The sequence below is a fragment of the Embleya sp. NBC_00888 genome (genome assembly GCF_045207655.1).
GTDB lineage: Bacteria > Actinomycetota > Actinomycetes > Streptomycetales > Streptomycetaceae > Embleya.
Map to the genome: position 1 here is coordinate 5,915,638 of NZ_CP108784.1, position 57,671 is coordinate 5,973,308.

36 protein-coding genes and 1 tRNA gene (2 of these 37 only partly in view) are annotated in these 57,671 nt (G+C 71.9%); 12 read left to right on the forward strand and 25 right to left on the reverse strand.

Annotation, left to right across the window (positions count from 1 at the left end):
• The 4 genes from OG948_RS25400 to OG948_RS25415 all read right to left on the reverse strand — a co-directional run.
• A protein-coding gene (locus tag OG948_RS25400; protein WP_406298661.1) for a hypothetical protein crosses the window boundary here: on the reverse strand, positions 1 to 769 show its 5' portion. 590 nt of this gene lie to the left of the window's left edge; 769 of the gene's 1,359 nt are visible here — the first part of the coding sequence; it begins with the start codon at positions 767 to 769; its stop codon lies beyond the left edge, outside the window.
• A 943-nt stretch (positions 770 to 1,712) separates the two neighbouring features.
• The gene (locus tag OG948_RS25405) at positions 1,713 to 2,306 is read right to left on the reverse strand and encodes a lytic polysaccharide monooxygenase (RefSeq protein ID WP_406298662.1); all 594 of its coding nucleotides are present in this window, start codon (positions 2,304 to 2,306) and stop codon (positions 1,713 to 1,715) included.
• Positions 2,307 to 2,609: 303 nt separating this feature from the next.
• Positions 2,610 to 3,530, reverse strand: coding sequence for a PhzF family phenazine biosynthesis protein (locus tag OG948_RS25410; RefSeq protein ID WP_406298663.1), 921 nt, complete (start codon positions 3,528 to 3,530; stop codon positions 2,610 to 2,612).
• A 171-nt stretch (positions 3,531 to 3,701) separates the two neighbouring features.
• The gene (locus tag OG948_RS25415) at positions 3,702 to 4,859 is read right to left on the reverse strand and encodes a serine hydrolase domain-containing protein (RefSeq protein WP_406298664.1); all 1,158 of its coding nucleotides are present in this window, start codon (positions 4,857 to 4,859) and stop codon (positions 3,702 to 3,704) included.
• A gap of 470 nt (positions 4,860 to 5,329) precedes the next feature.
• Here OG948_RS25415 and OG948_RS25420 point away from each other — a divergent pair, with 470 nt between their 5' ends.
• Positions 5,330 to 6,313 (forward strand): hypothetical protein, encoded by a 984-nt coding sequence (locus OG948_RS25420; protein ID WP_406298665.1) that lies wholly within the window; start codon positions 5,330 to 5,332, stop codon positions 6,311 to 6,313.
• Between the two features lie 134 nt (positions 6,314 to 6,447).
• On the opposite strand, the gene OG948_RS25425 is transcribed toward OG948_RS25420, so the two are convergent.
• The 3 genes from OG948_RS25425 to OG948_RS25435 form a co-directional block, all read right to left on the reverse strand.
• Complete coding sequence (locus tag OG948_RS25425; RefSeq protein ID WP_406298666.1) at positions 6,448 to 8,451, reverse strand: glycoside hydrolase family 5 protein; 2,004 nt, start codon at positions 8,449 to 8,451, stop codon at positions 6,448 to 6,450.
• Positions 8,452 to 8,598: 147 nt separating this feature from the next.
• Positions 8,599 to 10,707 carry a beta-galactosidase gene (locus OG948_RS25430; RefSeq protein WP_406298667.1) on the reverse strand — a complete coding sequence of 703 codons (2,109 nt, stop codon included), beginning with the start codon at positions 10,705 to 10,707 and terminating at the stop codon, positions 8,599 to 8,601.
• Between the two features lie 355 nt (positions 10,708 to 11,062).
• A complete protein-coding gene (locus OG948_RS25435) occupies positions 11,063 to 12,052 on the reverse strand; it encodes a LacI family DNA-binding transcriptional regulator (RefSeq protein ID WP_406300336.1) in 990 nt (329 codons plus the stop codon).
• Between the two features lie 416 nt (positions 12,053 to 12,468).
• Between OG948_RS25435 and OG948_RS25440 the strand changes: the two genes are divergently transcribed.
• Together OG948_RS25440 and OG948_RS25445 are read left to right on the forward strand one after the other, a co-directional pair.
• Positions 12,469 to 12,648, forward strand: coding sequence for a hypothetical protein (locus tag OG948_RS25440; protein ID WP_406298668.1), 180 nt, complete (start codon positions 12,469 to 12,471; stop codon positions 12,646 to 12,648).
• A 330-nt stretch (positions 12,649 to 12,978) separates the two neighbouring features.
• Positions 12,979 to 13,052 (forward strand) — tRNA-Val (locus tag OG948_RS25445).
• A gap of 342 nt (positions 13,053 to 13,394) precedes the next feature.
• Here OG948_RS25445 and OG948_RS25450 read toward each other — a convergent pair.
• Entirely contained in the window at positions 13,395 to 13,565 is a 171-nt protein-coding gene (locus tag OG948_RS25450) for a hypothetical protein (RefSeq protein ID WP_406298669.1), read from the reverse strand.
• Positions 13,566 to 14,148: 583 nt separating this feature from the next.
• On the opposite strand from OG948_RS25450, the gene OG948_RS25455 reads away from it, so the two are divergent.
• Positions 14,149 to 14,670, forward strand: a complete 522-nt coding sequence (locus OG948_RS25455; RefSeq protein ID WP_406298670.1) for a hypothetical protein — start codon at positions 14,149 to 14,151, stop codon at positions 14,668 to 14,670.
• Positions 14,671 to 14,822: 152 nt separating this feature from the next.
• Here OG948_RS25455 and OG948_RS25460 read toward each other — a convergent pair whose 3' ends face one another.
• From OG948_RS25460 to OG948_RS25480, 5 genes are all read right to left on the reverse strand, one after another.
• A complete protein-coding gene (locus tag OG948_RS25460; protein ID WP_406298671.1) occupies positions 14,823 to 15,002 on the reverse strand; it encodes a hypothetical protein in 180 nt (59 codons plus the stop codon).
• A 105-nt stretch (positions 15,003 to 15,107) separates the two neighbouring features.
• Entirely contained in the window at positions 15,108 to 17,702 is a 2,595-nt protein-coding gene (locus tag OG948_RS25465) for an ATP-binding protein (protein ID WP_406300337.1), read from the reverse strand.
• Positions 17,703 to 19,703: 2,001 nt separating this feature from the next.
• Positions 19,704 to 21,548: an alpha-keto acid decarboxylase family protein gene (locus OG948_RS25470; RefSeq protein WP_406298672.1), complete on the reverse strand. Its 1,845-nt coding sequence runs from the start codon at positions 21,546 to 21,548 to the stop codon at positions 19,704 to 19,706.
• On the reverse strand, positions 21,545 to 23,674 hold the full coding sequence (locus tag OG948_RS25475) for a flavin monoamine oxidase family protein (protein WP_406298673.1): 2,130 nt from the start codon (positions 23,672 to 23,674) through the stop codon (positions 21,545 to 21,547). Before OG948_RS25475 ends, OG948_RS25470 begins: the two co-directional genes overlap by 4 nt.
• Positions 23,675 to 24,362: 688 nt before the next feature.
• Positions 24,363 to 25,016, reverse strand: a complete 654-nt coding sequence (locus tag OG948_RS25480; protein WP_406298674.1) for a DUF4389 domain-containing protein — start codon at positions 25,014 to 25,016, stop codon at positions 24,363 to 24,365.
• A gap of 348 nt (positions 25,017 to 25,364) precedes the next feature.
• Between OG948_RS25480 and OG948_RS25485 the strand changes: the two genes are divergently transcribed.
• A complete protein-coding gene (locus tag OG948_RS25485) occupies positions 25,365 to 25,874 on the forward strand; it encodes a DinB family protein (protein ID WP_406298675.1) in 510 nt (169 codons plus the stop codon).
• 261 nt (positions 25,875 to 26,135) lie between these two features.
• Here OG948_RS25485 and OG948_RS25490 read toward each other — a convergent pair whose 3' ends face one another.
• A complete protein-coding gene (locus tag OG948_RS25490; protein ID WP_406298676.1) occupies positions 26,136 to 26,855 on the reverse strand; it encodes a DUF4232 domain-containing protein in 720 nt (239 codons plus the stop codon).
• A 750-nt stretch (positions 26,856 to 27,605) separates the two neighbouring features.
• Entirely contained in the window at positions 27,606 to 28,289 is a 684-nt protein-coding gene (locus tag OG948_RS25495) for an FMN-dependent NADH-azoreductase (RefSeq protein WP_406298677.1), read from the reverse strand.
• Between the two features lie 302 nt (positions 28,290 to 28,591).
• Between OG948_RS25495 and OG948_RS25500 the strand changes: the two genes are divergently transcribed.
• From OG948_RS25500 to OG948_RS25520, 5 genes are all read left to right on the forward strand, one after another.
• On the forward strand, positions 28,592 to 29,473 hold the full coding sequence (locus OG948_RS25500; protein WP_406298678.1) for a sigma-70 family RNA polymerase sigma factor: 882 nt from the start codon (positions 28,592 to 28,594) through the stop codon (positions 29,471 to 29,473).
• 218 nt (positions 29,474 to 29,691) lie between these two features.
• Complete coding sequence (locus tag OG948_RS25505; protein ID WP_406298680.1) at positions 29,692 to 29,889, forward strand: hypothetical protein; 198 nt, start codon at positions 29,692 to 29,694, stop codon at positions 29,887 to 29,889.
• A gap of 403 nt (positions 29,890 to 30,292) precedes the next feature.
• Entirely contained in the window at positions 30,293 to 34,174 is a 3,882-nt protein-coding gene (locus OG948_RS25510) for a Pls/PosA family non-ribosomal peptide synthetase (protein ID WP_406298681.1), read from the forward strand.
• Positions 34,174 to 35,706, forward strand: a complete 1,533-nt coding sequence (locus OG948_RS25515) for a M1 family metallopeptidase (RefSeq protein WP_406300338.1) — start codon at positions 34,174 to 34,176, stop codon at positions 35,704 to 35,706. Before OG948_RS25510 ends, OG948_RS25515 begins: the two co-directional genes overlap by 1 nt.
• A gap of 151 nt (positions 35,707 to 35,857) precedes the next feature.
• Entirely contained in the window at positions 35,858 to 36,652 is a 795-nt protein-coding gene (locus OG948_RS25520; protein ID WP_406298682.1) for an SDR family NAD(P)-dependent oxidoreductase, read from the forward strand.
• A gap of 222 nt (positions 36,653 to 36,874) precedes the next feature.
• Here the strand turns inward: OG948_RS25520 and OG948_RS25525 are convergent, their stop codons facing one another.
• The 3 genes from OG948_RS25525 to OG948_RS25535 form a co-directional block, all read right to left on the reverse strand.
• Positions 36,875 to 37,870 (reverse strand): TolB family protein, encoded by a 996-nt coding sequence (locus OG948_RS25525; RefSeq protein WP_406298683.1) that lies wholly within the window; start codon positions 37,868 to 37,870, stop codon positions 36,875 to 36,877.
• Positions 37,867 to 39,225 (reverse strand): MFS transporter, encoded by a 1,359-nt coding sequence (locus OG948_RS25530; RefSeq protein ID WP_406298684.1) that lies wholly within the window; start codon positions 39,223 to 39,225, stop codon positions 37,867 to 37,869. The genes OG948_RS25525 and OG948_RS25530 overlap by 4 nt, the downstream gene beginning before the upstream one ends.
• A 137-nt stretch (positions 39,226 to 39,362) precedes the next feature.
• Positions 39,363 to 40,847 (reverse strand): alkaline phosphatase family protein, encoded by a 1,485-nt coding sequence (locus tag OG948_RS25535; RefSeq protein ID WP_406298685.1) that lies wholly within the window; start codon positions 40,845 to 40,847, stop codon positions 39,363 to 39,365.
• A gap of 323 nt (positions 40,848 to 41,170) precedes the next feature.
• Here OG948_RS25535 and OG948_RS25540 point away from each other — a divergent pair, with 323 nt between their 5' ends.
• The gene (locus tag OG948_RS25540) at positions 41,171 to 42,646 is read left to right on the forward strand and encodes a putative Ig domain-containing protein (RefSeq protein ID WP_406298686.1); all 1,476 of its coding nucleotides are present in this window, start codon (positions 41,171 to 41,173) and stop codon (positions 42,644 to 42,646) included.
• 261 nt (positions 42,647 to 42,907) lie between these two features.
• Positions 42,908 to 43,792 (forward strand): LysR family transcriptional regulator, encoded by an 885-nt coding sequence (locus tag OG948_RS25545; protein WP_406298687.1) that lies wholly within the window; start codon positions 42,908 to 42,910, stop codon positions 43,790 to 43,792.
• A gap of 81 nt (positions 43,793 to 43,873) precedes the next feature.
• Here OG948_RS25545 and OG948_RS25550 read toward each other — a convergent pair whose 3' ends face one another.
• The 7 genes in view from OG948_RS25550 to OG948_RS25580 are tightly spaced (each overlapping or abutting the next) and all read right to left on the reverse strand, a layout consistent with a single transcriptional unit that may run on beyond the window.
• A complete protein-coding gene (locus tag OG948_RS25550) occupies positions 43,874 to 44,875 on the reverse strand; it encodes a hypothetical protein (protein ID WP_406298688.1) in 1,002 nt (333 codons plus the stop codon).
• Positions 44,872 to 46,761, reverse strand: a complete 1,890-nt coding sequence (locus tag OG948_RS25555; protein ID WP_406298689.1) for a methyltransferase domain-containing protein — start codon at positions 46,759 to 46,761, stop codon at positions 44,872 to 44,874. Before OG948_RS25555 ends, OG948_RS25550 begins: the two co-directional genes overlap by 4 nt.
• Entirely contained in the window at positions 46,755 to 47,918 is a 1,164-nt protein-coding gene (locus tag OG948_RS25560; RefSeq protein WP_406298690.1) for a glycosyltransferase, read from the reverse strand. The genes OG948_RS25555 and OG948_RS25560 overlap by 7 nt, the downstream gene beginning before the upstream one ends.
• Complete coding sequence (locus OG948_RS25565; RefSeq protein WP_406298691.1) at positions 47,915 to 48,760, reverse strand: alpha/beta fold hydrolase; 846 nt, start codon at positions 48,758 to 48,760, stop codon at positions 47,915 to 47,917. The genes OG948_RS25560 and OG948_RS25565 overlap by 4 nt, the downstream gene beginning before the upstream one ends.
• Positions 48,757 to 49,068 (reverse strand): acyl carrier protein, encoded by a 312-nt coding sequence (locus OG948_RS25570; protein ID WP_406298692.1) that lies wholly within the window; start codon positions 49,066 to 49,068, stop codon positions 48,757 to 48,759. The genes OG948_RS25565 and OG948_RS25570 overlap by 4 nt, the downstream gene beginning before the upstream one ends.
• Entirely contained in the window at positions 49,065 to 53,597 is a 4,533-nt protein-coding gene (locus tag OG948_RS25575) for a beta-ketoacyl synthase N-terminal-like domain-containing protein (RefSeq protein WP_406298693.1), read from the reverse strand. Before OG948_RS25575 ends, OG948_RS25570 begins: the two co-directional genes overlap by 4 nt.
• Positions 53,594 to 57,671, reverse strand: the 3' portion of a protein-coding gene (locus OG948_RS25580; protein ID WP_406298694.1) for an SDR family NAD(P)-dependent oxidoreductase. It continues 3,101 nt past the right edge of the window; only the last 4,078 of its 7,179 coding nucleotides appear in the window; its start codon lies off the right edge, out of view; it ends in the stop codon at positions 53,594 to 53,596. Before OG948_RS25580 ends, OG948_RS25575 begins: the two co-directional genes overlap by 4 nt.

Below are 57,671 nucleotides of genomic sequence, written 5' to 3' on the forward strand. Positions count from 1 at the left end.
CGCGCTGTCGGGGCAGCCGCTCCGCCTCGGCACGCAGTTCGCCGGCCGACGTCTCGATCCGGCCCGCCACCTCCAGCGTGCCCGGGATGCCGAGCGCGGCCGGGCCCTTGTCCAGTTCGGCGAGGTCGCTGCGGATCGCGGCCAGGCGGGTGGTGAGCGTGCTCGTGCCCAGTCCCGCCCGCTCGGTGTCGGCGACCGCCCGAGCGGCCTCGGCGGCGGCGCGGCGGGCCCGATCCACGGCCGGCGGCAACTGACCCAGCGCGTGCTCGGCATCGGCGAGCAGTGGGCCGAGCGAGCCGGCGAACCGGTCCAGGTCCTGGCGGACCGCGTCGAGCTTGCGCGCGGTCTCGGTCAACTCCCGGCGAGCCGCCTCGTATTCGTCGGTCTCCAGTTCGACGTCCAGCGGATGACGGTCCATCAGCGCGATGTACGCCGCGCTGGCCTCGTCGATGCGCAGGCTCACCGCGGCGAAGGCGCGCAGCGCGTCCTCGGTGCCGCGCGCGCCGCGGACCGCCCGGACCGTCTCCAGCGAGAGCATCATGTCCCGCTGCGCGGTGTCGAGCTGGAGGAACGCCTCGCCCGCCGCCTCGCGCGCGGCCAGCGCGGCCGAGCGGGCGGCGTCCTTGCGGCGACGCCACGGGCGCGTCTCGCCGCCGGCGAACGCGGCCGGGAGCACGGCCAAGAGCAGCGGCGCGAGCGTGATCGACAGCGGAAGGCCGACCCCCAGGGATCGTCGTGCGGATCCGACCACCACGCCTGCTCCCGTCACCGTGCGAACCGTGCCCACTCCATCCTGCCCATCCTTCCAGGTGCTGTCCGATGGAGGTCCACCAACCGTCCCCCGGGGCGTGTCCGACCGGGCGGATGGGCTGCGCGGGGCTCGCCCATCACCAACCCTTTTGCGTGTGCGAACCATGTGTAACCGCCCGGGCTCGACGACAACCACCGGCGCCGACCGAGGGCGAAACGTGCGCTACCTCTCCTTTACCGACCGTCGACGCGGTGTACTCGCCGTCGGGCTCGTCGGCGCGACCCTCGCGGTGGCGGGCTGCGCGGGCTTGGCGCCCACGACGGGCGAGGCGAAGGGTCCGCGCGCGATCGTGATCGGGGTGGGCTGGGAGCCCTACTTGCTCAGCCCGCTCCCGGGCTACGGCAAGGATGGCGCGTCCAAGCTCTTCGGCGGCCTGCTCGCGCACGACGCGGGCGTGGGCCTGAGCGGATCGCGGACGAGTCGCGTCGGCTCGCGGACGCGGAGCACGTGGTGTTGCCGGCCACCCACTACCCGGCCACCCACGACCCGGCCACCCACGACCCGGCCGCGGCGGCGCGGCTTGCGGATCGGTGCGGTGAGGACGCGGGGCGGGGCGTCGAGACGGCGCCGGCCGACGCGTTCTTCGGCGCGGCCGGGCCCCGGCATGCGTACGCGCGCGCGGGCTACTCGCGGCGCTGCCCGCGCGGGAGTTCGTACCGATTCCCGAAATGCCGCCGGGACGAGCACGCTGCCGGCCGGGTGCGCGTTCGCGGCGCGCTGCGATCAGGTGAGCGATGGTCGGCTTCAACGCGCTTGCCCGGCATGGGCGTTGGTGGAGGTGGAGGCGGTGTATCCGGGATGAGCGCGGATCTCGGGCCGGTCCCCGGGGATCCGGGGCCGGCCCGGCGGCGTGGCGCGGCGCAGTATGGCGTGGCGTGGCCGCCGGACCGGCGGATCCGGGTCAGAACTTGACGTCGGAGCAGGAGTAGAAGGCGTTGTCGGTGTCCGCGACGTCCCAGACCGCGAAGATCAGCGCTTGGCCGGTGCGGCCGGCCGGGAGAGTGCCGGTGTGCACGGTGTGCGCGGCCGGCAGGGCGCCGCCGTACGGGACGGTCAGGAACGGCGTGCTCTCGATCTGCGCGCGGCTGATCGGCTGGGTGGGATTCCAGCTCGGCTTGGTGATGTAGTAGCGGAACGTGCTGGTCGAGTGCCGGGCCTCGATCTCCCAGGTGAAGCTGAACGTGGCGCCGGAGGTGAGCGCGGTGGTCGGCCACGCGCCGCCGCGCGGGTCGTCGAGCGGGGCCCATCGGCCGTCCGCGCCGGCACACAACTTCCCGTCGGCGGGTCCGCCCGCCGGGTAGCCCTTGGGGCCCTCGACGCTCTGCGGCTCCCACTGGATCTGGCCGCACCTCTTGACCTTGCCCTCGCCGCACAGCGCGGAGCGGCTCTTGGGGCTGGAGATGAACCCGTGGGCGGAGGCCGAGGACGGCAGCATCATGAAGGGCAGCGCGACCGCCGCCGCGCTCAGCGTGGCCAGGATGGTCCTCTTGCGCATGGAACTTCTCCTCGTGAACGAAGTCGTGCCGGGACTGGCCGACCCGCTCGGCGCGGTCTCGAACCGACCCGCCCGGGTACCGCGGGGCGTGGTCGTCGAGTCGATGGGACCGTCGAATCCGCATCCGAACGTGCAGCCACACGGTCCGGGTGCGGACCGCTTCGGTGCGACCTGCGCGAGTCGCGTGCCTTCGTTACCGGGGTGCGCTCGATCACGCTAGGAGCCGCGCTTCGAGGCGGTCAATGGTCTGGACCTGTGCCGGCACAAATTGGCGAACCCCGCGGCCGGTCACGGTCGGTGACCTCAGCCGAGCGGGTCCGGGATCGGGACGGCCACGCCGGAGACGCGGACCCGGGGGTCGTCGGCACGGAGGTCGACGGTCAATACGCCGGGCCGGCCCAGGTCGTCGCCCTGGTGCAGGGTGAGCGTGGCCGACGCGGGGACCAGGTTCAGGGCCCGCAGATAGTGGCCGAGGGCGGCCGCCGCGGCGCCGGTGGCCGGGTCCTCGACGACGCCGCCGATCGGGAACGGGTCGCGGACGTGGAAGGTGTCCGCGCTCTCGCGCCAGACCAGTTGGAGGGTGGTCAGGTCGCGGGCCCGCATGAAGTCGGCCAGGCCGTCGAAGTCGTAGCGCAGATCGGCCAGCCGGGCCCGGCCGGCGGCGGCCAGGACCAGGTGGTGGGCGCCGGCGTACGCGTAGGCCGGCGGGATGGCCGGGTCGAGGTCGTCGGGAGCCCAGCCGAGCAGGGCCAGCGCCTGGGCGACATCGGCGGCCGGGACCGCGGAATGCCGCGGCTCGACGCTGGTCAGCGTGGCGCGCAGGGTGCCGTCGGGCTCGGCGATCACGTCGACCGGGACGACGCCGGCGCGGGTGGCGAAGACGAGTGCGCCGGGGCCGATCCGCTCGGCGACGGCGACCGCGGCGGCGACGGTGGCGTGGCCGCAGAAGGGGACCTCGGCCAGCGGGCTGAAGTAGCGCACGTCGAAGACGCGGGAGGCGTCGGCGGTCGGCGCGGCGGGTTCGGCCACCCTTGCGTCGGTGTCGGTCGCCGTGGACCGGGTGAGGAACGCGGTCTCGGAGTAGCCGAGTTCGGCGGCGATCGCGAGCATCGCCGGATCGGTGAGACCGTCGGCGGCCAGGACGACGCCGGCGGGGTTGCCGCCGGTCGGGTCGGCGGAGAAGGCGGTGTAGCGGAGGGGTTTTCCGGCGTCCGGTGTCGTCATGTCGTGGCCCAACGCGCGGTGTCGACGAGACATTCCTGGGGTGGGCGACGCTCGCGCGGCGGCCGAGGCGGCACGATGCGCCGGCGACCGGCCGTCGGGCGCCGGGAGCACGCCGACGGCCGGTCGCCGGCCCGCGGAGGACCGGCACCCGGCGAGCCGGCGGGCGTCGGCTCAGCCGGAGGCGAGGCGCCAGAAGTCGCGCATCAGGGTGGGGGGCGTGGGACCGGAGAGTTCGACCTGGGTGAGCAGGACGGTCGCCGTGCCGGTGGACGGGACGACGTGTGCCGCCGTACCGGTGCCGCCGACCCAGCCGAAGCGGCCCGGGACGTTCCAGGGGTCGACGGGCTCGACGTCGACCGACCCGCCGAAGCCCCAGCCCTGGCCCTCCAGGAAGAGCCGGGACGCGTCCCGCTGCGGTGCGGTCAGGTGGTCCGTGGTCATCCGGCGCACCGATGCCGGGGTCAGCAGCTGCCGACCGGCGGCGCCGCCCTCGGCGAGCAACATCCGGGTGAAGGCGTGCAGGTCGTCGATGGTGGACACCAGGCCGCCGGCGCCGGAGGGGAAGGCGGGCGGGCTGCTCCATTGGCCGTCGGGGGCGTCGATCAGGTCGAGGCCGCCGGTGGGCGAGGTGCGGTAGCAGTACGCGAATCGGTCGAGATCGGCGGCCGGCACCGAGAAGCCGGTGTCCACCATGCCCAGGGGCTCGAACAGTCGCTCGGCCAGGAAGTCGGGCAACGACCGACCGGAGATCCGGGCGATCAGCACGCCCAGGATGTCCGAGCACGTGTTGTAGAGCCAGGCCACGCCCGGCTGGTGCAGCAGCGGGATCCGGGACAGCCTGGCCAACCACTCGTCGGGGTCCGGGACCGCTTGCGGCCGCGGCGGTCCCTGGCCCAACTCGGTGAACAGCGGTGCGAGCGCCGGCAGTGAGAAGTCGGCGGGGAAGCCGTATCCGGCCCGGAAGGTGAGCAGGTCGAACACGGTGATCGGACGGGTCACCGGGATCACGTCGTCGATCGGCCCGCCCGGCGTACGCACCACGTTCGGCGCGGCCAACTCCGGCAACCAGCGGCCGATCGGGTCGCCCAGGGCGAATCGACCGTCCTCGACCAGGGTCATGATCGCGGCGGCGACGACGGGCTTGGTGAGCGACGCGACGCGGAAGATCGTGTCCCGGCCCATCGGGAGGGCGCCGGCGGCATCGAGCGAACCGACCGCCTGGACGTCGACGCGGTCGTGGTGTGCGATCAGGGCCACCGCGCCCGGTAGCGCTCCGGTGTCGACGTGGGACTTCAGGAGTTCGCGCAGGTTGCTTGCCGGGCTGGTCATCGGGTCACCTTCTGGGGCGGGAACGCGGTCGAGGGTCCGCAGGTAAGACTCCCGCGGTGGCGCACCGTCATCGGTCCCGAGCGGCCGGATCCCGTCGCCTCGGGGCAAGGCGGCGGGATCCGGCCGTCCTGGTGGACGCCGGAGCCGGTGGGGCGTGGCGCCGGGGCGGGCCGGCAGGTCACGGTTGTCTCGTGCGGTCGCCAGGATATGAGCCGTACTTGATATTCCGGGCGAAATCACGTGACGGGCCGGGGGGTCCACTGCGTTGTAGTTAGTGGATACGCGTGCGACGCGGGGCGGGTCGGGCTTGGCTGGAACGCTCGCCGGGTGGGAACGGTGCGGGCATCGCGGCGTGCCGGGCGGGAACGGTGCGGGCACGCGATCCGAGTGGGCATCGGGTGGCCTGCCGGCACGGCCTCCGGGTGGGGTAGGACACGTGGTCGAACGGACGTCTAGGAGACAGCAGGCCGATGGGAACCCCGAGATCTGAGGAGAAGGAACTGGCGGCCGCGATGCGGACGGCGGCGTCGGAACTGGCGCTGCCGGCCGGGTTGGTCGCGGGAGGGATCGCTCGGGGTCGGCGGATGCGGCGGGCCCGTCGGATCCGGATGGGCGCCGCCGCCGCGGCGGTGCTGGCCGTGGCGGGCACCGGCGTGGTGGTGGCGGCCACTGCGGAGGACGCGCCGCGGAGCCGGGTGGCGTCGGGAGCGGCGGCGGTGCCCACCGGTTCGCCGACGCCGAGCGTGACCCCGGAGCCGGGATCCGGGATCTCCGCACCGGCCGGGAAGGAACCGGTCTCGGCACAGGAACTCGCGCGAATACTGCTTCAGCAGCCGGAGTTCGGCGCCGTGCAGCGGGTTCCGACCGGAAGCGCGCTTTCCCCGAAGTCGGGCGGTGCGGGGATCCGGGTGGGCGCCTTCGCCGTCGTGACGTTGGAGAACGGCAAGGGAACGACGCTGCTTCGGGTGTCGGTGTGGGCGAGCACCCCGAAGACCACGGGACCCGATTGCCCCGACACGGAAGGCGTCGCCGGCCGCTGTGTGGCCATCGCCGAACCGGACGGCACGCGTGGATACGCCGTGGAAACGATCCCGACCTACCTGGGCGGGAACGGGAAGGATGGTTTGGGTGGACAGATCACCCGGTCCGTGCGGGTGATGCGTCCGGACGGAGTGGAGGTCTCCATCACGGAGACGACCGACTACGCGGGGAACAGTGCCGTCGCGACGTCGGAGAAGCCGCCGTTGCCGCTCTCTCGGCTCCAGGAGCTCACCCTGAAGCCGTTCTGGCAGCTCTGGGTGGACCCCGAGGTCAATCTGGCCGCGCGGGGGAAGCTGATCGGTTTCAAGGACGTGCCGGTGACGTTCGATCCCGACATGATCTGGACGCGGGAGACGCCGACGTCCGCGTTGCCGCCCGCCGGTCCACCACAGCCGCCGACCCCGACCCGCTGAGCGGGCGGGTGTCGGGAGGGTCCGCCTGGTGCCCGCCGAGGGCGTAGGCGGCCGGACCGGGTACCGGAGACCTGCACACCCGCGGCCGCGCCGCCCCTGAGGCGGGGCGACGCGGCCGGGATGGGTCGGTCGGGTCAGGTCAGGCGCTTGCACAGGAGGGCGTCGGGGGTCCTGGCCGAGCCGATCCGGCCGGTGTACGCGACGCCGGCCGCGTATTCGTCGGCTCCGCACTGGCCCTTGTACGCGCCGGGGGCGAACTCGCCGCCGGGGTTGCCCGCCGGGCGGTTGTCGCCCCGGTCGAACCACAGCGTGCGGGACGAGGTGCCGAGCGTCGTGGTGGGTTGGGTGCACAGGATCGCGGAGACGGCCGCGCCGCGCACGCTGTATCCGGTGATCATCCGGCCGGTGGGGCATTCGAGCTTGGTGTAGCCCGTGGCCCAGTCGTTCTGCACGTACGACTCGTCGCGAACGACCGTGTAGCCGGCGCCGATCGGAGACAGGTCCGGGCCGCCGGTGTCGGTGCACAGCCCTCGGTTGCCGGTGTGTGCCAGGCCGATGACGCGCTCGCCGTCCGGGCAGACGCCCTTGCGGGCGCCGGAGTCCCAGTCCGGACGGGTCCGCATCCGCAGCGAGGGCTGGGCGTCGGCGTGGTCCAGGTTGAGCATGTTCCAGCGCGCGGAGGCGGCGATCGTGCCGGTGCGCCCGGTCGCGCCGATCAGCCTGGTCCAGGCGGCGGCGCGCCAGTCGGTCGGGTCGTCCGCGATGCCGCTGCGCACGCCGTTGGGGTCGAAGCGCAGCAGGGCCCACGAGTCGCCCTGGCCGTTGCCCTTCCAGCCGACCAGCGGCCAGTAGGCGAAGTCGAGGTCACGGGCGATCAGGTAGTCGGTGAAGTTGGTGAACCAGGCACGGGCGACCGGATCGCTCTCCTCGGCGCCGGTGCCGAACTCGCTGATCCACACCGGGGCGGTGTGGTGCTGCCCGTCGGTGGTCACGTACTGCGCCGATCGGTCTATCTCGGCGAACAGTTGATCACGCGTCAGGTCCTGGTAGCGGGCGTCGTGGGTTTCCCCCAGGCCGTACGCGCCGCTGTGGTTGGGGCCGGTGTACCCGTAGAAGTGCGCCGAGTAGACCAGTTTCCTCGGGTCGACCAGGGTGTGTGACAGCGTGCGCACCGGCGTCAACGTGGGGCGGCCGTGCGGCAGGAAGTCGACCGGGACACCGGTCCAGTTGATGCCTTCGACGATGATCAGCAGATCCGGGTTGGCCTCGGTCAGGATGCGATTGCCCGCCTCCAGGGACGCGGCCTGCCAGTCCTTGTCGTTGCCCCAGCCCCAGTTCGGGTCGTCGGTGATGTTGCGCCGGACCTCGTTGTACAGATCGGCGCCGACCACACGCTTGTTGGTCTTGTAGCGGTTCGCCATGGTGATCCAGTCGGTTACCCAGTCGGCGGTGCTTCGCGAGGTGTTCCAGCGCTCGTTGCCGTCCACGCCGCAGCACCAACGGGTGGTGCCGGTGTGGTTGTTCAGTACGACCGCGAAGCCGTCCGCGGTCAGCGCGGCGACCACGGCGTCGAACACCTGGAGCGGGGTCTTGCCGCGCAGTTGCGGGTTGGCGGCGACGGCCGCGTCGGGGACGGTCGCGGTGGCGTGCACCATCTCGTTCGAGAAGGGCAGCCGGATGCTGTTGACGCCGACCGCGTGGAAGCCCGCCAGGATCGCGGGCAGGCTCGCCCGATCCAGCCCGAGCGGCATGCCGTTCGCGTTTTCGCCGCTGTGGTGGTTCGCGGGGTCGGCGATGTCGCCCGAGCCGTTCCAGGTGCCCTGGGCGCCGGCCCAGTTCGCCGAACGCAGCTTGAATCGGTTGCCGTTCGCGTCGACGATCCAGCGGCCGCTCGCGGACAGGGGGGCTGTCCAGGAGGCGGCGAGGGCGGATGCCTGGGAGGCGGTCGGCGCGGTCGCCTGTGCGGTGGGGGTGGCCGCGTCGGCTTGGGGGCCGATCAGGAGGCCGGCGGCCATGGCGGTCAGCGCGGTCAGGGCGAGGGCGGGGCGGGTGAGTAGTCGGTGCCCGCCGCGGGGGCGGGTGGTGGCCGCGGGAGAAGGGTTGCGGCGGGTGAGAAGTCGGTGCCTGGTGCGATGCATCGGTACCTGCCTCGATTGAGGGATGAGGGGTGCGTGCGGTGCGACGGTGCGGTTGTTGTGGTGCGTGGCCGTGCGGTGCGGCCGTGCGGTGCGGCGGTGCGGTTGTTGCGGTGCGCGGCCGTCCGGTGTGGTGCGGCTGTGGGGTGGTCAGGCGGACTCGGGGGTTGTGGTGGGTGCGGGCTCGGTGGGGTGCGAGCCCAGGACGGCCACGGCTTGGGGGGCGAGGGTGACGCGGCGGGTCGTCGGTTGGCCGTCGGCGAGCAGATCCCGGCGTGGGGTGGGGAGTTCGACTTCGTCTGCGTGGTCGGCGTGGTCGGCGTGGTCGAGCAGGACGAGTACGTCGTACCCGTCGCCGGTGCGAATGCTTGCCTGGACGCCGCGCGGGAGCACCGGCAGTACCGGCTCGACGCCCGCGTCCGCGCAGGCTCGGGCGATCAGGCCGCGCATGGCCGCGGTGTCCGGGCGGGTCGCGATATACCGCGCGATGCCCGCGCCGTGCGTGTGCACGGTCGCGGCGGGGCGGCCGGCCCATTCGGCGCCGGCGAACTCCACCTCGGCCCGAGCGCCCTTGAGCGTGACGTCCTCGCGCCGCAGGTCGCCGGTACCCGTCGGTGGCGCGTCACCCGACCCGGAAACCCCCTGTAGGGGGAACACCACGCCCGCGTCGGCCGGCCGGAACTCCTCGACCGATATGCCCAGTACCTCGCGCAGCGGCCCCGGGTAGCCCCCCAGGTGCACCCGATCGCATTCGTCGACGATGCCGCTGAAGAACGACACGACCAGCGAACCGCCCCCGGCGACGAAGCGGGACAGCCGGTCGGCGTGTTCGGTGGACAGCAGATACAGGCTCGGCACGATCACCAGGCGGTAGTCGGACAGATCGGCGCTCGGATGCACGACGTCCACCCCCACGCCCAGGTCGAACAGCGGCGCGTAGTGGTCGAGTGCGCGGTCCGAGTGGCGGACGGCGTCGGAGGGGTGCGAGTCGAGTTCGAGGGCCCACCGGCTGTGCCAGTCGGACAACAACGCGACCCGGTTGTGGATCCGGGTGCCGACCAGCTCCGGTACGCGGGCCAACTCGCGTCCCAGATCGGCCACGTCGCGGAACACCCGGGTATCGGGACCGGCGTGCGGCACCATGCGGGAGTGGAACTTCTCTGCGCCACCGCGGGATGGTCGCCACTGGAAGTACATGATCACGTCGGCGCCTTGGGCCACCGCCTGCCAACTCCACAGCCGCGTCCGGCCCGGGGACTTGGCGGCGTTGCGGGAGCGCCAGTTGACGGCGGACGGCGCCTGTTCGGTGAGCAGCCATGGTTCGCCGCCGCCCGCGCAGCGGATGGTGTCGTAGCTCATCGCCGCGCCGATGTGGGCCTGGTCCCGATTCGGGTCGGGGTAGCTGTCCAGGGACAGGACGTCCATGGTCGGTGCCCAGTCGTAGATGTCGACGCTCTTGAGGCCGGCCAGGAAGTTGGTGGTGACGGGTACGTCGGGGGTGATCCGGCGCAGGATCGCGGTTTCCGTCTCGAAGCAGGTGCGCAGTGCGTCGTTGCCGAAGCGTTTGAAGTCCAGTTGTTGGGAGGGGTTGGGGTAGGTCGGTGCGGTGCGTGGGGGCAGGATCTGGTCGAAGGAGGCGTAGCGTTGGGACCAGAAGTCGGTGGACCAGGCGTCGTTGAGGGCGTCGACGCTGTTGTAGCGTTCGCCCAGCCAGCGTCGGAAGTCGGCGGCGGAGGTGTCGCAGAAGCATTCCGCGACGTGGCAGCCGTACTCGTTGCCGACGTGCCACAGACCGAGGGCGGGGTGGTCGCGGTAGTGCGTGGCGACCGCCTCGACCAGGCGCGCGGCGCGGTCCCGGAAGACGGGTGAGGACGGGCAGAAGTGCCGGCGGCCCCCGGGGGACAGGACGACGCCGTCGGCGGTCACCGGCAGCACCTCGGGGTGCTCGGTGACCAGCCACGGCGGCGGCGCGGCGGTCATCGTGGCCAGGTCGGCGGTGATGCCGTGTGCGGCGAGGTCGTCCATGACGCGGTCGAAGTACGTGAAGTCGTAGGCGTCGCGCGCCGGTTCGACCCGGGCCCCGGCGAAGATGGCGAGGTTGACCACGGTGACGCCGGCTCGGGCCATCAGCGCCAGGTCCTCGGTGCGGGTGGCCTCGGGCCACTGGTCCGGGTTGTAGTCGGCGCCTAAGCCGATGCCGCCGAGGCGGGCGCGCAGTGCGGCCTGCCGGTCGGCGGGGCGGTGTGTGGTGTCGTTCATCGGTGGGTTGTGGCACGCCGCGGCCGAAGTGCTCTCGGGTGGGCGCCACTTCTCCTTCGGGATCACTTCGGGGCGGTGAGGACGAATGGGTTCGCGGGAGGGGTGGTGAGGGCGGGCGTCGTTCGGCGCCGATCCGAACCGGCCCGGTCCGGGGCGTGCCATACCGCGTCTGCGCGGGCTTTCGTCGTACCGGAGGGGCAACGAGCGGTGGGCGGCAGACAGTGGGCGGCGGGCGGGCGATGCGTGGAGGCGGCGTGAACCCGTCGGCGGGGAGTGGGAGTGGCCGTGACGGTCCGTCAGGGGTGCGTTCGGTCGTGACGGTTCGTCAGAGTGTGCGAGTGGCCGTGATCGTCCGTCAGGGAGCGGGCGGCGCCGAGGTGCTGTCCCGGACGATCAGGGTCGGGGCGACCGGCGTCGCGCCGTGGACGGTGGCGTGACCGGTGCGGAACTGGTCGAACAGCAGCGCCACGCACTGCCGACCGACCTCTTCGAAGTCCTGGTGGACGGTGGTGAGCGAGGGCATGAACCAGGCCGATTCGGCGAGATCGTCGAAGCCCACCACGCTGACCTCGCTCGGCACCGGACGCCCCGCCTCGTGCAGAGCTCGCACGATGCCCAGCGCCATCTGGTCGTTGCCCGCGAACACGGCGGACACCTCCGGGTTCGCGGCCAGTTCGAGGCCGGCCGCGTAGCCGCTGGCGGCGCTCCAGTCGCCGTACAGCAGCGGCGGCACGGGCGCGCCGGCCGCCTTGAGCGTGCGGTGCCAGGATTCGGCACGCCGGCGGGCGGCGTACGAGTCCTGTGGCCCGGACACGTGCCAGACCGTGGGATGGCCCAGGTCGAGCAGATGTGTGGTGGCCAATCGGGCGCCCTCCGCCTGATTGGTGTCCACACCCGGATGCCGGCGGCTCTCCTCGCCGTCGACCACCACGACCGGCAGGCCGGAGGGCAGGCGTAGCGCGGGAGTGTCGAGGATCTGCGCCTCGATCAGGATGATGCCGTCGACGGCCTGCATGGTCAGCCGATCGAAGGCGTCGCGTACGGCGCTCTCGGTCTGCGCGCGCACGCTGACGACGTTCACCGAGTAGTCCGCGTCCTGCGCGGCGGCGACTATGGCTTCGAGGGTGCGCGCGTTGCCGTAGGCGCTGAGGCCGAAGCTGATCACGCCGAGCATCCGGAACTTGCCGGTGGCCAGCGCCCGGGCGGCGGTGTTGGGTCGGTAGCCGAGCATCCGCATCGCGGCGAGCACGCGTTCGCGCGTCGCCTCGTCCACGTTGCTGCGGTTGTTCGCGACGCGCGAGACGGTCTGGCTGGAGACCCCGGCCATCTCGGCGACATCGGCCATGGACGGGGGCCGGGTACGCGTCGCGGACGACCCGCCCGATCCGGGCTTCGCCGACTCTCCGTCCTTCGCCATGCCCCGATCCTTTCATTCACGCCGCCCGCGCCGGGCGGCGGATGCGCTCATGTTCGCGCGAACATGATGCCGGGTCAACAGCGTGTCGTGAACGATCGCGAAGGATTGCCAAATGTCCTCAAAAGCGACATTCCTGCGGGAAGATTCCCGCACGAATGTCCAGGAGATGCCTATTGACAGCCATTGAGGCTGACGGAACACTCTCGAAACGCGCCGCGATGTTGGCGCAAACATTCGGGGCCGGTGGTGACCACCCGCGCGTCCGCCGTTCTCGAAATCCCCGAGTGTTCCGGAGGACCTTCCGTGCGAGTCGACCCGATCCCATGTCGGCGACGGGGCATGCGGTGAAACGCGGCGCCCTGCGGCGTAACCTCACCGGCCACGCCTTCTTCTTCCCGTTCCTGGTGGTCTTCGTCATCGGCGTGGCCGCCCCGCTCGCCTACGCGTTCCGGCTCAGTCTCTACGAGGACCGGATGATCGGGGGCACGGTCTTCGTCGGCTTCGACAACTACTCGAGGCGCTGAGCGACCACCTGTTCTCGGCCGGACCGGCCCGGGTCGCGCTGTTCTTCGCGATCCAGGTACCACTGATGCCGACCTTGTCGCTGCCGGCGGCGTTGGCCATCGACAGCGACCGTCTGCGCGGCGCGCATCCGTGCGTGTCGACGTGGGCGTGTGTTTCTGTGCGCTTCTGCTCATGCCTACTTTTGCCTGCTTATGTCTACTCATGCCTGCGGATTTTGCATGCTTCTGTCCAACCCCCATGCCGCCCGGCCGACCGATCCCAGTGACCATCCGCACGCCCGAGCGGCACGAACCACCCCCGCACATTCGGTAGGCTGTCCTCTCACATCCGGGCGCATAGCTCAGTTGGTTAGAGCACTGCTCTTACAAAGCAGGGGTCGACAGTTCGAGTCTGTCTGTGCCCACCCTGTCTGACCTGCACGTTTACCCAGCGCGAGCATCCATCGAACCAGATGGATGCCCACTTTGTCTTCAGCTGGGGCCGTATTGGGGCCGAGCGACACCAATGCAGCGCCTGCGTTTTCTCGCTACAACTTTTCCGGATGAATTACCGCAATGTTGGCGTTGGCGGCATGGCTGAGGTACTCGTCGGCTTGGTCGAGAGGCTGGCGGGCTAGCAGATCGTTTGCTGTCTGGAAGACTGATCGTCCCCCTGGGCCGCGGCAACCTGATCTCGAAGCGATCAGTTATGGGTGTCGAGTCGAGTCTTCAGGTGGCGCAGGGCCCGCATAGCTCTGCTCGCGAGCTCAGGCGGATGTCGTCTTCGGCGCGTGTGCGTCGGCAGTGGCGCAGTTCAAGGTCCTAAACGGCCCGTCTGCCGTGTTCGTGACGAAGGCCACGCAGCGGTTGCCGTCGACGTCAGTGATCCGCAACTGCGTGCCGGAGCGAGGGCGTTCCTTGCGCGCGAGCACCTGCATGTCCTTCGGCCGTCCCGACGGGGTCGAGCATGTCGGTGACCTCCGCGACCCACGCGCTCTCACGCGGGTGACCGTCGGCGTCGTAGGCGGATGTCCACGCCACCGGCGGGACGGCGAGGATCGCCGCGTGGACCCGGTCTGTGATCGTGAACCCGACCGAGTACGACAACCACCGACCCCGGCGGGAGCGCCACGTTAGGAAGTCGCGGATGCCACCGGCCGAATCCGTTCGTATGTGCATATTTCTTCCCTAATGGTGACGTTTCGGGGCCTGGGCCAGGACCTGGCGGGTGACCTCGAGCTGACCGCACGCGGTGTTTGACCCGGCGTTCCCCTGCGCACCACTCCCATGGAAACCGCCGTCCTTGCGCCCACCATCCAGGATGCCCTTGGCGAAGCCGCCATTGTCGAGGCACGACGACTACGCGCCCACTGCGTGGCCGACACCGGTGTCCTCGTCCGCCTCCGTGACGGACTCCAGTAACTCCCATAGGCCGTCGCGGCCCTATTGCTCGACGACACCATCCTGGTGGTTGAGGCAAACTGAGTGAGCACACACTTCTAACAACTCCTGGAGTTGCCAATGGCTACGTTGGAAGAGCGCGCCGTACGGGTACTGGGCCGCCGCAATGGGGTGGCGGCCTGGCCCTATGGACTAGCCACGCCCAGCCGTGAGCACCTCCAAACGCTGTCTGCCGACAAGGCTCGGGAATCCCTCGCACGAGCGAAGAACGCCCAGAACTCCATCGTCAGATGGGCCGAGCGATACGGATTTCGCGCGTCGGATGCTGGCTGCTGCCCGAACTGGCTTAAGCGCGAGGTTAGCCGCAAGTGCTCCGCCAGTCAGTGCACCCGCTATTGGAATGACGTTCGGCCCGACGCGGCCTGGCTCGACCATGCGGTGGCTTGGGTCAAGGACGGCAAACCAGCGGCACTCACCAGCGCGCCGTACGACGTCAATAGGGAGTTCAAGGAGCGCATCAACTGGTGGCTCGAACAGGACGCGAACCTTCGATTCGTCCGCGGCAGGGGTTGGTATGGCCTCGGGACCCAGCAACTGATCCTGTGGCGGGCCGACCGTATCGCCGTGATCGACCCTGCATGACGTTCATGGTCCCCCCGCACGGTCAGCGGTGCCGGGCATCGCCGCCATCTTTCCCTGGCATGGCAGGGCCCGACCGTGCTGACGCCAGAAATTGATGCTTGTGGGTGTCAAAGGCCCGGCGGCCTTGCGGATCGGCGTCGACGGGCGCCGGGTCAGGCCGATGTCATAGCGCGGCGTCGGGCCGCATCGCAAAGCAGGCGTAGCGTGTTGAGGCCGACTGGCACGGTCGATGCCTTGTGCCCTGTCACGCTGAGCAGCAGTGGAAGTTCGCCTGCCAGGTTCCACACCAACAGCGCGATGGCGCGCGTTCTGGCCATGACGAGGTTCTGCATGACCGCTACGGCACCGCACTCCTGTGGTCTTTGCGGAAGCGGCCATCGCCACTGCCATTTTCGGGCGCTGCTGGGCCTGTCGTCTGGAAGGTGACCCTGCACCGCTCACCGCGACGAGGTATTTGACGTATTCAGTGACGCCCCCGAAAGCGTGCGAAGCAACCCCGGGTGCTGGGTAGTGAGGGTACGTAGTTCCTCTGAGTAGTCGCGTGCCTCGTCATGGTGGCCGAGCTTCTCAGAGGCAACCAGAGCCTGGACAAGGCTGATGGCGCGCACGGCGGGAGCAGTGAAGGCGTCGCCGACGTGGAGCCCTTGGCGTGCGTGCCTCAGAGACATCTCGTAATCCCCAGTGCCACCGCTGTGCTTGGAGATGAGTTGGTGGGCGGTAGCCACGTCGCGGAACTCTCCCCTAGGGGTCAGCAGTGCGATGGCGCGTTCCGCATAGGCCATGGCTTCGCTCGTGGCCCCGGTGTCGAAGTAGTAGGGCACCCTGGCCAGTAGCGTCCGGGCAAGTCGCAGTTCGTCACCGAGGTCGGTGAGAGTAGCGAGCGCCGAGTCGAAGAGAGAGTGGGCCTCTTCGGAGCGGCCAAGACTGTAGAGCGTCTCCGCAGCGTTGGCCTGTGCGAGTGCCTTACCGGAGGTGTTCCCGCACTGCCGCGAGATCTCGATATCCCGCAGGTGCAGAACGAGTGATTCCTCTGCGCGGTTCAAGTGCCTGAGAGTGAGCCCGAGATCATTGCAGACCATACTGACCTTGTGCGGGTTGCCGATCTTCTCGAAGACGGCCAGCGAGCGCCGCTGGAACTCCTCGGCCTCTTCGTGGAGTCCGATCTCGCCGTAGGCGAGGCCCAGTGTGTTGAGGGTCTCCGCAGCGCCGGATTCGTCGCCCATTTCGGTGCAGACGCGCAGATCCTCTTCAAAGAGTCTGATGGCTTCCGAGGTATTGCCCGACATCCGATGGATCGTCCCGAGGTTGTACAACCCCTGCGCGATCTCATGCCTGATATCGAGTCGGCGAAAGAGCGCCAGGCTCTGCTCCAGGAGCGGGGTGGCCTCAGGCAATGAGCCAGTATCCATTAGCAGGCAGCCTAAGACATTGGCTGAGGATGCGATGACAAGCTCGTCCCCGATCTGGACGGCCCTGGCGTAGGCGACGTGCGCCAGTTCCAGCCCAGCGATGAATTCTCGGCGTGAGCGGGCGAGGTTCGCCTTTGAATTCAGAAACACGATTTCGAGCAAAGGCTGGCCCATTGCTTGGGCAGCGGTGACCCCGTGTCTGATCACTTCGTCCCAGTGCAACCACTGGCCGATGATCTCGCAGGTTGCGCTGAGTGCCAACGCCAACTCGGCGGCGTCGGCGACCTTGTCCTCGAGCAGAAGGGGCAAGGCCGCCACGGCGTTTGGCAGTTCCGCGTTCGCCCACGCAAGCGCCGATGCCGTGTCGGTCACGACGGGGCCTCGGGGTGAGCCGGTTCCCGGTGCTTCGGTCATGCCGACGAGGGTGAGGTGTGAGCGGACTGCGGACCGTTTCAGCCACTCCAGCATGCGGCCTTGTGCGACCCGCCGCGACTTCTCGGGGTCCGCTTGCACCTTGTCTCGCGAGTACGTCTTCAGCAGGTCGTGGAAGCGGAATCGCCCGAAGGCGGCGGCCGGTTCGATCAGGTTGGCTTCGTACAACTTATCGAGCAGACGGGCGGCCTGGCGGGTGTCGCAGTCCAGGAGCGCCGAGCACAGGCTGGCGCCGAAGTCCTCGGCGGGCACGAGGGACAGTCTCTTGAACGCGTTCTTCGCGCCCTTTCCGAGTTTCCGGTAGGAGAGGTTGAAGGCCACGCGAACGGCGAGATCCCCGGTCTCCGGGAGTTGCAGGCGCACCCGTTGATCGCGCAGTTCTGCGGCCAGGTCGACCATGCGCATATTGCGTGTTGTGGCCAGCCTGTTGCCAGCGATCCGCAGCGCGAGCGGAAGGTGGCCGCATGAGGAGACGACGTCTTGCGCATTGACGGGATCCGCCTCGACGACAGTGTTCCCGGCGATGGTGCAGAGGAACTCCAGGGAGGCCGCAAGGGGGAAGACGTCGAGATCGGTACGGTGTGCCCCCTCCAGACCGGGGAGCCGGTTGCGGCTGGTGATCAGCACCAACGCCGAATCCCCAGGCGGAAGCAGCGGGCGTACCTGCTTTTCGTCGGCGACGTTGTCCAGCACCAGGACGAGAGGCCGGTCGGCGAGCATACGGCGGTACGTGTCGAGGCGCGCATGCGTGTCTGCGGGGATCTCTTGCTCCGGGAGACCCAAGGCCCGCAGGAAGCGGCCCATGATCTCCTCTGGTTCCGCCGGGCGATCGTCCACTCCGCGCAGGTCGGCGTACAGGTCCCCATCCGCATAGGCGTTGCGTGACTCGTACGCGACGTGGATGGCGAGCGTGCTTTTCCCGACGCCTGGTTTACCGGTGATGATGGCCAACCGGGGCCAGAGGCTTCCGTCAGCGGAGCCGGAGTCGCGACGCAACGCATCGATCTCGGCTTCGCGTCCGATGAAGTCGGAAGGCTTCGACGGAAGGAGACACACGCGTTCACGCATGGAACGGTCCGCGTGCATGGCCGTGACGGTGATGAACGTCGGGTTGGTGATCACTCCGCCGTTGTTGTCTCCGTTGATGGCCACTGCCGCATTGCCTGAGGCTTGTGCGCCGCGGCGCTGCATCACGATTGTCCTCAGGCTTCCGTTCGGATCGGTGCCGTGACGTCTTGGCCCACCGCGACGGATCCGGGGCCAGCGGCAATGGTGCCCTGCGCCCCGCCCGAACCGGCCGCTGGCGGCGCGCTCGGCGCGGCACGGGTAGCCCTCGTCGTGATCCGGCCGTGCGCGGAGCGGCCGACCGCGACGGATCCGGGGCCCAGCGCCGCCACGTTGCTCTGCCCGTCCGGCCCGGACGGTCGGCTCAAGTAGAACGCGAGGGCCGCTCCCACGGCGACCAAGACGAGGAGCGCGAGCCACCAACTCCACGGGGCCCCACTGGTGGCGACGTTGGTGACGGCACCCGTTCCCGCGCTGGCTACGACCGCCATCACTGCGGCCGCGCCTCGTCTGGCCATCGTTGACATAGATATCCTCTTTCGCCTGCCTTCGAACCCCGACGCGGGCGGCGGCGGAGTCCAATATGCCTCTGCGCGAGGCGAGCCCAGTCGACAACGCTAACGTCTGTCGCCGACAGCACGCAGTGGAACGGGCATCAATGACATCAACGGCGGCGGGTGAGAGCAGTTGTCCGCGCCGGAGCGAGCCGTTGGGGCTCGACGTAGGGTGCCAACCTGTAGTGCCTCCCACGCATGGTGCCCTATTCGAGCCGGTATGACTTCTCAAGGGCGCTCCCCATCGGCACCCGTCGGTGGCCTGCGCGATGTGGCCGGTGCCGAAAGCGAACCGATCGGGCCATCGCGTGACCAAACGTTTAGGACGATGGCGAAAGGGCCCCGTCTACGTAACCTCCCCGGGAAGACCCCACCATCGCGACCTACACCGCGCCCGAACCCGCCCTGATGGGGGAACTGGTGACGTGGCTCAACGATGGCGACACCGACGCCCCCGTGCACGTCCGGACTTCCATGGCACACCTGAACCTCGTGAGCATCCGCTCCTGGCTCGACGGCAATGCCGCATGTCACGCGCCCTGTCCACCCTGGTGTTCTCCCGGGAGGCGCTCATGCCCGCCGAGTTCTCCTCCATCGAGAGCGGCTGGGATACGGACAGAACACCTACGGCTATTGCGGAGTCCTCCAACAGGTCGGCGGCCCGTCCTGAGACCCCTTCCCGTGACGCCCACGCCTGGATCCGGTTCTGTGTGGGAGCCCACCATCGCCAAGCCCAGCCGGCCGGTAGACGTGTGGACCTGTACGCTCGAATCCGGCGTGAACTCACGGAACTTGCCGAGCAGACGGGTCTTGACGAACGCGTTGCGTTCGCCCTGATGTCTGCCGCATTCGGGGCGAAGGTCCGCCGGCCCGTATCCCAACACGACGCCGACATCAGCGAGCAATCCGCCGTGCGAGACCCGTGCGAGACCTGCGAGAACTGGTGGCCCACGGCTGGCTGGGGAACCACACGGCAAGGCCCGGGCGAGGCACTACACGGCTGCACGGCGCATGGCGCCGATCCTTGAGAACGTCAGCAAGACCATGCCCGCCTACAGCGAGCCCTACGGCCGCTGACCCGGCTTCCAAGTCCCGCCCTGGTGCACCAAGTGCGTGCGCAAACCCACCGGGGATCGAGGGCCGTTTGCACGCCGTGAGAAATGCGGTGCCCGTGCGTTCGTGTGTCCCCTCCGGCCTTGCGGACATCCGGCCGCAGGCATCGTGCGGCCCCAGTGCGGATCCAACTGGGGCCGTATTGGGGCCGGAAGACACCGGCAACATCCGGTAAGACAAGGCAGGATCGGGAAAGACAGCCGCCCCGATGCCGCGCTGACCAGGGAAGATCCCGTAAGACCAGGCAACATCGGGGCGGATACGTGAAGTGGGCTTTCCTCTTACAAAGCAGGGGTCGACAGTTCGAGTCTGTCTGTGCCCACCCGAAGCGGAGCCCAGGTCAGCGTGCTGACCTGGGCTTTGTTGCTTTTCGTAGCGGGTTGCGCCCGGGCGAAGTGCGTCCGCGGTGTCTTGTGTGGGTGATGGCCCGATGCGGACTTCCCGGCGACGTGGCGTGCGTCTACCGACAGTTCTCGTCGATCTTGTATTGCATCGCCCTCGGGTAGTCGCGCCGGTCGAGTAGCACCCGGACCAGGATCGGGCCCCGGTTGATCTGGTCGTTTTGGTCGGTGACCTTGGTCAGGAGGGTTTCGAGGTCGGTGTGGGTGCGTACGCTCACGCCGGTCATCGGGTGCTTGTCGGTACCGAAGACGTCGGCGAGTCGCTCGTATTGCCACACGTGCAGGTTGTTGTAGAACTCGGCGCCTTCGGACGGGTTTTCCGCGTAGTAGCAGGGGTGTACGAGCATCTGCTCGATACCGTAGAACCCCTCGTTGTCCAGGACGAACACGACGGGGCGCAGCCCGTGCCGGACCTGGGTGGACAGTTCCTGGCAGGTCTCCTGGAAGGAGCCGTCGCCGACGAACACCAGGGGCCGCTTCTCGGGATCCTGCCTGGCCAGGGCCACTCCGGAGGCGGCACCGACCGAGTAGCCGATGGACAGCCAGCTGTTCTGGGCCACGTAGGAGGCGCGCTCGACCATGCGCAGGTTCATCGTGCCGATCAGTGCGAATGCGGCGTCCGAGACCACGGTGAACGGGTTGACGCGCGCACCGGGCGGGCCGCTGTCCTGGTCCTGGAGGAAGGCGTTGACGTGCCGGAAGAGGCTGTCGTACGTCAGGTCCGTCGGGTAGTCGCCGCCCACCAGGCCCGCCAGGAACGCGACGGTGGTGTCGGGGACGTCCAGCCCCGCCGCGTGTGCCTGGGTGAAGTAGTCGGCGGCGAAGGCAGCGGCCCCGAACTCCGCGGTCAGTGCCTCGCGCAGGGCCGGGATGAACCGTTCGAGTTGCACGTCGGGGAAGTAGGAGGCGCCGACGTTGACCCCCTCGTGGGCGGCGACGGCCCAGTCCGGGCCGATCGACTGTTCGCCGCCGAGGTTCTTCGAGGTCGCCCACGAGCCGAGGCCGATCCGGCAGCCGGCGGCGTGGAACATCTTGTACACGTCGGGGTCGCTGGCCTTGCCGTTGTAGACGCCCGAGTAGCCGGGGGTCTCCTCGGAGACGACGGCCTTGGCGCCGATGGTGGTGCAGAACGGGATGCGGGTCTCCCGCACCAGCGCGGTGAGTTCGTCGGAGAGTCGGAAGCGGTCGATCTCCTCGCCGGCCCACAGGATCGGGTTGCCCGCGGTGCGGATCAGTTCCAGGGTCGCCGCGACGGCCTTGGCGAGCATGCGTCGGTTCGGTTCGGTGAACGGCCGTTCGCGCCTGGTCAGGTGCCCCTGCGGCGGGGGGCACTGGGCCGACCACACGTCCGCCATGACTTCCAGGTAGACCGGCCGGCGGTGGGACAGGCACGCGGTGATCGCGCTGTCGATCTGGATGGGGGCCAGGCCGGGGTTGGAGATCATCTGGGCATCGACGGTGACCTGCCGGTAGACGTCGAGGTTGCTTTCGGGGCGCTGGATCATGTGGGTGGTGAGCAGGCCGATCGCCTGCTGGTTGAGCCACTGTTCGTGGGAGGGGGCGGCGTTGATCGCGATCACCGGCACGAATTCGGCGTAGGCGCCACCGATCGGGTTGAGCAGGTTGAACGCGCCCACGCCGTAGGTGACGGCACACGCGGCGATGCCCTGCTCACCGCGTGCGAGGTCGGCGTCGGCCGAGGTGACCCGGGCGTACGCGTCGGCCGCGTACCCGGCGCCGACCTCGGTGGGGGTGCCCACCCAGCGCACCGTGGACTTGGCGTGCATCGTGGTCAGGAACGGGCCGAGGAGGTCGCCCGGAACGCCGAACAGGTGCTTGATACCGAGTTGTTCGAGCCTGATCGCCAGGTATTCGGCGACCGTGCAGTCCTGGGTGGTGGTCATGACGCGGGCATCTCCTCGGGAATTCGGTGGGGCTGCGCGGATCCGTCCACGACCTGGACACCGTCGGCGTCCACGACTTCGGCGACGGTGCCGGGCAGGGCGGGAACGGGTGCGCCGTTGACGGCGATGGCGGCGCGTACGGCCGTTTCCACGGCACCCTCGATCCAGGCGTGCTTGAGCGAGACGTGTTCACCCGCGAAGTGGACCGGGCCCTCGGGCCGGACCACGTCGAGGTGGAAGCTGGTCATCTGGTGCGGCGTGTATACGGCGGCTTCGCCGAACGCGTAGGGGTCGCGCAGCCAGCTCTGGGTCCGGCCCTCGCCGGTGAAGAACACCTCGATGCGCAGCCCGTGCACGGACTGGAGGTTGCGCAGCGCGTAGCCGTAGCGTTCGGCGTCCTCCATCGAGTCCCAGCGCACGGCGTCGTCCGACCACGAGTAGCTCGCGAGGACGACCCCGCCGGAGCTGCCCGCGATCGGGTGGGAGGGGTAGTACATGAAGCGGTTGGGGTTGTCGGTGGTGGAGCCGCCGCCGTAGGCGTTGGTGGCGGGTCGCACACCGGTGTCGTACAGCGGTGTGTTGCGGTAGTAGGCCACCTGCTCGGCGTCGATCCGGGATTCGTCGACGCTGGGGTGGGCGCCGAGCAGCCCGGTGGGCAGGTCGCGCGCGACCGAGGGCGCGGACAGGGCGGCTTCGGCGGGGTCCTCACCCAGGTTTTGGTAATAGTCGTAGAGGTCGGGGTCGATGGCGTCGAGTTCGCGCTTCCAGTCCTCCTCGGTGAACTCCCACCAGCGGCGGGAGAATTCGAGGAGCACCTTGGTGGCCTGGTCGTAATGCGTCTCGATGACGGCGCGGCGCTTCTTGTACGAGAACGGCGGGGTCACCCGGGTGAAGCGCAGGCTGGAGAAGGGGATGGTGACGATCGCGACGTCGCCGGTCCAGGTTTGCGGTTCGGCGTACGGGGAGTCCTCGGGCACGGTCTGGATGACGACCGCGTCGCCGCCGGATCCCACGAGGCCCCCGCCGGCGGCCGAGCCGTCGCGGTCGGGGTCGCGATATTCGAGGCGGACCATACGTTGGCCCATGACGATCTGGTCGCGCAGATCCTTCGCGAGGGCCTCCGGGAGCAGCCGGCTGCCGCCGTCGATCTCCCAGTAGGTGGCTTTCGGGTCGATGTCGCTGCGCCCCAGGAAGGTGTGGAAGAAGGCCAGGTGCAGCCGCGAGGTCATGTTCTCGATGGTGCCGATCGCCTCGACGGCCTCGTCGCTGAAGCCCGCGTACTCGCGTAGGAAGCGGCCCATCGAGAAACCGTCGAAGTCGCGGACGACCGCCGCCCAGCCGTCGAGCCACTGTTCGAAGGGCTTGTTGATCCGTTGGCCGTCGATCAGGTCGGAGTAGTAGTCGCGGACCGGCTCCAGGGCGTCGTGGACCAGTTGTGCCACCGTCACCCGCGATTCGTAGCCGCTGAGGTGGAAGCCCTCGTTGAGCACGCAGGGCTGCTCGGTGTAGCGGGCGCGACGGGCCTGCTCGCGGTTGGTGCGGATCCAGGTGTGGTTGCGCTTGTCCGGTTCGCGGAACTCGGGGCTGGCGGGGCCGTTCGTCCACACCTCGCCGGTGAAGGAGCGGTAGGACACGGGCGGCACCCGCACGTCTTCGTTGCCGGTCGTCGGGTCGATGTCGACGTTGTAGAACAGCCGCCGCTTCAGGCCGAGTTTGTCGATCAGCCCGAGGGTGAGCGGGTGGAAGCTCGGTACGCGCATGGCCCCGGCCTCGGCGTATTGCGCGGGGTCGGCGAACGGGGACGGCTCGCCCTTCCTGGTGTGGAAGGTCTTGATCCGGCCGCCGACCCGGTTGGCGTTGGCCTCCAGAATCGTCACATCGTGCCCGGCCTCGGTCAGCAGCGAGCCGGCGACGAGGCCGGCGATGCCGGCGCCGACGATCAGTACGCGCTTGCGTTGCGGCGGCGGTTGCAGTCCGTTGTCGATGAGGGTGTCCAGGTAGCGCAGTTTGAGGTCTTCGTTGGCGGGTTCGGGGCCGACAAGCAGCAGTTCGCGCGCGAGCTGCCGGTAGGTCTGCTGGTCGGCGCGGCCGGCGGCACCGTTGCCTTGGCCGTTGGAGTTGTTCATCGCACTTCCTGAGGTGGGGACGAGAGTCTTCGGACGGGGGATCGGTTGAGTACCCGAGGGCGGACCGGTCAGGTTGCTGCCGGGCGGGCCGCGGCTTCTCGCGGCCGGCCGGCGCGGGGTGTCGACGGAGGGCGTGAAGGCGTGGACCGCGCCGGTGGTGTCCGCACGGAGGTCTTGGCCTTGGGGTTGCCTTGGCCGGGGCGCGTGTGCGGAAGGTGGCGGATCGCGTGCCGAGAGGACGTGTGTGGTGGAGGCGTCGGCGGATCACGAATGGCCCCCGAATGGCTCCATACAACCGGATGGTCACGACGTTGCGTGGATGACCGGCGGATCTTCGACGTCTACGTGCTCGCGTTCGGGCGGGATATGCGTACCCGAAGCGGCAGGGCGAACGGGCGGCTCGCACTCGAGGTCTCGCCCATCACGCGCCTTCCCGGGGATGAATAGGTAGCGATCATTGCCACTGCCCCGAGCGCCATCGTCGCCGGGTAAAGGACCCCGAGGCTCCGATCGCATACGTAGAGTATCGTATCATCACTTTGAGTAGTTTTCCGAAGTGGCGCGAGGCTCGATCGACACGGTCGGCACACCGTGGGGTGTGGAGATCACGACCTGCCGACGGCTCCGCGTGGGTGCGTGGGTGCGGTCCGGAGCGTCGGCAGGGCCCGGAGTCCGGCCGCGGTCTCGTTCACTCGTGGTGGGGACTCGGTTCGGGTTGCGGTTCCGCGCCGCCCGGATCGAGTCGGAACGGCGGGTACGCGTCGGTCATGAGGGCCTCGTAGGCGACCACGCGAAGCACCCAACGGTCGAGGCCGATCACCAACGCGTAGATGCCCCTGGGGTAGCGCCCGGTGAACAGCAACGCGATGCCCGCGAACAGAACCAGTGCGGGAATGAGCCCGCCCCAACGCCACGCACCGGCGGTGAAGATCCCGACCAGGACGAGCTGCGGAAGGACCAGCAGCCACCACTTGACCAACACCAGCCCACGCGAAAGGCGTTCGGGGTAGACGATGTCGAATCGCGCCGGGTACTCGGGGTGTTCGGCGAGGGTGAAGGGCGGATAGCGATCGGTGCCCAGCCCGCCGTACCCGTAGTACCAGACGCGCCAGGTCCAACGCAGGACGCCGACGTTGAAGTCGAACAGCGGGCGTGGGTATCGGGTGGTGAACAGGATCGCGAAGAACGCCACGATGCTGACCGCGAGAAAGGCGATCCACAGGAAGAACAGCACGATCGCGTGCGGGATCAGCAGGAACCACTTCACCACCCACAGCCAGCGGGACGGTTCCGCTTCGAGCCTGGCTTCCAGCCGGACGGGCTGGGTCGTTGCGGCATACATGTGACCTCCTCGACGGCGGGACGGCGGATACGTTCCGTGCCCCTCGATCGCCGGCTGTCGCAACCTCCCCGCGCCGCCGCTTCGAGCACACGGCGACCGGGAGTCCCCGACCGCTTGCTCGGGTCGAGCTGCGATCAGGTCCGGGGCGGTCAGCCGCCGCTCCCGCTCTTCCATGATCCTGCGCGGCGGCACAGGGCGCAGGAGATGACTTTCCGGCCCACGGGCACGCGGACGTCCCTCGGCCCCGTCACCGCCCGCTTCGTGTTGATCTGCTCCGAGTCATTCCTGTTGTGGCATAGTCGGGCGGCGCGGGGGTGAGGTGGTGGACGACATCGAAGGGCAGGCACCATGAGCGGCGACCGGACGGCGACCACGCGTGAGCGCGCCGACCTGACGGAATCGCTGGCGAGGCATCGCGGGTTCCTGCGCCAAACGGTCCGTGGGCTCACCGACGAACAGGCGGCGACGCGTACCACCGTGAGCGGACTCTGCCTCGGCGGGCTGATCAAACACGTCGCCGGCACCGAGGCGTCCTGGATGCGATTCGCGGTCGGCGGCGCGGAGGCCATGGCGAGCGAACCGGTCGACTGGGAGGGCCAGTTCCGCATGACCGAGGGTGAAACGCTCGGCGGACTGCTCGACGCGTACGAGAACGTGGCACGTGCGACCGACGACCTGGTGGCCACGCTGCCCGATCTGGACGCGTCCCACCCTCTTCCCGAGGCCCCGTGGTTCGAGCCGGGCGCCCGGTGGTCCGTGCGCCGCGTCATCCTCCATGTCATCGCCGAGACTTCGCAGCACGCCGGACACGCGGACATCCTCCGTGAATCACTGGACGGCGCGAAGACGATGGGCTGACCCGCCGGGGCTGCCTACGTATCGTCGATTCGGGCGATCGGGGCGCCGCTCGCCGAGGGGGCCATCAGGAAAACCTCCGACCGGCGCCCGCATTTGCCCGCGCGCCGCGTGCGCGGGTGTTTCCGGCAGCCGCCGACATTCGGCGGTACGGGCACCCGATTTCGGGGTGTCCGACGGATTCGAACGGCACGCGGGTACGGGCCCCACCGCGTGCGCGGTGGGGCCCGTACCCGAGGTCTTCATTGGTCTTGGGGGTGTGGGTCAGCCGCCCTGGCCGGCGCTGCCGATGGGGCCGACGTTGACCGGGGAGCCGGTGCCGTCGGTGACGGGCAGGGAGCCGGCGCCGGGCCAGCGCAGGGTGACGGACTTGGTCTCTCCGGGCGGGGTCACCTGGAGGCCGGTGACGCGGACGCCGGAGCCGCCGCTGTCGTTGGCCGGGTAGGTGATGCCGAAGGACACCGACTTTTCGCTCTTGAGGGTGAACGGGTCCGCGGGTGCGCCGGTGCGCTTCGCGGACAGCGGTCCCGCGCTGGTCTGCAGGTCGACGCCGGCGAATCCGGACATGGTGCAGTTGTGGCCGATGTTCTTGAACGTCACGGCGACGGTGTGGTTGGTGTCGCCGCCGATGGTGGCGTCCTGCGCGGTGACCTGGAGGTCGTCGGTGCGGCACTTGCCGATGGAGCCGTTGTCGCCGGCGCCGGCCCCGCCGGTGGTGCCGGTGGTGCCGGTGGTGCCCTGGCCGGCGGAGGTCTTCCCGGCGGGGGTCGTACCGCTGCCCTGGCCGCCGCTCTGGTTGCCGCCCGTGGTGGAGGCGGCGGGTGGGGTGGTTGCGTTGCCGGCCTGGCCGGCGGGTGCGGAGGCGGGGGGCGGTGCGGCGCCGGTGTTCTTGTCCGAGTCCGTGTCCTGGCACGCCGTCATCAGCATGGCGCCGGTGGCGAGGGCTGCGGAGACGAGAATGGCCTTGCGACGTTGGCCGAACATGAAGAGAACCCCTTGGTGTCCAGTGGTCGGGCCGAAACTGGTTCGGCTCCCGGCTGCTTGCGAGATCCACTATGAAACGGCCGCGGACACCGGCGATACGGGAGTCGTCGTCCCACGACGCCGCTGTCGCAGACCGGTGACATGGTCACGAGAGGGAACGGCGGACATCCCGGCACGCCCCGGACGCCCGCAACGACCCACAGGCCGCGCGGGTTCCGCCAGGGCGCACCGGATATCCCGGCAACGGGTTGGACGCGCGGTCGGCGCGGAAACGCGCAGGCTCTGTAACAACGCACCCGTAGCGGGTAAAGGCGGGAACGGCCGAGGCTCGGAGTCTGGACGGCTAACGGATCGGCGATGAACTGCGTTCCCTCGCTGCGAAGTCCGACCGGGGCCGGTGCGGACCCCGGTCATTGCCCCGCCCGTTCGGTCGCGGCAGGCTCTCACTCCTCCGCATCGATGCGCAGCGGCCTTTCGCCATCCGGGCCTTGACGGAGCATCAGTGGAGCGGCGAACCGATCGGCGGTGTCCTCCTCGGCCTGATCCGGGAACGCAGGAGCAGTTCGTCGATCGGCACATGACCGGACTCGTGTCATGACGGCGGCGCGTCTCCAACGACCGGCGATCGCAGAGGAAGGCGGCTTCGTCCCGGTCGCCGGCGGCCGGACCGTGTCCGCATGCCCGAGGTCTCGCCCCCTCGCGGTGCGGGCAGCCCCGACTGCCCGCGCCGTCCGGACCTGGCCGCCCGGGTCAGGCGGTGGCCGGGGCCGGGGTGCGATCGCTCGGTGCGGTGCGCAGCCGTTCGGCGATGGACCGGGCGTGTTCGGTCGCTGCCGTTTCGGCCTCGATGAGGAGGCGGTGGGCGAGCGGCCTGAGTTCCGTCATGGCCGGGTTGACGTCCGCGGCGGTGAGTTCGGCGCGGGCGGTGACCACGTCGAGGCCCCAGACATCGGTGAGCATGCGAAGGACGTACGGAGTGGCGTGGTCCCAGCCGGCGCGCGGAGTGCCGGGGGCGTAGCCGCCGCCTCGGGCCTCGACCAGTACGGCCGGGCGGCCCGGGAGCAGCGGCCGGGTGACGTCGGCGGCCCGTTGGTCGGTGATGACCAGGTCGAACCATGCCTTGACCTGCTGCGGGACGCCGAAGTTGTACATCGGCACGGCCAGCAGGAAGGCGTCGCAGGCGAGGAGCTCGTCGGTGAGTTCGGCGGCGAGCGCGGTGGCGGCGCGCTGTTCGTCGGTACGGGCGGCCTCCTCGGTGGTGCGGCTCGCCTCGGCGACGGGCCAGATCTGCGGCAGCGGTCGGCGGCCCAGGTCACGGCGGACGAACTCGGCGACCGGGTAGGCGCGGGTCCACTCCGCCTCGACGAGATCGGCCAGGGTTCGGGTGACCGAGTCTTCGGTGCGGATGCTGGAGTCGAGTCGGAAGAACTTCATCGGGCTTCTCCTTGGTGCGGTTCGAGCGTGTGCGGTTCGAGCGTGTGCGGTTCGAGCGTGTGTGGATCGGCGGGTGCCGATCGGGTGAGCGGGGATCGGGCGGCGCCGGGGCGCCGATCGGGCAGCACGGGGTGCCGCGCGAACCGGTTCGGTCCGGTCCGGCGGGTATGGGGTGAGCCGGGTGTACGGCCGCGTGGATGGGGGTGCGGCGACGGTAAACTCGCCTGTTGTCTCCTTGCCGTCGGCGTCGTGCGAAGTGGTCCGTCCCCCCTTTTGACCAATGCGTGACGGGAAAGGTGACCATGAACGGACACGAGGGCCTGGCGGTGCGTTTCGAGGCGCATCGCGACCACCTGCGCGGGGTCGCCTACCGGATGCTCGGCTCGCTGGACGACGCCGACGACGCCGTCCAGGCCGCCTGGCTGCGGGTCGACCGGGCGGGCGTGGACGGCGTCGAGAACCTCGCCGGGTGGCTGACCACCGTGGTCGCTCGGGTGTGTCTGGACATGTTGCGGATCCGGCGGACCCGAGGCGAGGAACCGCTGGCCTCGATGCCGGAGGCGGTGTCGGAGCGGCCGGGCGGGGTCGAACCCGAGCACGAGGCGGTGCTGGCCGAATCGGTGGGCCGGGCGCTACTGGTGGTATTGGACCGGCTCACGCCCGCCGAGCGGGTCGCCTTCGTGATGCACGACCTGTTCGCCGTACCGTTCGCCGAGATCGCGCCGGTCGTGGGGCGGTCGTCGGTGGCGAGCAAGAAGTTGGCCAGTCGGGCGCGGGAGCGGGTGCGCGGTGTGGCGACGGTCGACGAGGTCGATCTTGCTCGGGACTACGGCGTGGTCGACGCGTTCCTGGCCGCCGCGCGAGGTGGCGATCTGGACACGCTGGTCGAGCTGCTGGCGCCGGACGTGGTCCGTCGCGCCGACCGGCTCGCCGTAACGGACGAGGTGGCCACCGATGTCCGAGGCGCGCGGGCGGTGGCCGAGGAGACCCGGGTCTTCGCGCACCGCGCCCGGGTGGGCGACGTGGCGCTCGTGGACGGCAGGCCGGGGATCGTCATCGCCCCGCACGGGAGGTTGTTCCTGGTCCTGCGGCTGACCATCGTGGACGGGCGGATCACCGAGATCGACGTGATCGCCGATCCGGCGCGGCTGGACCGCCTTCCGCTGGCCGTCCGACTCGGCTGAAACCGCGTTCCGGAGCGGAGGAGGTACGACCGGACCGGCCGGCGCGGATCCCGGGAACGGGATCGGCAACGGGATCGGGCCGGCCGGTCGTACCGTCGGGTGAGCCTCGCGAGACGCCCGGACGGCCCAGCGAGGGTGCCCGGGCAGCCCCACAAGGCGCCGGAGGGCCCGTTCCGCCCGGCCTGAAATCGGCCCGACAGGGGTGACCACGGAACGTGATGGTGCTGCCGAGCGCGCGCGGCACCCGGGCCGTCCGGGCCGACGCGGGGTCGGTACCGGATGTGGTCGGGTACACGTCGGCCGTGGTCACCCACGAGGACGCGATCCGCGGGCCGGCGATCGTGCCCTCGGTGCCCCGGGTGGGCGCGCGATTTGCAGCCCGCCGGCCCGCCCCGCCCGTACCCCGTGTGTCGTGACGGGCACCGTTTGTAGCCCGTTCGGGGGCTTGTGCGGCGTGTCATCCGTCCGGGGGAGTTCCGGGGGCGGGGTGGGTGGGGTGGGATTACGGTGTGGTGTGGGTCACAGGAGTGAGGTGTGGTGCGTAAGTCGGGTTCTGGGCTGACGGGTCGTCAAGAAGTGTCTCTGTAGGGGGTGATGGCATCTGACGGGTCGTCAAATCATATGTGACGATGCGTCAGATGCCTTTGTTTTAACGGTAGTTGATCGCATCTCGGGTCGTCGATCCGCGTCGAACGGAGCTAGTGTCGGTCGGGTTGCCACGCTCGAGAAGCGACCCGGCCGGCCAGGGACCGGGGACGCGACACCTCCCCGGGCGCCTGCCAGTGGGCCGTAGCGGGGACCAGGGATGATGAGGAATTCATGGCCATCGCGCTACCAGTACGAGCGGACGATCCGTCCGGCACCGCACCGACGCCGACCCCGGCCGTCTACCCCGGGCGCCCCGCTCCCGCGCCCCGCACCCTCGTGGACATCCTGGACGCCACCGTCCGGGACCACCCGAACGAGCCCGCCCTCGACGACGGCCGGCGGACGCTGACGTACCGCGCCCTGGCCGCCGAGGTGGAGGCGCTGCGCCGCAGGCTCGCCGAGGCCGGCGTCGGCGTCGGGGACCGGGTCGGCGTCCGGGTGCCCTCCGGCAGCAACGACCTGTACATCGCCATCCTCGCCGTGCTGGCCGCCGGCGCCGCCTACGTCCCGGTGGACGCCGAGGACCCGGACGAGCGGGCGGACCTGGTGTTCGGCGAGGCCGGCGTACGCGCCGTGCTCGGTGCCGACCGCGAGCTGCGGGTCACCCGGGAGGCCGACCCCACGCCGTCCGCCCGCCCCGGCCCCGGCGACGACGCCTGGATCATCTTCACCTCCGGCTCCACCGGCAAGCCCAAGGGCGTCGCGGTCACCCACCGCAACGCCGCGGCTTTCGTGGACGCCGAGGCCGGTCTGTTCCTCCAGGAGGAGCCGATCGGCCCCGGCGACCGGGTGATGGCGGGCCTGTCGGTCGCCTTCGACGCGTCCTGCGAGGAGATGTGGCTGGCCTGGCGCTACGGCGCGTGCCTGGTCACCGTGCCGCGCTCGCGGGTGCGCTCAGGCGCCGACCTGGGGCCCTGGCTGGCCGAGCAGGAGATCACCGTGGTGTCCACGGTGCCCACGCTCGCCGCGCTGTGGCCGACCGAGGCGCTGCTGGACGTACGGCTGCTGATCTTCGGCGGTGAGGCGTGCCCGCCCGAGCTGGTGGAGCGCGTGGTCGCCGAGGGCCGCGAGGTGTGGAACACGTACGGCCCGACCGAGGCGACCGTGGTCGCCTGTGGATCGCTGCTCACCGGCGAGGGCCCGGTCCGGATCGGCCTGCCGCTGGACGGCTGGGAACTGGCCGTGGTCGACGCCGGCGGCCGGCCCGTCGCGATGGGCGAGACCGGCGAGCTGGTGATCGGCGGCGTCGGCCTGGCCCGCTACCTGGACCCGGCCAAGGACGCGGAGAAGTACGCCCCGCTGGAATCGATGGGCTGGGACCGCGCCTACCGCAGCGGTGACGTGGTGCGCGCCGACGCCGAGGGCCTGGTCTTCGTCGGTCGAGGCGACGAGCAGATCAAGCTCGGCGGCCGGCGGATCGAACTCGGCGAGATCGACGCGGCCCTGCAGGCGCTGCCCGGCGTGGTGGGCGCGGCGGCGGCGGTACGTACCGTCAAGGGCGGCAACCAGCTCCTGGTCGGCTATCTGGTGACCGGCGAGGGTTGGGACCGCGAGGAGGCGGTACGCCGGCTGCGGGCCGAGCTGCCCGCCGCCCTGGTGCCCCGGCTCGCCCCCGTGGCCGACCTGCCCACCCGTACCTCCGGCAAGGTCGACCGGGACGCGCTGCCGTGGCCGCTCGCGGACGCGGAGGACGCCGGACCCACCGAACAGCTCTACGGCACCGAGGCCTGGCTCGCCGAGCAGTGGACCGACGTGCTGGGCATCGCCCCGGACACCGCACAGGACGACTTCTTCGCGATCGGCGGCAACAGCCTGGCCGCCGCCCGGCTGACCACCCTGCTGCGCGAGCGATATCCGGCGGCCGCCGTCGCGGACATCTACCAGCAGCCCACACTGCGCAAGTTGGCCCGCCGGCTGGAGCGCTCGGCACAGGACGCGGGCGCGGCGCGCAAGGTGGTGCCGACACCGACCCGGGCCCGGATCGCGCAGCTCCTCATGCTGATCCCGCTGTTCACCCTGGTCGGGCTGCGCTGGACGGTCGGCCTGCTCGCGCTCGGCAACGTCGCGGCCTGGTTCGGCGGCTACCCGTGGGCGCCCACCGCGTCCTGGTGGTGGGTCGCGGCCGGCTGGGCGGCGCTGTTCAGCCCGCCCGCCCGGGTGGCCATCGCCGCGGGCGGCGCCCGACTGCTGCTGCGCGGGCTGCGCCCGGGCACCTATCCGCGCGGCGGCGGTGTGCACCTGCGGCTGTGGGCGGCCGAACAATTGGCCGACGTCAGCGGTGCGACCGCGCTCTCCGGGGCCTGGCTGCTGCGTTATGCCCGGGCGCTGGGCGCCAAGGTCGGCCAGGACGTCGACCTGCACACCCTTCCCCCGGTCACCGGCCTGCTCAAGCTCGGCCGGGGCTGCGCGGTGGAGGCCGAGGTGGACCTGTCCGGCCACTGGCTGGACGGCGACCGACTGGAGATCGGCGCGATAAAGGTCGGCGCCGGCGCGATCGTGGGCACCCGCAGCACGCTCTTCCCGGGGGCCCGGATCGGCCGCTCGGCCGAGGTGGCGGCGGGCTCCGCGGTCACCGGCAACGTGCCGCCGAGCCGCCGCTGGGGCGGGGTGCCGGCGATACGACTGGGCAAGGTCGACCGGAGCCGGCTCGGCGAACGGCCGCCGCGCAAGACGAGGTGGGCGGTGTTGTACGGCGCGAGCGGGCTGCTGCCGACCCTCCTGCCGATCGTGGCCGCGCTGCCGGTACTGCCGATCCTGGGCGCGTTCGTACACCCCGGTGCCGGTCTCGGCGCCGCGCTCACCGGAGCGCTGCTCGCGCTGGTGCCCGCCGTGGCCGCGTTCGCGCTGGTGTACGCGCTGTCCATCGTGCTCCTGGTCCGGCTGCTCAGCCTGGGTCTGCGGCCCGGCTACCACCCGCTGCACGGCCGGATCGGTTGGCAGGCGTGGACCGTCACCCAGCTGATGGACCTGGCCCGGGACAAGCTGTTCCCGCTGTACGCGAGTCTGTTCACGCCGGTGTGGCTGCGCGCGCTCGGGATGAAGGTGGGCAAGGGGGTCGAGGCGTCCACGGTGCTCGCGCTGCCCAGCCTGACCACGGTCGGCGACGGGGCCTTCCTGGCCGACGACACGCTGATCGCCTCCTACGAACTCGGTGGCGGGTGGATCCGGATCGGCGCGGCGGAGATCGGCGAGCGGGCCTTCCTGGGCAACTCCGGGATGACCGCGCCGGGCCGCTCGGTGCCCGCCCGCGGCCTGGTCGGCGTGTTGTCGGCGACGCCGAAGAAGACCAAGAAGGGCGGCTCGTACCTGGGCATGCCGCCGATGCGCCTGCCGCGTTCGGCGGACGTCGCCGATCAGGGCCTGACCTACGACCCGCCCGCCCGGCTGCGCTGGGCGCGCGGCCTGGTCGAGCTGTGCCGCGCGGTACCGGTGTTGTGCTCCGCCGCGCTGGCCCTGCTCACCCTGGCCGCGCTGGCCTGGCTGGGCAGCCACTCGCTGATCCTGGCCGCGCTGCTGTCCGGCGTGGTCCTGCTCGGGTGCGGCGTGCTCGCGTGTGTCGTGTCGATCGCGGCCAAGTGGCTGCTGGTCGGCCGATTCCGGCCGGTGGAGCACCCGCTGTGGAGCGGCTTCGTGTGGCGCAACGAGCTCGCCGACACCTTCGTCGAGGTACTGGCCGTGCCGTGGCTGATCGGCCGGGTGCCCGGCACGTCGGTGATGAACGTGTGGCTGCGCGGACTCGGGGCATCCATCGGGCGCGGTGTGTGGTGCGAGAGCTACTGGCTGCCGGAGGCGGACCTGGTGACCCTGGAGGACGCGGTGAGCGTGGGGCACGGCTGTGTGCTCCAGACGCATCTCTTCCACGACCGGATCATGCGGATGGATACTGTGATCCTTCGCGAGGGCGCCACGCTGGGTCCGCGCGGGATCGTGCTGCCGGGCAGCACGATCGGGGCGCGCAGCACGCTGGGTCCCGCCTCGCTGGTGATGCGCGGCGAGACGGTTCCCGAGGACACCGGCTGGCTGGGCAATCCGATCGAGGCGTGGCGACGGTAATGCGTTTCGAGGCGGCGTCGCGGGAAACGGCCCGTCCCGTGACGGTGGGCGCGACGGGGACGGAGCACGAATCGGTGATCGACCAGGGGCCGCGCTCAGGCGCCGGGGAGGCGTACTTCGCCACACACGGCGACCCGCGCTATCGCGTGCACCGCTACGAACTGACCCTGGACTACCGACCCGGACCCAACCGACTGGCCGGCACCGCCCGGATCGGCGCGCTGGCCGGCGATCGGCCGCTGAACGAATTCGCGCTGGACCTGGCGGAGTTCCGGATCGGGCGAGTGCTGGTGGACGGCCGCCGGGCGCACTACACACACCGTGCGGGCAAGTTGCGGGTGCGGCCGGGTACGACGATCCGCGCGCGGGCCGCGTTCACCGTCGAGGTGCAGTACACGGGCAATCCGAAGCCGGTGCGCAGTCCGTGGGGCGGGGTCGGCTGGGAGGAACTGACCGACGGCTCGCTGGTGGCCGGCCAGCCGATCGGCGCGCCGTCCTGGTATCCGTGCAACGACCGGCCCGACGACAAGGCCGCGTACCAGATCTCGGTCACCGCGCCGTCGGTGTACACCGTCGTGGTCAGCGGCCGACTGCTGACCCGCAGTACCCGGGCGAGCAACACCACGTGGGTCTACGAGCAGTCCGCGCCCACCGCGAGCTACCTGGTCAGCGTCTCGATCGGGCGCTACGACACGATCGGGCCGCTGGAACCGCACGTGGGAGTGTCGCAGGTCGCGCACGTGCCGGCTCGGCTGGTGCCGCGCTTTCTGGTCGACTTCGCGCGGCAGCCGGAGATGATGACGCTGTTCGAGGAGTTGTTCGGGCCGTACCCGTTCGGCGAGTACACCGTGGTGGTCACCGACGACGAATTGGACATCCCGATCGAGGCGCAGGGACTGGCCACCTTCGGCGCGAACCACGTCGACGGCTCGCGCGGCTCCGAGCGGTTGGTCGCGCACGAGTTGGCGCACCAGTGGTTCGGGAACAGCGTGGGGTTGGCGAGTTGGCGGCACATCTGGCTCAACGAGGGCTTCGCGCGCTATGCGGAGTGGTTGTGGGCGGAGCGCTCGGGCGGGCGGAAGGCCGCCGTGCAGGCAGCCGTCGAGCACGGGCAACTGGCCAGTCTGCCCCAGGATTTGCTGCTCGGGGCGCCGCGCCCGAAGCTGATCTTCGACGACCGGATCTACGCCCGGGGGGCGTTGACCGTACACGCGGTGCGGTGTGCGCTCGGCGACGCGCCGTTCTTCGCGATGTTGCGGGACTGGGCGACGTCGCACCGGCACGGGGTGGTCACGACGGACGACTTCGTCGCGCATGTGGCGCGGTATGCCTCGCGGCCGTTGGACGAGTTGTTCGAGGCATGGCTGTTTCGTGAGGAGCTGCCGCCGTTGCCGAGGGTGTCGTCGGGGTCGTCGGCGTCATCGGGGGCGTCTGCGGGGCCGGCGACGCCCGAGCCGCACGCGTCGCCTCCGCGGCGGAGTCGGCTGGGGTGGCCCTGGGCGTCGGGGCACGGCGGATCCTCCTCGGGGTGAGGCGGGGTCGGCGACCCGGGGGCGGCGAAGTGGGGGCGGCGATGCGGGGTCGCGTCGATCCGGCATACGGTGCGGGAAGACCGGCAACGTGGTCGTCGGGAACCGCACGGGTGGTTCGCCGGTGGCCGCCACGCATGAGAGGAACCGCGCGATGACCCAGGGCGAGACCGCGAACCCCACGACGCCGTACCGAGGCTGTGCGGTGGTCACCGGCGCCAGCAGCGGGATCGGGGCCGCGACCGCCGTGCATCTGGCTGGTCTGGGCTACGACGTCGTGCTCGGCGCGCGCCGCAAGGACCGGTTGGACGAGGTGGTCGAGCGCTGCGCGGGCCGAGGTCGCGCGCTGCCGTTGGACGTGTCCGATCCGGCCTCGATCGCCGCGTTCGCCGCCGCGGTGGACCGCTGTGACGTGCTGGTCAACAACGCGGGCATCGCGCGCGGCACCGAGTCGGTCGCGGAGGCCGACGAGGCGGCGTGGACCGCGATGTACGAAACGAATGTGCTCGGCACCCTGCGGGTGACCAAGGCGTTCCTGCCGCTGCTGATCGCGTCCGGGGACGGCCAGGTGATCACCATCGGGTCGGTGGCCGGGCGCGAGCCGTACGAGGGCGGTGCGGGGTACAACGCGGCCAAGCACGCGGTGACCGCGATGACGCGGGTGCTGCGGCTGGAGTTGCGTGGGCAACCGGTGCGGGTGTGCCAGATCGACCCGGGCATGGTCGAGACCGAGTTCACGCTCAACCGGCTCGGCGGCGACGCGGAGGGCGCGTCGGCGGTGTACGCGGGGATGACGCCGCTGGTGGGCCAGGACATCGCGGAGTGTGTGGGGTGGGTGGCGACACGGCCGCCGCACGTGAACATCGACTCGATGCTGGTGCTGGCGCGGGATCAGACGTCGGCTCGGGTCGTGCATCGTCGTCCTGCGGACGGGGTGGACGGGGTCTGATCGTCCTCAAGCGCCGGACGGGCTGGATGGGTCCGCCCGGGTCGGGCTCGTTGGGGCGTGCTCGTCCTCGAGCGCCGGACGGGCTGAATGTGGGCTGCCTGGTCGGGTGGGTTGGTGTGGGCTCGGGTGTCCTCAAACACCGGACGGGCTGGATGTGGGTTGCCCGGTCGGGTGGGTTGGTGGGTTTTCGGGTGTCCTCAAGCGCTGGACGGGCTGAGAGACTCAGCCGCGCAGGACGGCCGGGGACAACGCGTGCGGGATCAGCAGGGTCGGCCGTCCCGTCCCGTCGGCGCGCGCGGTCCACACGTCGCCGCGCAGATCCCCCGGCAGGCTGTAGACGACGTTGCCGTCGTCGAGCCATTCCGCCTGGTCGTCCAGGGTCCGGGTCTCGGCGAGCGGGGTCTCCACGCCGGTGGCCAGGGTCAGCACGAACAGGTGCCAGGGCCGGTCGGCGTCCGCGCCCGGAACCCGCTTCTTGTACGCGACGCGGGTGCCGTCCGGGGACAACGACGGGCACTCGGCGTTCTCGCGCACCGTGCGCAACGTGCGCGCGGCCGGATCGCCCCGGGCCAGCCAGGTGCGCCCGCCGGTGGCCACCGTCGCGTAGAAGGTGTTGTCGTCGGCGGCGAAGGTCACGCCCCAGACGTTGACGTCGGGCGCGTGGATCGACTCGGCGCCGCGATACAGCGCGTACGACTCCAGGTTGTCGTCGAGGCGGCCGGTCCGGGTGTCCAGGATCGCGGTCCGGGTGGAGAAGTTCAGGCCCGCGTACGACTCGCCGTTGACGAACGACGTCCACGCGACCAGTCGTCCGCTGGGCGCGACCCGGGCTCGTGAGGGTGTCCCGGCCAGCGGGTGGCGGCCCTTCTCGCGCAGGTTCGCGTCCAGCAGCACGGCGTCGTAGGTGCCGAGCGCGAGCGTGGCCGGTTGCAGGCACACGCCGGTGCCGTGCGCGGCGTGGAAGACCAGGCAGCGGCGCGAGGCGACGTCGCGCCGTGCCGGACGGGCCGCGTCGACCGCCGCGACGTGGTCCCGGCCGGCGTCGGCGGTGGTGCCGCGGAACACGATCCGGCCCGGCCGGTCCAGGCGCAGCGTCGTGTAGTCGCCGTCCCGGCCGGCCCGCGCGTCGCCCGCCGCGCGCAGCGTGTACACCACCGCGAGGCCGACGAGCAGCGCGGTGACCAGGGCCAGAACGGTCAGGCGCGTGGTGCGGGTCATCGGGATGCCCTTCTCGACGCGGCCGGGCGGGAGCCGCCCGGCGTGAGGGTGCCGCCGGCCAGCAGCGCGGTCGCGCCGACGAGGGCGAGGGCGAGTGCGACGGCGGCCAGGACGCCGGCGGTGCGCGGGCCGTACAGCGTCCAGGCGGCGCCGAATCCGGCCGCGCCCAGCGCCCGGCCGGCGGCCTGTCCGGTCTGGACCAGCGCGAGCGCGCCGCCGCGCAGTCGGGCCGGCGCGGCCGGTGCCGCCAGCGCCATCAGGACGCCGTCGGTGCCGGCGTAGAACAGGCCGAGCAGCCCCGGGATCGCCAGGATCAGCGTGAGGTCGGGCAGCGGGGTGAGCAGCGCGAGGTAGCCGCAGAGCAGCGCGAGGTGGCCGACCAGGAAGACCCGGCCGCGTCCGTACCGGTCCCCGGCGGTGCCGGCCGGGACGGCGAACAGCAGGAAGACCAGCGCGGTGCCCAGCGGCAACAGCGGGAACAGGTGCGGCGACAGGTCGGTGTGCCGTTGCAGCACCAGGTAGAGCATCGCGTCGCCGATGGTGACCGTGCCGAGCAGCAGCGCGGCCAGACACACCCGGGCGAAGCCCGGCACTCGCGACATCGCCGCCGCGTCGCGCAGTCGCACCGGAGTGCGACCCGATCGCCGGCCCGCGTCGCCGGCCGCGTCCGGCGTCGGATCGCGGACGAACAGCAGCAGGACGAGCAGACCGAACGCGGCCAGGCAGAAGCTCACCACGAACACCGCGTCGTACGCGTCGGCCGTCACCCACAACACCGCGAGCGCGACCGGCGGCCCGAACAGCGCGCCGGCGGTGTCCATCGCCCGATGCACACCGAAGGCCCGACCCTGGTCCGCCGGTGTCGCGGCCATCGAGATCAACGCGTCGCGCGGCGCGGTACGCAGGCCCTTGCCCGCGCGATCGGCCGCGAGCACCCCGCCGATCGCCGACACCCCGCCGGCGGCGGGCAGCAGCAGCTTGCAGCCGGCCGAGATGCCGTAGCCCACCGCGGCGACCGTCCGGTGCCGGCGGAATCGGTCCGCGACATGGCCACCGAGCAGCCGGGACGCGGCGGTCGCGCCGTTGTACAGCCCGTCCAACATGCCGAACGCCATGGGGGAGAGGCCGAGTCCGAGCACGAGGTAGACCGGGAGCACCGCGGTGACCATCTCGGCCGAGATGTCGGTCACCAGCGAGACCACGCCCAGGGTGAGCACCACGGGCGCGACCCGACGGGCGCCCCGCCCGGGCGGCGGCGACGACGCCGGGGGCGCACCCCGCGCGGGCGGTGCCTTCGCGCGGGCGGCGCGCGTCCCGGAGGCGAGGTCGGCGGAACGGCTGGACGACAGGTACATCCGGGGCCTCCGGCTGCGGCTCGGCGCGGGGAACGGGCAAGTGCTGGGTGCCGAGCGCCGGCTCGGGCACTCGGCACACTCGAAGCGGGCCACCTGGGGAGGGATCGGCGGTCGGGACCAGGTGACCTGCCGGCGGTTCAGAACCAGGTGACATTCCAAGGGAACGCGGCGGTGGCTTTCGCGCCGACCGCATCCGTCGCGGTCACCTCGACCGCGAACGACCCCACACCCCACGCCCGACCACTCACCACACACGTGAACGGACTCAGGAACAACCCGGCCGGGAGATCACGCGCCACACACGAATACGGCGCCGTCCCACCCGAGACCCGAACCGCCACGGTCACCCGCTGATCGAACCTCGACACCCGCGCCCCCGGACTCGCGATCTCCACCCCACCCGAGGGCGTCGCGGCCACCGTCCACCCGAACGACACCGGCGCCGACACCGCACCCACACTGTCCGCCGCCGTCACCGACACCTGCGAAGTCCCCGACACCGACGGCGAACCCGACACCACACAACCCCCACCCGCCGCCGACAACCCCACCGGCAAACCCTGGAACACACACGTGTACGGACCCGAACCCCCCGACACCACAACCGCCAACGACACCACCCGACCCACCACACCCGACTGCCCACCAGGACTCACCACCGACACCGCCGACGGACCACCGTCCTGCCAGACCTCGGTGATCGGTGTCGCGGTCGCGGCCTGGCCCGAGCGCCGGGTGCCGTACATGTCCTCGAAGGTGCGCAGCAGGCTGTAGTGGTCCTTGCGGCCCGCGTACCGGCCGGGCTTGACGTGCGCCCCGTACAGGACCGTCGCGATCCGGTTCTCGCTGCGGAAGTTGTCCTCGTCCCAGGTGACCACGAGCAGACTGTTGTGGGTCTTGGCCCACTCCGCGTAGCCGCTCAGCTTGTTCCGGGTCCAGGTGTCACCCGTGGAGATCCCGCAGGCCGGGTTGAACAGACGATCGTGCATGTCGTTGCACTGGTTCGGCACGACGTAGGAGATCGTGGGCAGGGTGTTGTAGTCGGTGGGGAACGCGGTGGCCGGATACGTGGTGGCGGCGGGCACGTTCGCGAACGACAACCACGGGTTGTGCTTGCGCGCGTACGAACCACTCGTGCAGGCACCCGGGTTGGCCGCCGACCAGTCCTCGTTGTAGCTGCCCCACGTGGCGCCCACGTCGATCAGCTGTTTGGCGAGGTTGTCCGCGGCGTACGGCGAGCCGGGCGGCGGACACTCGTCGCCGGTGACGCCCTGCGTGGAACCGGAGAACATCGCCATGTAGTTGGGCTGGCTGGGATGCGTCTCGCCGTGGAAATCGGTGAACGAAGCGCCGCCGGCGGCGAGCTGGTTGATGTACGGGGCCTGCGAATTGCCGATGATCTCCTCGTGGTTGGCGTTCTCGTGCACGACCACCACCACGTGGTCGTAGCGCGGGATCGCGGCGACGACCTGCGCCTTCGGGCGGTCGGGGGCACCGGCCGAGGCGGGGGTGGTCACGGCGGTGATCGCGCCGAGCGCGATCGCGACGGACAACGCGACGAATGTGGCCGATCGGGGCTTGCCCCGGGCCCTCGACCGGGACCCGGATCCGGAGTCGAACATGACCTGGCGCCTCCTTGGGCGTGGACGAAGCGGAATCGCAGCGTGGAATCGGCACCCCGAGGAAGCAACGCCCGTCGCGGGCACCGAGAATGGGTTCACCCCGACCCGAAACCGCACGTCCCGCCGTCGACTTCCGTGCCCGGACCGGCCGGGAGAGGGCGCCGTTCCGCCCGAAACGCCGGATGATCGCGGTCGTACGCCGACCCAGCGCTCATGCACCGATGCCCAAGCGGTGCGGTACCGGCGCACTCATGTCGGTGCGTCATGAATGCATGCTCGACCGGTATTGGACGTGGGTGAGATCGGCCTCATCTCCTGGAAACATGAATCGACCACGTCCCCAGGCAAGGTCGCACAGCCGTCCACCGAGCGGCGAACGCGGACGGCTCGACCGCCTCCGTGCCACCCGTGCGACCCGCACCGTCCGTACCGCTTGCGTAGCGGCCCTGGTCACCGCCCTGGCCACGCTCACCGGCGCCACCCCCGCGCACGCCGTCGATCCACCCCGGGTGCAGTGCAACCCGGCCGACGCGCGGATCGGTGAATCCAGTGGCCTGGCGCCCAGTTCCCGGCACCCGGGCATCGCCTACACGCTCAACGACAGCGGGAACACGCCCGACGTGTTCGCGATCGACACGAGCACCTGCCGCACCGTCGCGGTGTTGCGCGTGTCGGGAGTGACCAATACCGACTGGGAGGCCATCGCGGTCGGCAAGGACGACGCGGGTGCCCCGGCGATCTTCGCGGCCGACATCGGCAACAACTTCGGTACGCGCGCCCAGGTCACGCTGTACCGCATCGCCGAGCCCGCGACGCTCGCCGATGCCACCCTGCCGGCGACGAGCTTCCCGCTGCGGTTCGCCGACGGTCCACACGACGCCGAGACCGCGATGATCGACCCGCGCGACAACCGGCTGTACGTGGCGAGCAAACTCTTCGGCGCGCCGGGTTCGCTCTACTCGGCGCCGCTGCGATTGCGTACCGACCAGGTCAACGACCTGACCGCGGTGGGGCCCGCGCCGGACACCGCGACCGACGGCGCGTTCGCGCCGGACGGGCGCTCGTTCGCGATCCGCAACTACTCCGACATCACCGTCTATGCGGCGCCCGGGCAACAACTCGCCAAGTTCGCGTCGCCGAGCACGACGCAGGGCGAGTCGCTGATGTACGCGCCCGACGGCAGGTCGTTGTACGTCGGTTCCGAGGGCGCCAACAGCCCGCTGTGGGTGGTTCCGTTGCCGCCCGAGGCGATCCCGGGTGGTCCGTCGGCGGTGTCGGTGGTGAGTCCTGGTGGGCAGTCGGGTGTGGTGGGTCGGGTGGTGTCGTTGGCGGTTGTGGTGTCGGGGGGTTCGGGTCCGTACACGTGTGTGTTCCAGGGTTTGCCGGTGGGGTTGTCGGCGGCGGGTGGGGGTTGTGTGGTGTCGGGTTCGCCGTCGGTGTCGGGGACTTCGCAGGTGTCGGTGACGGCGGCGGACAGTGTGGGTGCGGTGTCGGCGCCGGTGTCGTTCGGGTGGACGGTGGCCGCGACGCCCTCGGGTGGGGTGGAGATCGCGAGTCCGGGGGCGCGGGTGTCGAGGTTCGATCAGCGGGTGACCGTGGCGGTTCGGGTCTCGGGTGGGACGGCGCCGTATTCGTGTGTGGCGCGTGATCTCCCGGCCGGGTTGTTCCTGAGTCCGTTCACGTGTGTGGTGAGTGGTCGGGCGTGGGGTGTGGGGTCGTTCGCGGTCGAGGTGACCGCGACGGATGCGGTCGGCGCGAAAGCCACCGCCGCGTTCCCTTGGAATGTCACCTGGTTCTGAACCACAGTCGAAGCGCACAGTGCGAGCACAACTCCGGCCGGATGGGTCGGCGTGTCGCTCGGGGCAGCCGCCCCGGGCGCCGCGCCGGCCCGTCCGGCCGCCCCGGGAACCGAGGTTCAGCCAGCGTTTTCACCCACCCCGGCACCACGGCACACCCTGGAGGAACACCATGGTCGACAGCCACCGTGCGACACACCGAGCACGAGCCCGGACCCGATCGCGCGATCGGGTCGAGCTCCCGATCGGGGGCGTGGATACCCCGTGACCCTTCAACAGCTGCGCTACCTGATCGCCGTCGCCGAACACGGCAGCATGACCGGCGCCGCACAGGAACTCTTCGTGGTCCAGCCCGCGTTGTCCCGATCGTTGCAGAGCCTGGAACGCGAGCTGAACGTGGTCCTGTTCACCCGGGTCGGTCGCGGCCTGGTGCCGACGGCCGCCGGTGTCCAGGTGGTCGCCCTCGCGCGCAAGGTGCTCCGCGGCGTGCAGGCGATCAAGGACCTCGTGCGGACGGAGGAGCCCGCGCAGGCGGACACGGTACACCTGGCCGCCACCGCGACGCTCGCCATCGAGTGCACCAGCGGCCTGCTGCCCGGCTTGGCCAAGACGCACCCGGATCTGGACATCGTGGTGGATCGACAGGACAGCCGAGAGGCCCTGTTCGCCTCGCTGCGGGCCGGCGACAGCGACATCGCGCTGGTGGATCTGCCCGCGCCCGGCGGCTTCGAGGTGTTGCCGCTGCGCTCGTACGAGGTGGTCCTGGTCTCGCCGAAGGGCACCCGCCTGCCGGATCCGGTCTCCTGGACGGATCTGGAAGGGCTGCCGATGATCCTGCCGTCCCGCCGCAGCGGGCGGCGGGCCGACTTCGAGATGTTGTTCGCCACGGCCGGGGTGCGGCCGACGGTCGCGATGGAGACCGACGATCGCGGCGCGTGGATCCCGTGCGTGCTGGCCGGGCACGGCTCGGTGTTGTGGTACGCCGACCTGGCCCAGCCGTTCGCGTCCAGTGTCACGGTGCGGTCGATGAGTCCGAGGCTGGTCAGGACGGTCGGCCTGGTGCGCGGGCGCGGCCCGATCAGCCGTGAGGTGCGCGCGCTGCTCGACTACAGCCGCCGTCAGGGCGTCCAGGAGATCGAGTACGTGTGAGGATCGGCGCCATGCCCGTCGGGTGTGCCGTGCGTTCCGGGGCGTGTCCTCCATCGCCCGACGGGGGATCGAGGACACGCCCTACGCGACCCGAGTGCACGGGGATCCGACCGAGGCGCTGAGTACGCGCGGGGCCGGTTCGCCGGCGCGCGTGTAGGTGTCCACGAGGGCCCGGCGCACGGCCGCGAGCGCGGCGCCCGGTACCACCGCGATCGAGGGCCCGCCCGCACCCAGCGGGTGGGCCTCGATCGCTCCCGAGGCCAGTGCCGCGCGGCAGGCCGGGGACGCGGCGGCGGTTCGGTCCGGGTCCGCCCCGGCCGGCGGCGCGTCCTCGTCGGCCCGGCCGTCCGCCCACCGGGGCACCGTCAGCACGAACCGCAGGCCGAGCCGCTCGGGGTCGAACGGCACGTGCTCCACCGCGCCCGCGTCGTCCTCGATCAGCGTGATGTGGCCCGGGCGGCCGAACAGCGCGACCGCGCCCAGCGGGGGGTCGGCGAGCCGGATCCGGGCCCGTGGACCGGTGCCGGCGGCCGGGTCGTGGAAGGCCGTCTCGGCCAGCGCCGCCACGCAGGTGAGCGGGATCGAGGCGGACAGGCCGGTGTTGTCCGGCAGGTCGGTGTGTACGAGCAGGTCCAGCCCACCCGCGCCGGTGGTGCCCGCGAACACCGGGCGGGCCCACTCGGGGAGCGGGCCGACGCCGACGGCCGGGTCGATCTCGGTCGACTCGTGTGGCCGGTTGATCGAACCGACCCGGACCACCCCGTCGGCGCGCGGCGCGGCGGCGATCACGACCCGCCAGGACAGCGGCACGGCCGCGCCCGGCCCGGACCGCGAGCCGGACAGGCGCAGCACGTACGGCGCGGACCAGACACCGGCCGGGGGTCGGCCGAACGCCTCCGCGAACACGAACGGCACCAGGCGAAGCACGGGCGCGGCGCCGCGCTCGGCGGGCAGGGCCGCGGCGTCGGGCCGGATCGGCGCCGGGTCGGTCCGCGTGGCGGCCGGTGTGCCGGTTCGCGGGTCGGTTCCGAGACCGACCCGCGGGCTCGTGCGGGGGAGCGGGCGCGGTCGTGGGCGGGTCATCCCGGGTCCTTTCGGGCGAGGAGACGGTAGGCGTTGCTGGCGCCGTGGTCGCCGGCGGCCCGCGCGAGCAGGAAACCGACCGCGTCCAGCAGTACGGCCGCCACGAAGCACGGCACCGAGAGCACGACCAGCGCGGCCCGACGGGCCCGGCGCCACGGGGTCGGCCCGGCCGCGATCCAGGGCATCGTCGGATTCGGCCCGAGCGCGGTGAGCGCCTGGGACACCGCGCCGGTGAAGTCGTTGCCCTGGTGCGCCCGGCCGCTCTCGTGGGCGAGCACGGTGAACCCGCGTGCGTTGAGCGCGACTTCCAGGTTGCGCCGGGGCATCAGGTGCTGGTGTTGGGGCTGGAACAGCGGCAGCCACAGGCCGCGCAGCAGCCGGCCGTACCAACACCGCGGGTCCGGCAGTTCGATCAGCAGCCGACCGCCCGGCACCAGGACCTTCGCGGCGGCGTCCAGTTCGGCGAACGGATCGCGGGTGTGCTCCAGGTAGTGGTGCATGCTGACCACGTCGTAGCCGCCGGCCAGATCGTCGGCCAGGTCGGGGAACTGGCCGCGATGACCGGCCCGGATCCAGCCGCGCCGCTCGGCTGCCGCGACCCCGTCGCCGAGGTCGAGTCCGTCGAAGGCGGTGTCCGGCAACATGCTTCGGCCGACCACGCACATGTGCGCGTGTCCGGTGCCCACGTCCAGCCACGCGCGCGGGGCGGTGTCTGCCGGCAGGTGTCGGCGCAACAACTCGGCGCGGGCCCGGTAGGTGCGCGACATGGTGCCGAACAGCGCCTCGGCGCCCGGGCCGCCGAGACCGTCGTAGAAGTCGCGGTAGTAGTACTCCAGACCGGCGAGGGACAACCGGGGGTTCTGGAACACGTGCGCGCAGTCCCGGCAGCGCTCCAGCGTGAACCGGCCGGGCTTGCCCTGGAGATGGTCGCCGATCCGGCGGTGCACCCCGAGCCGGTCCGAGCCGCACCACGGGCACGTCTCGCGGCGCTCCTCGAAGAACGCGCCCAGGCCGTGCGCGACGCTGCGCGCGTACTCCGGACGCAGCGCCGCGGGATCCATCGCGGGCGTCCGGGCCCGATCCGGGCGAGGCCCGAGGACCGCGCGCACCCAGCGCCATGCGGCCAGGAACGGTCGCAGCGCGGTGGCCCGACCCAGGTCGCGCGGGCGCACCGGCGAGCGACCGGCGACCACCGCGTACGGCTGCGCCCACATGACCAGGAAGACCAGCGCGCCCCAGAACGGGGTGGTCACGCACGCGCCGGTGTAGGCGGCGGCCTCGCCCAGTCGGCCGATCAGGTTGGGCCACACCGGCACCCCCTCGGCCCGCAGTCGGCGCTTGCGCAGGGCCGGATCCGGCGGCGTCGCCGGCAGCCCGGGAGCGACCGCGTGGCCGGTCTCCAGCGCGGCGAACGGGCGCAGCCTGGCGGTGAGTTCGATCAGGCCGGGCGGGTCCAGGCCGGCCAGGTCGGCGGCCGGGACGGCGGCCCGGCGCAGCACGTCGTCGTGCACCACGAGCGCGTGGCCCGCGCCGCGGCCGCGGGTGAGCGGGTCGCGGCGGGCCCGGTCCGGGTCCAATCGGCCGAGCAGGGTGAGCAGTTCGTCGGCGGGCAGGTCGCCGGGGACCAGGTCGAGCAGCAACAGTCCGGCGTGCTCGGCGTGCCCGACGGCGGCGCGCACGGTGGATTCGTCCGGGTGTACCCCGAGCGTGCTGACGCACGTCCACGCGCCGACGGGTCGATCGACGGGCGGCGCGGCCGGTTCGGGTCCGACGGGCAGTACGGGCAGCGCGCGCAGTCGGCGGCGCAGTGTGCGGGTACCGCCGGCCAGGCCGAGGCCGATCAACAGGGCGAGCCACGGGAACGGTCCGGCGACAGGGCTCAGCACAGCTTCTCCAGACGGTCGGCGGCGGCGTGGGCACCGCCCGCGGCGGCGAACGAGGCGCGGACCCGGTGGGCCCCCGCGCGCAGGTCGGGGCGGTCCAGCACGTCGGTGACGGCGGCGTGGATCTCCGGGACGTGCGCGCGGCCGAAGCGCACCCGGACCCCGGCGCCGGCGGCCACCACCTGGCGGGCCACGATCGGCTGGTCGTCCCGGATCGGCGCGAGCACCAGCGGCAGGCCGAACGCGAGCGCCTCGCACACGGTGTTGTGACCGCCGTGCGTGACCACCGCGTCCAGGTGCGGAAGCAGGTCGAGTTGGGGTACGAACTCGCGGATCAGGACGTGCTCGGCCGGTTCGCCGGCCAGGCGTTCGGGGGCGGCCAGGATCACCTGGAGTCGATCGGCGAGCGGTCGGGTGGCGGAGACCACGGCCGGGTAGAACCGGGCGCCCGCCTCGCGGTTGAGCGTGCCGAGCGAGACCAGCACCCGGTGCCGGCCCGGGTCGAGCCGGTCCCACGGGAAGTCCACCGCCGCCGGTCTGGGCCCGAACGCGGGTCCCACATAACAGTGATGCGCCGGGGCCGGCTCGGTCAGGCCGACCAGTTCAGGCGTGGAGAAGACCAGCACGAGGCGGGCGGAGAAGCGCGGATCGCAGTCCGCCGGCACGCCGGCCGCGATCGCGGCGCCGGCGATGCGGGTGCGAACCCAGTCGGCGACCTTGGGGAAGCCCAGCAGCGGCCGGGTGAACTCGGCCGACGTGGTCGCGGACGTGGCCCACGGCACGCCGGCCCGGACCGCGGCGAACGCGCCCGCGAAGGTCTGCTGGTCGGCCACCACGACATCCGGGCGGTACGCCGCCACCGCCGCCGTGACCCCGGGCAACATCGCGTGCGCGAGCGGCACCAGCGTCTCCTCGACCAGGAAGCGCAGCGCGGCCACCCCGCGCAACCGCTGCCAGTTCGAGTGCAGCCGGGCGTAGCCGCCGACCTGGTCCGGGGCCTCGCCGGTGGCGAACAGCCGGGCCCCCACCGGGAGCAGGTCCAGGATCTCCGGCGGTCCGCACCACACCGCGTCGTGGCCGCGCTCGGCGAGCGCGGCGGCGACCGCGACGGTGGGGTTCACGTGCCCGGTGAACGGCGGGACCACGAACATGAATCTCATCGGCCGACCTCGGGCCGCGTCGCGGCCGGCTCGTGCCGGGGCAGCCAGTCGAGCAGCGCGCTCAGCACGGGCGCGGTCGCCTCGCGCAGCACGGTGTGCCCGACGCCGGGCAGCACGGTGAGTGTGCAGTCGGGCAGCAGCTCGGCCAACTGTTCGGCGGGTGACAGGAGTTCGGAGAGTTCGCCGTACAGCGCCAGGACCGGGCAAGCCAGGTCGACCAGTTCGCTCGGCGTCGGTGCGCGGAGCAGGGTGACGTCCTCGATCAGCGTGGTGCCGTTCAACAGCGCGTCGGCGCCGGCCCGAAGGCGGGCCACCTTGCGGGCGGGCCCGGTCGGCGGCCGCTCCGGGCCGCGATGCGACTCCAGGCCCAGGGCGGCCAGGTTGAGCGTGTTGGCCAACTCCTCGACCCAGCCGCCCGCGTACGGCTCGGCGCCGGCCGGGGTGTCCAGGCACTGCCCCTCCAGCAGCACCAGACTCGCGACCAGGTCCGGCCGGGTACGCGCGGCGTGCAGCGCGAGCAGACCGCCGAAGCTGTTGCCGACCAGGTGCACCGGGGTCGCCAGGTCGCACGCCTTGAGCAGCGCGGCCAGGTCGGCGACCGCGGTGTCCGGGTCGTAGCCGGTCCTGGGCCGCTCGGTGCGCCCGTGACCGCGCTGGTCGTAGAGCAGCACCTCGAACCCCGCGCGGGCGATCGGCGCGGCGAGCGTGTAGTAGAAGCTGGAGAGGTTGTCCAGGACCAGGCCGTGCAGGAAGACCACCGGAGTGCGCGGCGTCGGTCGGTCGGCGGTGGCTCGGAGCCGTTGCACGTGAAACCGCAGGCCGTTCGCGTACACCTCGCTCACCGGGCACCGCCGACGGCCTCGGCGCGGGTGTGCGCGGCGATGTATTCGACGAGCCGGCCCACGGTCATCGCCATGATCTCCTCGATCTCCAGGTCGGCGAGGAAGGCGATGAAGTCGACCCGGTCCCCGTAGCGCTCCTGGAGCCGCCCGGCGAGCGCGACGAACTCGATGCTCTCCAAGGCGAGATCGTCGTCGAATCCGCTCTCGGGGGTGATCTCGGCGGCGATCAGCAGCTCCTCGCCGACGATCTCGGCGAGCATCTCGGCGACCTCGGCCAGGATCCGGTCGGCGTGCGGGTCCGCGCTCATCGGCTGCTCTCATGTGAGGTGGTGGGGAATGCGTCGGGGTCCTTCGGCCGCGTGCTCGTCCACGCGACCACGTAGCGGTCGATCCGGGTGCCGTCGGGCGCCGGATCCTCGACGTCCCGGGTGTGCACGAGGTGTTCGTCGCCGCCGGGTGCGCGCGAGGCCACCGACACCTCGGCGTCGTGGGCGCCCACGGGCCGGGCCGAGGTCACCACCCGATCCGTAGGGCGGTCGGCCGGTCCGGTGCCGTCCGCCCGATCGACCGCGTCCTTCGCACACCGAAAGCGCAGCGTCCACAACCGGCGCTGCTCGGGCCGGGCGCCCACGAGCGCGTCCAGCAGCCGGCGTTCGTCGTCGGTCGACGGCGTGCGCCCCGGCGCCGTGGAGTCGGACGCCGCCGAGTCGGGCGCCGGGGCGAGGAGCTCGATGGCGACGCCGGTCGCTCCGGCGCTCGCGACGGCCACACCCAGCCGATGGCTGTGTGCGAACGAGAGGTACGGCGAGGCCGGTTCGCGGGTGCCGGGCGCCACGACCACGCGCGCGAGCGGCCGCTCGGTGCCGGCGGGGGTGATCCGGACCTGCGCCGGATACAGCGGCCCGTACCCGGCGGCCCACAACCACTGGCGCACCGCGTCCTTGGCCGCGACCCGGCCGAGCAGCCAACTCCGGCGCTCTCTGGGCGGCTTGGCGGCGAACTCGGCCCGCTCGGCGGTGTCCAGGTAGCGGCGGGTGACCAGTTCCTGCGCCGCGGGGTCGGGCCAGCGGGTGCGCAGCAGGCACCAGCCCTCGGGTTGTGGCTCGGCGATCCCGGTGGTGTGCGGGGTGAACTTCATCGGCCACACCCGCTCGTCGGCGGCGAATCGGCGGTAGATCCAGTCGCGTACCCGGATCCGGACCACGCCGGTGGCCGGGTCGACCAGTTCGACGTCGCCGCGCACCGTGGTCGGGCCGATCTCCCGGATCCGCGCGGTGGCCAGCAACCGCGCGCCCGGCTCGGCGGGCGGCCCGTACCCGTCGATCGCGGCCACCGACATCGGGAACACCAGGCGATCGGTGCTCAGCCGCAACTGCATCCAGTGCCCCAGGAGTTGCCCGGCGGCGTCGAGCAGCGCGCCGGGTGCGGGCAGCGCGCGCAGGATGCCCCGGATGCCGTCGTCGGCGACGGTCAACACCTGCTCGACCCCGGCGAAGCCGGGGCCGTGGAACATCCAGCGATCCCGGTACAGATCCTCGGCGCGCACCGGCGCGGGGCCCTCGCCGGTGAGTGGGGTGCGGTCGGGAGCCGGCGCCGGCCGAGCGGCGTGCTCGTCGGCGAGCAGCACCTCGGTGGACATGTACCGGCCGAACTCGATCCGGACTCGGTCCTCGGCCAGGGGTGTGCGGATCAGTTCGGTGTCGGTGGCCGGGGCGACCGGCAACCAGCGCAGGGACCGTACGTCCCGATAGCCGGCGACCACCCGCCCCGGCCCGGCCGCCGCGTGGGCCTGTTCGCCCGCGAGCCGGATCAGCGTGGTCATCGGCAGCACCGGGAACCGGTCCGCCGCGTCCGGCCACCACTCGGGCTGCTCGTAGACGCAGTGGTCGCGGACGTAGGGGTGCTCGGCCAGGGAGAACCGGTACGCGCGGCGCTCGGAAGCCCCGGTCGGCGCGGGCGGGGAGGCCGCCGAGGCGGGTCGGGCCAGGTCGGCGACCTCGGTCAGCGAGCGGTCGGCCTCGGCCAGCGCCGCGTGGAAGGCCGCCAGGACGGGATGCCCGCCGGCCGCCGGGGCGGGGCGAGGCCCGCCCGCGAACCGCAGCGGCCCGGCGGCCGAGCCCAGCGCGACCAGCGGCGACCCGAGGTCGAGCCGGACGATCGGGCCGACGGGCGCCGGGGCGGATACCGGAGGCGGTGCCGGCGCCGGGCCGGTCGGGGCGGCCGGGTCGATCGCCGCGCCCTCCACCCACAGCGCCGCCGCCGCCCGCCGGAATCCCGCCAGGCCGGGCCGCAGCGTCGAGTGCGCCGCGACGGCCAGCGCGTCGCGCCCGCGCAGCGTGTCGTGCACGAACCCGACCAGGCTGCCCGCGCCCGGCTGGACGAACACCCGTACCCCGTCCGCGTACAGGGCCTCGATCGACTCCCGGAACCGGACCGGTTCGAGGAGGTGACGCACGGTCAACTCGCGGACCGCGGCGGCGTCCCGAGGGTAGGGACCGACGGCGGTCGCCGACCACACCGGCACCCGCGGTGCCCGGAGCGGGAGTCGCTCGAACGCGGCGGTCACCTGCCCGAGATACGGCGCCCACATCGGCGTGTGGAAGCCGGAGCGGAACGGCAGTTCACCGCCCACGACACCGGCGCCGCGCAACTCGGCCAGCACCTCGGCGACCGCGTCGGGCGGGCCGCACAGCACGCTCTGGTTCGGGCAGTTGTCGTGCGAGACGACCACCGGACCGGCGCCGACCCGCCGCCGCGCGACGTCCGCCCCGCAGCCCACCGCCGCGTAGACCAGGTCCGGCACGGCCAGCGAGTCCGGGCGCAGCGAGCCGAGGAAGCCGTCCACCGCCGCGCGCGGATACATCCCGGCCACGACCATCGCGGTCCACTCGCCCATGCTGTGCCCGGCCAGCAGATCCGGGACCAGGCCTGCCCGTTCCAACTCGGCGGCCAGGAACCGACCGGCGGTCAGCGCGTCCACGGCCCGCCCGACCAGATCCTCGGCGCCGGTCAGCTCGGGCCGGGGCAGGCCGCACGCGTCGGCCAGGTCGTCCAGGCGCGGCGAGGTCTCGGGTTCCAGACCGGGGAACAGGAACGCGACCCGACCCGGCGTGCGCGCGTACGGGCCCAGCAGCGGGCGCGGGGTGAACCAGATCTCGGCCCGGCCGCGCCACGGCACGCCGCGATCGAGGACGCGGGCGGCCAGCGCGAGGCGCTTGGGGGTCGGGTCGGCGACCGCGATTCGGCACGGTCCGGGCCGTCCGGTGGGTGCCGGTCGTCCGGCGGTGACCTCGGCCAGCAGGCGGGCCAGCTCGGACACCGAATCGGCGGCCAGGGTCAGCACATCGGGCACGGCCGGCCGACCCGGTCCGGTGGGCAGCGCGACCGCCCGGCCCGCGGGCGGCTGTTCCAGCACGGCGTGCGCGTTGACGCCGCCGAAGCCGAACGCGTCGACCGCCGCCAGCCGGCTTCCGTGCAAATTGACCGGCCACTCCCGGGCTTGCCGTTGAGGCCGCATCCGGGTGCCGGCGAAGGCCGGATGCGGATCCTCGACGTGCAACGTCGGCGGCAGGGTCCGGTGATGCAGCGCGAGCGCGGCCTTGATCAGACCGGCCATTCCGGAGGCCTGCATCGCGTGACCGATGTTGGACTTGACCGTGCCCAGCGCGACATCGGCCGGGCCGTCGCCCGCGCGCGGCCCGAAGACCTTCCCCAGCGTGGTCAGTTCGGCCTCGTCGCCGACCGGGGTGCCGGTGCCGTGCGCCTCGACCAGGCCGAGCAGGCCCGGTGTGGTGGGATCGAGCCCGGCCACCCGCCAGGCCTGCTCCAGGGCCCGTACCTGCCCCTCGACCAGCGGACTCATCAGGCTCGCCGCGCGGCCGTCGCTGGAGACGCCCACGCCGCGCACCACCGCGTACACCCGGTCGCCGTCGCGTTCGGCGTCGGCGAAGCGCTTGAGCAGCACCGCACCGGTGCCCTCGGAGATCAGCGTGCCGTCCGCCGCCCGGTCGAACGGCCGGATCCGCTCGCTCGCGCTGAGCGCGCGCAACTGGGTGAACACACTCCACAACGTGGCGATGTGGCAGTGGTGCACGGCGCCCGCGAGCACCGCGTCGCAGCGCCCGGAGCGCAACTCCGCGGCGGCCTGGTCCAGCGCGAGCAGCGAGGTCGCGCAGGCCGCGTCCAACGTGTACGCGGGCCCGCCCAGATCGAGTCGGTTGGCGATCCGGGACGCGGTGAAGCTGGGCACCAGGCCGATCGACGCGTCCGGCCGCTCCGGGCCGATCGCGTCCCGGAACGCCTCGCGAATCAGGGTCAGTCGGGCTCGATCCAGCTCCGGGGCCAACTCGCCCAAGAGCGAGACCAGTTGGTGCGCGGTGCGGACCCGTTGGTCGAGCCGGGCGGTGGCCACGCCCATGTAGCCGCCGCGGCCGAAGACCACGCCGATCCGGGAGCGGTCCGGCAGCCGCGCCTCGCCGCCCGCGTCCGCGATCGCCTCGGCGCCGGCGCGCAGCGCGAGCAGTTGGTCCGGTTCGGCACCGGCGACCACCGCGGGCATGATGCCGAAGCGCACCGGATCGAACGTGGCCAGATCGTCCACGAAGCCGCCACGCCGGCAGTAGAAGCGATCGCTGCGGGCGGGCTCGCCGGCCGTGCCCGGCGCGTAGTAGAGCGCCGGGTCCCAGCGGTTCGGCGGCACGTCGGTGATCGCGTCGACGCCGGCCTCGATCAGCCGCCAGAAGCCGGCCGGGTCGGCCGCCCCGGGGAAGATCGCGCCGATCCCGACGATCGCCGCGTCGTCCGGTCGCGGACCGGGTCCGCCGGTGTGGGCGCTCACCCGGACACCGGCCCGGTCGCCGGGACGCACGCGTACACGGCCTGCCGGTCCGCGCCCAGCGCCAACTCGGCGAGCAGCGCCTGCACACCGTGCCCGGGATCGATCAACGGGACGCCGCGCCGGGCGTATTCGCGGGCCAACTCCGGCGTCACCATGCCGCCGCCCTCGGCTGCCCACGGACCCCAGTCGATGCTCACCACCCGCTCCGCCACCGGCGCGAGCGTGTCGCCGGAGCCCGCCGACCAGTGCCGTGCCAGGGTTGCCAGCGCGTCGTTGGCGGCGGCGTAGTCGCTCTGACCCCGATTGCCGTACACGCCCGCGACGCTGCCGAACATGGCCAGGAACGCCGGTGGCGCCAGGGTCGGCCGCAGCGCGCGCAGGCCCGCGACCAGGGCCCGCGCGCCGGTCACCTTCGTGCCGAACACGGCTCGGAAGGACTCCGGCGTCTTGTCCACCAGGAGCCGGTCGGCCAGCACGCCCGCGCCGTGTACGATCCCGTCCAGCCGACCGTGCCGCTCGGCGATCTCGGCCAGGACCCGGCGGACCGCGTCGGCGTCGGTGACATCCGCGACGTGCAGCCGTACCGAGGCCGCGTGTTCGGCCAACTCGGCCAGCGTCGCGCGGACCCGACGGCGGTTGAGCACCCGGGTCAGCTCGGCCTCGATCCGGGCCGGCTCACGCACCCCGGACGCGATCAACGCGGCCCGCAGCGCCGGCGCGTCGGTCGCGGCGGCGAGCGCGGCGGGCTCGGGTTCGCCGCCGTCGCCGGTCCGACCGAGCAACGCGATGTGGCAGCCGGTGGCCCGGGCCAGGCCCAGCGCCGCCCGGGCGGTGATCCCCCGGGCGCCGCCGGTCAGCAGCAGCACCGCGTCCGGACCCAGCCGCTCGCGCAGCAGCGTGTCCCGATCGGCGGCGGAGATCTCCGGCAGCGGCGCCGGCCGGGTGCGCAGAGTCGTCCGGCGGCCGTCGGCCAGACCGAGCAGCACCGGCGCCCCGGGCTCGGGCCGGTTCGTCGTGCGGGCCAGTTCGATCAGGAGACGGTGGGCGGGCCGGGCGGGTTCCTCCTTGGGATCCACGTCCAGGACGCGCACCACGCGGTCCGGGTATTCGAGCGCGGCGGAGCGGGCGAACCCGGCCAGGCCCGCGCCCGGTACCGGGTCGGGGCCGGCGGCGGGCTCCGACGAGCGGCCGAAGTCGCCGCCGCCGGCGGTGCCGAGGAACACCTGCCGTACGCCGCCCACCAGCGCGGCCCGCAGCAGCGGGAAGGCGTCCGGCAGGACCGGGTCCGGGCCGTCGCCGAGCGCGGCCAGGTGGACCAGCGTGTCGACGTCCGACCACGGGACGTGCGACCGCGCCGGGTCCGGGTGCTCGTCGGCCGGTTCGGCCCGATCCCGGGCGCGGACCTCGACCACGGCGCCGTGTGCCTCCAGCAGGTCGGCCAGCGCCCACGCGATCCCGCCGCCGTCCTCGACCAGGACCACCCGGCGACCGCGCAGCGCCTCGCCGGTCGGCGGGTCCGCCGATTCGCCGGGCGGCGGATCCTCGATCGGCACGCACTCGACCAGGTGCCGGGTGGGGCGGTCACCGATCGGCGGCGACTCCTCCCGGGAGTGCGCGGCGGGCTCGGCGACCTCGGCGGGCTGTGCCGCCGCGCCCGGCTCGGTGTCCGCCTCCAGTACGCCGGACACGATCGCGTCGATCGTCTTGACCTTGGCCAGCCGCTCGACCACGGCCTCGTCGACCGCGCCGACCGCGCCCGGCAAGCGCAGCCGCAGGGCCAGTTCGCCGATGATCTCGGTGCGCTTGATCGAGTCGACGGACAGGTCCGCCTCCAGGTCCAGCGTCGGGTCGAGCATGTCCTTCGGGTAGCCCGTGCGGGTGCCCACGATGTCCAGCACCACGGCCAACACCTGCTCGCGCGTGATCGGTCCGGCCGGCGCCTCGATCGGGGGAGCCGATCCCCCGGGAGCCGATCCCCCGAGAGTCGCGTTCTCGAGAGCGGCCTCCCCGGGAGTCGCCTCCGGGAGGTCCGACGGCACTCGCGCGGGAGTCGGCCACGCCACGGGAGCCGGCGACGGTGCCTCCGGCACGCCGCCCGGCACGCCCAGGTAGCCGAGCAGCACCTCGCGCTGCGCGGCGACCGAGGCCCGGGCACCGGCCAGGTATTCGAGCAGCACCGCATCCCGCGCGGAGCCGGTCGGCTCGGCCGGGCCGTCGGCCGCGGGCCCCAGGGGCAGCGCGGCCACCGGGGTCGCCGGGCGCAGCCCACCGGGCACCGGGCGGCCGTCGGCGGTGCGCACCAGGTGGCCGTCCACGGTCCAGGCCGGACGGGCACCCGGTTCGACGTCGATCGGCCGGATCCGGCCCGCCAGGCCGCCCGCGACCCGGACCGGCACGCCGGCCACCGCGAGTTCGGCGAGCGTGGTGAGCAGTCGGCGCAGGCCGTCCTCGCCGGGCACGTCGCAGGGCACGGCGGTGTGCGGCCGGTCGCCGAGGATCGCCCGCACCATGCCGGTCAGCGCGCGACCCGGCCCGACCTCGACGAAGATCCGCACACCCGCCGCGTACATCGCCTCGATCTGCTCGGCGAACCGCACCGGCTCGGCCACCTGACGGGCGATCAGCGCGCGTACCCCGGCGGGCGTGTCCGGGTAGCGCGCGGCGGTGCTGTTGGACCACACCGGGATCCCGGGCGGGCGTACGTCCAGGTCCGCGACGGCGGCCGTGAGGGTGTCGGCCGCCGCCGCGACCACGGGACTGTGGAACGCGCACGCCACGGGCAGGCGACGCGCGGACAGTCCGGCGCCGTCGAGTGCGGCGAGCGCCGCGGTCAGGGCCCGCTCGGAGCCGGACACGACGGTCTGGGTCGGGGTATTGCGATTGGCGAGCACGACGCCGTCGATGCCGGCCAGCACCTCGGCGACGTGGTCCGCACCCGCCGTCACCGCCGCCATCGCGCCGGGCTCGGGACCCGCGGCGGCCAGCACGGCCGCCGCCCGGATCTCACCGAGCCGGCCCAGATCGCGCGTGGACAACACGCCCGCCGACCACAGCGCGGCCACTTCGCCGTAGCTGTGCCCGGCCACCTGGTCCGGCCACACCCCGAACCGGTCGAGCAGCCGGGTCAGCGCGACCGCCGCCACGCCGAGCGCGGGCTGCGCGTGCCGGGTGTCGGTGATCCGGGCGACCTGCTCGGCGCGCGCCGCGGCGTCGAACGCGGCGGGCGGGAACATCGCCCCTACACACTCCGGCGAGATGTCCCGCAGGCCGTCGCACAGTTCGGGGAATCGGGCGAACAGGTCGGCGAGCATTCCGGGCCGCTGGCTGCCCTGCCCGGGATACAGGAACGCCACCCGCCCGGCCGGATCGGTGCCGGCCCCGGCCCCGGCCTCGGCCCCGGCCTCGGCCTCGGCCTCGGCCTCGGTCCCGGTTCCGACTCCGGCTCCGGTCTCGGCCCCGGTGCCGCCCGCGTTCTCGCTCACCGTCCGGTGGAAGATCTCGCCGCCGGGATCGACCGCGCCCGCCCGGGCCAGGGTGAGCTTGACCCGCAGATCGGCGTGATCGGTCGCGACGAAGGCGATCCACACCGGGTCCGGGTCACCGGATCCGACGTCCGTCCCGGTCCCGGTGTCGAGGTCGGTTCCGGACTCGCCGCCGACACCCACCCCGACACCCACCCCGACACCGACCTCCGCGTCGGCTTCCGCGAGCGCCGCCAGCCCGCGCAGCGGCACCTCCTCCGCCGCGTCCAGCCGAGCCGCCAACCGGTCGAGCGCCGCGTGCGTCGCCGCGAGATCCGCACCCCGGAAGCAGAACAGCTCGGCCGGCCACGCGGCGTCCGCACCGCCCGCCCCGGGCTCGCCGGACTGCGGCGCACCGGTGAGCACCGCGTGGAAGTTGGTGCCGCCGAAGCCGAACGCGCTGACCCCGGCGACGCGTTCGCCGACCGGCGTGTTCCACGGGCGGGCCCGGTCGTCGAACACGAACGGGCTCGGGTGCGGCGGTCGGCGCAGGTGCAGGGTCGGCGGGCGGACCCCGAAGTGCACCGCCAGCGCGGCCTTGGCCAGGCCGGCC

Excerpts from the sequence above, each read along its gene's own strand:
- OG948_RS25405 (WP_406298662.1), bottom strand. The coding sequence starts at position 2,306 with ATGCGCAAGAGGACCATCCTGGCCACGCTGAGCGCGGCGGCGGTCGCG.
- OG948_RS25410 (WP_406298663.1), bottom strand. The coding sequence starts at position 3,530 with ATGACGACACCGGACGCCGGAAAACCCCTCCGCTACACCGCCTTCTCC.
- OG948_RS25415 (WP_406298664.1), bottom strand. The coding sequence starts at position 4,859 with ATGACCAGCCCGGCAAGCAACCTGCGCGAACTCCTGAAGTCCCACGTC.
- OG948_RS25420 (WP_406298665.1), top strand. The coding sequence starts at position 5,330 with ATGGGAACCCCGAGATCTGAGGAGAAGGAACTGGCGGCCGCGATGCGG.
- OG948_RS25425 (WP_406298666.1), bottom strand. The coding sequence starts at position 8,451 with ATGCATCGCACCAGGCACCGACTTCTCACCCGCCGCAACCCTTCTCCC.
- OG948_RS25430 (WP_406298667.1), bottom strand. The coding sequence starts at position 10,707 with ATGAACGACACCACACACCGCCCCGCCGACCGGCAGGCCGCACTGCGC.
- OG948_RS25435 (WP_406300336.1), bottom strand. The coding sequence starts at position 12,052 with ATGGCCGATGTCGCCGAGATGGCCGGGGTCTCCAGCCAGACCGTCTCG.
- OG948_RS25450 (WP_406298669.1), bottom strand. The coding sequence starts at position 13,565 with ATGCAGGTGCTCGCGCGCAAGGAACGCCCTCGCTCCGGCACGCAGTTG.
- OG948_RS25455 (WP_406298670.1), top strand. The coding sequence starts at position 14,149 with ATGGCTACGTTGGAAGAGCGCGCCGTACGGGTACTGGGCCGCCGCAAT.
- OG948_RS25460 (WP_406298671.1), bottom strand. The coding sequence starts at position 15,002 with ATGCAGAACCTCGTCATGGCCAGAACGCGCGCCATCGCGCTGTTGGTG.
- OG948_RS25465 (WP_406300337.1), bottom strand. The coding sequence starts at position 17,702 with ATGCAGCGCCGCGGCGCACAAGCCTCAGGCAATGCGGCAGTGGCCATC.
- OG948_RS25470 (WP_406298672.1), bottom strand. The coding sequence starts at position 21,548 with ATGACCACCACCCAGGACTGCACGGTCGCCGAATACCTGGCGATCAGG.
- OG948_RS25475 (WP_406298673.1), bottom strand. The coding sequence starts at position 23,674 with ATGAACAACTCCAACGGCCAAGGCAACGGTGCCGCCGGCCGCGCCGAC.
- OG948_RS25480 (WP_406298674.1), bottom strand. The coding sequence starts at position 25,016 with ATGTATGCCGCAACGACCCAGCCCGTCCGGCTGGAAGCCAGGCTCGAA.
- OG948_RS25485 (WP_406298675.1), top strand. The coding sequence starts at position 25,365 with ATGAGCGGCGACCGGACGGCGACCACGCGTGAGCGCGCCGACCTGACG.
- OG948_RS25490 (WP_406298676.1), bottom strand. The coding sequence starts at position 26,855 with ATGTTCGGCCAACGTCGCAAGGCCATTCTCGTCTCCGCAGCCCTCGCC.
- OG948_RS25495 (WP_406298677.1), bottom strand. The coding sequence starts at position 28,289 with ATGAAGTTCTTCCGACTCGACTCCAGCATCCGCACCGAAGACTCGGTC.
- OG948_RS25500 (WP_406298678.1), top strand. The coding sequence starts at position 28,592 with ATGAACGGACACGAGGGCCTGGCGGTGCGTTTCGAGGCGCATCGCGAC.
- OG948_RS25505 (WP_406298680.1), top strand. The coding sequence starts at position 29,692 with ATGGTGCTGCCGAGCGCGCGCGGCACCCGGGCCGTCCGGGCCGACGCG.
- OG948_RS25510 (WP_406298681.1), top strand. The coding sequence starts at position 30,293 with ATGGCCATCGCGCTACCAGTACGAGCGGACGATCCGTCCGGCACCGCA.
- OG948_RS25515 (WP_406300338.1), top strand. The coding sequence starts at position 34,174 with ATGCGTTTCGAGGCGGCGTCGCGGGAAACGGCCCGTCCCGTGACGGTG.
- OG948_RS25520 (WP_406298682.1), top strand. The coding sequence starts at position 35,858 with ATGACCCAGGGCGAGACCGCGAACCCCACGACGCCGTACCGAGGCTGT.
- OG948_RS25525 (WP_406298683.1), bottom strand. The coding sequence starts at position 37,870 with ATGACCCGCACCACGCGCCTGACCGTTCTGGCCCTGGTCACCGCGCTG.
- OG948_RS25530 (WP_406298684.1), bottom strand. The coding sequence starts at position 39,225 with ATGTACCTGTCGTCCAGCCGTTCCGCCGACCTCGCCTCCGGGACGCGC.
- OG948_RS25535 (WP_406298685.1), bottom strand. The coding sequence starts at position 40,847 with ATGTTCGACTCCGGATCCGGGTCCCGGTCGAGGGCCCGGGGCAAGCCC.
- OG948_RS25540 (WP_406298686.1), top strand. The coding sequence starts at position 41,171 with ATGAATCGACCACGTCCCCAGGCAAGGTCGCACAGCCGTCCACCGAGC.
- OG948_RS25550 (WP_406298688.1), bottom strand. The coding sequence starts at position 44,875 with ATGACCCGCCCACGACCGCGCCCGCTCCCCCGCACGAGCCCGCGGGTC.
- OG948_RS25560 (WP_406298690.1), bottom strand. The coding sequence starts at position 47,918 with ATGAGATTCATGTTCGTGGTCCCGCCGTTCACCGGGCACGTGAACCCC.
- OG948_RS25570 (WP_406298692.1), bottom strand. The coding sequence starts at position 49,068 with ATGAGCGCGGACCCGCACGCCGACCGGATCCTGGCCGAGGTCGCCGAG.